At 68.7% G+C, this 45,165-nt stretch carries 48 protein-coding genes and 1 tRNA gene; 16 read left to right on the plus strand and 33 right to left on the minus strand.

Features of this window, described 5'->3' with window-relative positions; genetic code table 11:
- From ureC to VGV06_01210, 15 genes are all read right to left on the minus strand, one after another.
- On the minus strand, positions 1 to 1,446 hold a 1,446-nt coding region (ureC, locus tag VGV06_01140), incomplete at its 3' end, for an urease subunit alpha (GenBank protein ID HEV2053758.1).
- Between the two features lie 4 nt (positions 1,447 to 1,450).
- Positions 1,451 to 1,816 carry an urease subunit beta gene (locus VGV06_01145; GenBank protein ID HEV2053759.1) on the minus strand — a complete coding sequence of 122 codons (366 nt, stop codon included), beginning with the start codon at positions 1,814 to 1,816 and terminating at the stop codon, positions 1,451 to 1,453.
- Between the two features lie 10 nt (positions 1,817 to 1,826).
- Positions 1,827 to 2,129: an urease subunit gamma gene (locus VGV06_01150; GenBank protein ID HEV2053760.1), complete on the minus strand. Its 303-nt coding sequence runs from the start codon at positions 2,127 to 2,129 to the stop codon at positions 1,827 to 1,829.
- A gap of 17 nt (positions 2,130 to 2,146) precedes the next feature.
- The gene (gene urtE, locus VGV06_01155; protein HEV2053761.1) at positions 2,147 to 2,857 is read right to left on the minus strand and encodes an urea ABC transporter ATP-binding subunit UrtE; all 711 of its coding nucleotides are present in this window, start codon (positions 2,855 to 2,857) and stop codon (positions 2,147 to 2,149) included.
- A gap of 8 nt (positions 2,858 to 2,865) precedes the next feature.
- Entirely contained in the window at positions 2,866 to 3,645 is a 780-nt protein-coding gene (urtD, locus tag VGV06_01160) for an urea ABC transporter ATP-binding protein UrtD (protein ID HEV2053762.1), read from the minus strand.
- A gap of 58 nt (positions 3,646 to 3,703) precedes the next feature.
- Complete coding sequence (urtC, locus tag VGV06_01165) at positions 3,704 to 4,837, minus strand: urea ABC transporter permease subunit UrtC (protein HEV2053763.1); 1,134 nt, start codon at positions 4,835 to 4,837, stop codon at positions 3,704 to 3,706.
- Positions 4,824 to 6,512, minus strand: coding sequence for an urea ABC transporter permease subunit UrtB (urtB, locus tag VGV06_01170; GenBank protein HEV2053764.1), 1,689 nt, complete (start codon positions 6,510 to 6,512; stop codon positions 4,824 to 4,826). The genes urtC and urtB overlap by 14 nt, the downstream gene beginning before the upstream one ends.
- 8 nt (positions 6,513 to 6,520) lie before the next feature.
- Positions 6,521 to 7,819, minus strand: a complete 1,299-nt coding sequence (gene urtA / locus VGV06_01175) for an urea ABC transporter substrate-binding protein (protein ID HEV2053765.1) — start codon at positions 7,817 to 7,819, stop codon at positions 6,521 to 6,523.
- Positions 7,820 to 8,064: 245 nt separating this feature from the next.
- Positions 8,065 to 8,667 carry an ANTAR domain-containing protein gene (locus VGV06_01180; GenBank protein HEV2053766.1) on the minus strand — a complete coding sequence of 201 codons (603 nt, stop codon included), beginning with the start codon at positions 8,665 to 8,667 and terminating at the stop codon, positions 8,065 to 8,067.
- 205 nt (positions 8,668 to 8,872) lie between these two features.
- The gene (glnA, locus tag VGV06_01185) at positions 8,873 to 10,297 is read right to left on the minus strand and encodes a type I glutamate--ammonia ligase (protein HEV2053767.1); all 1,425 of its coding nucleotides are present in this window, start codon (positions 10,295 to 10,297) and stop codon (positions 8,873 to 8,875) included.
- Between the two features lie 101 nt (positions 10,298 to 10,398).
- Positions 10,399 to 11,859: an ammonium transporter gene (locus VGV06_01190; GenBank protein ID HEV2053768.1), complete on the minus strand. Its 1,461-nt coding sequence runs from the start codon at positions 11,857 to 11,859 to the stop codon at positions 10,399 to 10,401.
- Positions 11,860 to 11,887: 28 nt separating this feature from the next.
- Positions 11,888 to 12,226, minus strand: a complete 339-nt coding sequence (locus VGV06_01195) for a P-II family nitrogen regulator (protein ID HEV2053769.1) — start codon at positions 12,224 to 12,226, stop codon at positions 11,888 to 11,890.
- Between the two features lie 189 nt (positions 12,227 to 12,415).
- Positions 12,416 to 12,826 (minus strand): response regulator, encoded by a 411-nt coding sequence (locus tag VGV06_01200; GenBank protein HEV2053770.1) that lies wholly within the window; start codon positions 12,824 to 12,826, stop codon positions 12,416 to 12,418.
- 144 nt (positions 12,827 to 12,970) lie between these two features.
- Positions 12,971 to 14,314, minus strand: a complete 1,344-nt coding sequence (locus VGV06_01205) for a sigma-54 dependent transcriptional regulator (GenBank protein HEV2053771.1) — start codon at positions 14,312 to 14,314, stop codon at positions 12,971 to 12,973.
- Between the two features lie 8 nt (positions 14,315 to 14,322).
- On the minus strand, positions 14,323 to 15,771 hold the full coding sequence (locus VGV06_01210; protein ID HEV2053772.1) for a HAMP domain-containing sensor histidine kinase: 1,449 nt from the start codon (positions 15,769 to 15,771) through the stop codon (positions 14,323 to 14,325).
- Positions 15,772 to 16,057: 286 nt separating this feature from the next.
- On the opposite strand from VGV06_01210, the gene VGV06_01215 reads away from it, so the two are divergent.
- From VGV06_01215 to VGV06_01265, 11 genes are all read left to right on the plus strand, one after another.
- The gene (locus VGV06_01215) at positions 16,058 to 17,041 is read left to right on the plus strand and encodes an LLM class F420-dependent oxidoreductase (protein HEV2053773.1); all 984 of its coding nucleotides are present in this window, start codon (positions 16,058 to 16,060) and stop codon (positions 17,039 to 17,041) included.
- Positions 17,038 to 17,466, plus strand: coding sequence for a TIGR03668 family PPOX class F420-dependent oxidoreductase (locus VGV06_01220; protein HEV2053774.1), 429 nt, complete (start codon positions 17,038 to 17,040; stop codon positions 17,464 to 17,466). The genes VGV06_01215 and VGV06_01220 overlap by 4 nt, the downstream gene beginning before the upstream one ends.
- Positions 17,448 to 18,641 carry a 7,8-didemethyl-8-hydroxy-5-deazariboflavin synthase CofG gene (cofG, locus tag VGV06_01225; protein ID HEV2053775.1) on the plus strand — a complete coding sequence of 398 codons (1,194 nt, stop codon included), beginning with the start codon at positions 17,448 to 17,450 and terminating at the stop codon, positions 18,639 to 18,641. The genes VGV06_01220 and cofG overlap by 19 nt, the downstream gene beginning before the upstream one ends.
- Before the next feature lie 38 nt (positions 18,642 to 18,679).
- Positions 18,680 to 19,930, plus strand: coding sequence for a 5-amino-6-(D-ribitylamino)uracil--L-tyrosine 4-hydroxyphenyl transferase CofH (gene cofH / locus VGV06_01230; protein HEV2053776.1), 1,251 nt, complete (start codon positions 18,680 to 18,682; stop codon positions 19,928 to 19,930).
- A 126-nt stretch (positions 19,931 to 20,056) separates the two neighbouring features.
- On the plus strand, positions 20,057 to 20,344 hold the full coding sequence (locus tag VGV06_01235) for an HU family DNA-binding protein (GenBank protein HEV2053777.1): 288 nt from the start codon (positions 20,057 to 20,059) through the stop codon (positions 20,342 to 20,344).
- Complete coding sequence (locus VGV06_01240) at positions 20,331 to 20,834, plus strand: hypothetical protein (protein ID HEV2053778.1); 504 nt, start codon at positions 20,331 to 20,333, stop codon at positions 20,832 to 20,834. The genes VGV06_01235 and VGV06_01240 overlap by 14 nt, the downstream gene beginning before the upstream one ends.
- An 11-nt stretch (positions 20,835 to 20,845) precedes the next feature.
- Positions 20,846 to 21,772, plus strand: a complete 927-nt coding sequence (cofD, locus tag VGV06_01245; GenBank protein ID HEV2053779.1) for a 2-phospho-L-lactate transferase — start codon at positions 20,846 to 20,848, stop codon at positions 21,770 to 21,772.
- A complete protein-coding gene (gene cofC, locus VGV06_01250; protein ID HEV2053780.1) occupies positions 21,769 to 22,437 on the plus strand; it encodes a 2-phospho-L-lactate guanylyltransferase in 669 nt (222 codons plus the stop codon). Before cofD ends, cofC begins: the two co-directional genes overlap by 4 nt.
- Positions 22,438 to 22,439: 2 nt before the next feature.
- Entirely contained in the window at positions 22,440 to 23,192 is a 753-nt protein-coding gene (cofE, locus tag VGV06_01255; GenBank protein ID HEV2053781.1) for a coenzyme F420-0:L-glutamate ligase, read from the plus strand.
- A 10-nt stretch (positions 23,193 to 23,202) separates the two neighbouring features.
- Positions 23,203 to 23,853 (plus strand): NADPH-dependent F420 reductase, encoded by a 651-nt coding sequence (gene npdG, locus VGV06_01260; protein HEV2053782.1) that lies wholly within the window; start codon positions 23,203 to 23,205, stop codon positions 23,851 to 23,853.
- A gap of 12 nt (positions 23,854 to 23,865) precedes the next feature.
- Positions 23,866 to 24,945 carry an Ldh family oxidoreductase gene (locus tag VGV06_01265; protein ID HEV2053783.1) on the plus strand — a complete coding sequence of 360 codons (1,080 nt, stop codon included), beginning with the start codon at positions 23,866 to 23,868 and terminating at the stop codon, positions 24,943 to 24,945.
- 455 nt (positions 24,946 to 25,400) lie between these two features.
- On the opposite strand, the gene VGV06_01270 is transcribed toward VGV06_01265, so the two are convergent.
- From VGV06_01270 to VGV06_01280, 3 genes are read right to left on the minus strand one after another with little or no spacing between them, the layout of a single operon-like run.
- Positions 25,401 to 26,090: an HAD hydrolase-like protein gene (locus VGV06_01270; protein HEV2053784.1), complete on the minus strand. Its 690-nt coding sequence runs from the start codon at positions 26,088 to 26,090 to the stop codon at positions 25,401 to 25,403.
- Between the two features lie 5 nt (positions 26,091 to 26,095).
- Entirely contained in the window at positions 26,096 to 27,280 is a 1,185-nt protein-coding gene (locus VGV06_01275; GenBank protein HEV2053785.1) for a cysteine desulfurase family protein, read from the minus strand.
- Between the two features lie 4 nt (positions 27,281 to 27,284).
- Positions 27,285 to 27,536: a sulfurtransferase TusA family protein gene (locus VGV06_01280; GenBank protein ID HEV2053786.1), complete on the minus strand. Its 252-nt coding sequence runs from the start codon at positions 27,534 to 27,536 to the stop codon at positions 27,285 to 27,287.
- A gap of 91 nt (positions 27,537 to 27,627) precedes the next feature.
- Between VGV06_01280 and VGV06_01285 the strand changes: the two genes are divergently transcribed.
- Positions 27,628 to 28,644, plus strand: a complete 1,017-nt coding sequence (locus VGV06_01285; GenBank protein ID HEV2053787.1) for a GGDEF domain-containing protein — start codon at positions 27,628 to 27,630, stop codon at positions 28,642 to 28,644.
- Positions 28,641 to 29,744: an HD domain-containing phosphohydrolase gene (locus VGV06_01290; protein HEV2053788.1), complete on the plus strand. Its 1,104-nt coding sequence runs from the start codon at positions 28,641 to 28,643 to the stop codon at positions 29,742 to 29,744. The genes VGV06_01285 and VGV06_01290 overlap by 4 nt, the downstream gene beginning before the upstream one ends.
- Positions 29,745 to 29,751: 7 nt before the next feature.
- Here the strand turns inward: VGV06_01290 and VGV06_01295 are convergent, their stop codons facing one another.
- Together VGV06_01295 and VGV06_01300 are read right to left on the minus strand one after the other, a co-directional pair.
- The gene (locus VGV06_01295; GenBank protein HEV2053789.1) at positions 29,752 to 31,401 is read right to left on the minus strand and encodes an AMP-binding protein; all 1,650 of its coding nucleotides are present in this window, start codon (positions 31,399 to 31,401) and stop codon (positions 29,752 to 29,754) included.
- Positions 31,398 to 32,840: a hypothetical protein gene (locus VGV06_01300; protein HEV2053790.1), complete on the minus strand. Its 1,443-nt coding sequence runs from the start codon at positions 32,838 to 32,840 to the stop codon at positions 31,398 to 31,400. The genes VGV06_01295 and VGV06_01300 overlap by 4 nt, the downstream gene beginning before the upstream one ends.
- 133 nt (positions 32,841 to 32,973) lie before the next feature.
- Between VGV06_01300 and VGV06_01305 the strand changes: the two genes are divergently transcribed.
- Complete coding sequence (locus VGV06_01305) at positions 32,974 to 34,128, plus strand: thiolase domain-containing protein (GenBank protein ID HEV2053791.1); 1,155 nt, start codon at positions 32,974 to 32,976, stop codon at positions 34,126 to 34,128.
- The gene (locus VGV06_01310; protein HEV2053792.1) at positions 34,121 to 34,501 is read left to right on the plus strand and encodes a Zn-ribbon domain-containing OB-fold protein; all 381 of its coding nucleotides are present in this window, start codon (positions 34,121 to 34,123) and stop codon (positions 34,499 to 34,501) included. The genes VGV06_01305 and VGV06_01310 overlap by 8 nt, the downstream gene beginning before the upstream one ends.
- 3 nt (positions 34,502 to 34,504) lie before the next feature.
- Here VGV06_01310 and VGV06_01315 read toward each other — a convergent pair whose 3' ends face one another.
- The 13 genes from VGV06_01315 to VGV06_01375 all read right to left on the minus strand — a co-directional run bounded on the left by VGV06_01315 (position 34,505) and on the right by VGV06_01375 (position 44,243).
- The gene (locus tag VGV06_01315) at positions 34,505 to 34,861 is read right to left on the minus strand and encodes a cupin domain-containing protein (protein ID HEV2053793.1); all 357 of its coding nucleotides are present in this window, start codon (positions 34,859 to 34,861) and stop codon (positions 34,505 to 34,507) included.
- Between the two features lie 66 nt (positions 34,862 to 34,927).
- A tRNA-Gly gene (locus VGV06_01320) sits at positions 34,928 to 35,002 on the minus strand.
- Between the two features lie 44 nt (positions 35,003 to 35,046).
- Positions 35,047 to 36,600: an ABC transporter substrate-binding protein gene (locus VGV06_01325; protein ID HEV2053794.1), complete on the minus strand. Its 1,554-nt coding sequence runs from the start codon at positions 36,598 to 36,600 to the stop codon at positions 35,047 to 35,049.
- 50 nt (positions 36,601 to 36,650) lie between these two features.
- The gene (locus VGV06_01330; protein ID HEV2053795.1) at positions 36,651 to 38,138 is read right to left on the minus strand and encodes an HD domain-containing protein; all 1,488 of its coding nucleotides are present in this window, start codon (positions 38,136 to 38,138) and stop codon (positions 36,651 to 36,653) included.
- A gap of 2 nt (positions 38,139 to 38,140) precedes the next feature.
- Positions 38,141 to 38,818, minus strand: a complete 678-nt coding sequence (locus VGV06_01335; protein HEV2053796.1) for an amidohydrolase family protein — start codon at positions 38,816 to 38,818, stop codon at positions 38,141 to 38,143.
- Positions 38,818 to 39,660 carry a hypothetical protein gene (locus VGV06_01340; GenBank protein HEV2053797.1) on the minus strand — a complete coding sequence of 281 codons (843 nt, stop codon included), beginning with the start codon at positions 39,658 to 39,660 and terminating at the stop codon, positions 38,818 to 38,820. Before VGV06_01340 ends, VGV06_01335 begins: the two co-directional genes overlap by 1 nt.
- A 7-nt stretch (positions 39,661 to 39,667) precedes the next feature.
- Positions 39,668 to 40,555 carry an ATPase domain-containing protein gene (locus tag VGV06_01345; GenBank protein ID HEV2053798.1) on the minus strand — a complete coding sequence of 296 codons (888 nt, stop codon included), beginning with the start codon at positions 40,553 to 40,555 and terminating at the stop codon, positions 39,668 to 39,670.
- 71 nt (positions 40,556 to 40,626) lie between these two features.
- Positions 40,627 to 40,863: a hypothetical protein gene (locus tag VGV06_01350; protein HEV2053799.1), complete on the minus strand. Its 237-nt coding sequence runs from the start codon at positions 40,861 to 40,863 to the stop codon at positions 40,627 to 40,629.
- An 11-nt stretch (positions 40,864 to 40,874) separates the two neighbouring features.
- Positions 40,875 to 41,495, minus strand: a complete 621-nt coding sequence (gene lexA / locus VGV06_01355; GenBank protein ID HEV2053800.1) for a transcriptional repressor LexA — start codon at positions 41,493 to 41,495, stop codon at positions 40,875 to 40,877.
- A 101-nt stretch (positions 41,496 to 41,596) separates the two neighbouring features.
- Positions 41,597 to 42,076: a twin-arginine translocase TatA/TatE family subunit gene (locus VGV06_01360; GenBank protein ID HEV2053801.1), complete on the minus strand. Its 480-nt coding sequence runs from the start codon at positions 42,074 to 42,076 to the stop codon at positions 41,597 to 41,599.
- Between the two features lie 104 nt (positions 42,077 to 42,180).
- Positions 42,181 to 42,639, minus strand: coding sequence for a tetratricopeptide repeat protein (locus tag VGV06_01365; GenBank protein ID HEV2053802.1), 459 nt, complete (start codon positions 42,637 to 42,639; stop codon positions 42,181 to 42,183).
- A gap of 197 nt (positions 42,640 to 42,836) precedes the next feature.
- Positions 42,837 to 43,400, minus strand: coding sequence for a LemA family protein (locus VGV06_01370; protein HEV2053803.1), 564 nt, complete (start codon positions 43,398 to 43,400; stop codon positions 42,837 to 42,839).
- A gap of 69 nt (positions 43,401 to 43,469) precedes the next feature.
- Entirely contained in the window at positions 43,470 to 44,243 is a 774-nt protein-coding gene (locus VGV06_01375; protein ID HEV2053804.1) for a hypothetical protein, read from the minus strand.
- Between the two features lie 91 nt (positions 44,244 to 44,334).
- Between VGV06_01375 and VGV06_01380 the strand changes: the two genes are divergently transcribed.
- Positions 44,335 to 45,165: M20/M25/M40 family metallo-hydrolase (locus VGV06_01380; protein HEV2053805.1), on the plus strand; the 831-nt coding region annotated here is incomplete at its 3' end.

The raw sequence follows: 45,165 nt of genomic DNA on the forward strand, positions 1-45,165 counted from the left end.
GGCGAACATGGGCCGGTAGCGCACCGGCTGGGGTGTCGGGATCGAGGCGCTGGGATCGCCCATGGCCGCCGTCACGATGAAGCCGCTCTTCAGGACGAGCTCGGGCTTGACGCCGAAGAAGGCCGGCTTCCAGATGACGAGATCGGCCAGCTTGCCCGCCTCGATCGAGCCCACCTCGTGCGCGATGCCGTGCGAGATGGCCGGGTTGATCGTGTACTTGGCGACGTAGCGCTTGGCGCGGACGTTGTCGTTCCTGCCGTCGCCCGGCAGAGCGCCTCGCTGCTTCTTCATCTTGTCCGCCGTCTGCCAGGTGCGCGTGATCACCTCCGCGATGCGTCCCATGGCCTGCGAGTCCGAGGAGAGCATGCTGATCGCGCCCAGGTCGTGGAGCACGTCCTCCGCGGCGATCGTCTCCGCGCGGATCCGGGACTCCGCGAAGGCCAGGTCCTCCGGGATCTTGGGATCGAGATGGTGGCATACCATGAGCATGTCGAGATGCTCGTCCATGGTGTTGACCGTGAACGGCATGGTCGGGTTGGTCGAGGACGGGAGACAGTTGGGCTCGCCGCAGACCTTGATGATGTCGGGCGCGTGCCCGCCTCCTGCGCCTTCCGTATGATACGTGTGGATGGTCCGGCCCTTGAAGGCCTTGATCGAGTCCTCGACGAAGCCCGCCTCGTTCAGGGTGTCCGTGTGTATGGCGACCTGCACGTCCATCTCCTCGGCCACGGAGAGGCAGGCGTCGATGGCGGCTGGAGTGGTCCCCCAGTCCTCGTGGAGCTTGAGCCCGATGGCGCCCGCGGCCACCTGCTCCCGAAGCGGGTCGAACCTGGAGGCATTTCCTTTCCCAAGGAAGCCGAGGTTGATCGGCAGGCCGTCCGAGGCCTCGAGCATCCGGTGAATGTTCCACGCCCCAGCGGAGCAGGTCGTGGCGTTGGTGCCGGTCGCGGGGCCCGTGCCGCCGCCGATGAGAGTCGTCAGCCCGGCCGAGAGCGCCTCGTCGACGAGCTGAGGGCAGATGAAGTGGATGTGGCTGTCGATGCCGCCCGCAGTGACGATGCGTCCTTCGCCCGCGATGACCTCCGTCGAGGCGCCGACGATCATGCCGGGCGTGACGCCGGCCTGGATGTCGGGGTTGCCGGCCTTGCCCACGCCGACGATGCGCCCTCCGCGGATCCCGATGTCTCCTTTGACGATTCCCCAGTGGTCGAGGACGAGGGCGTTGGTGATGACGAGGTCGAGGACTCCATCCGCGGCGGTGGCGCGCGCCGACTGGCCCATGCCGTCGCGGATGACCTTGCCGCCGCCGAACTTGATCTCGTCGCCGTAGACCGTGAAGTCCTTTTCGACCTCGATGAGGATGTCCGTGTCCGCGAGCCTGACGCGGTCACCCACGGTCGGACCGTAGAGGTCCGCGTACTGCCGCCGGGGCAGCCGGAGACTCATGGCCTCACGCCCCCTGGAAGCCGGCCTGGGCGGCCTTCTTCACCGCGGCGTCTCGGCGCGCCGCGTCCACCCTGCCGTCGGCTAGCGCGTTGAGCCCGTGGACCTCCCGCGCGCCCGCCAGCTCCACGAGCGTCACCGCTTTCTCATCACCCGGCTCGAATCGGACGGCGGTGCCAGCGGGCACGTTGAGCCTCATGCCCCAGGCCTTCGCCCGCTCGAAGCGAAGCGCGCGGTTGGCTTCGAAGAAGTGAAAGTGCGAGCCGACCTGGATGGGCCGGTCTCCCGTGTTTGACACTGTCAGCTCGACGGTGTGCCGGCCCGCATTCGCCTCGATGTCGCCGTCGCCGAGGATGTACTCGCCTGGGATCATTTCTACCCCGTCATCGGATGGGATGGTGGATCGTGACCAGCTTCGTGCCGTCGGGGAAGGTGCCCTCGACCTGCACCTCCTCGAGCATCTCCGGCACGCCGTCCATGACGTCGTCCCGCTTGAGGACGGTGATGCCGAAGGCCATGAGCTCGGACACGCTCCTTCCGTCGCGGACGCCTTCGAGCACCTCGGCGGTGATGAGGGCCAGCGCCTCGGGGTAGTTCAGCTTGAGACCGCGGCCCCGCCGCCTGCGCGCCACCTCGGCGGCGGTGAAGATCAGCAGCTTGTCCTGCTCTCGGGGGGTCAGGTGCATGGCCGGATGATCTTACGTCAAACGGTCAGGTGCTGTCTTACCACATCATGGCGCAGCTCGGAGGTCGAACCGCTTGCGACGATGGCGCCCTTGCGCATGATGGCGTAGGAGCCGGCCAGACGCCAGGCGAACTCGAGGTACTGCTCGACCAGGAGGACGGCGATGCCGCGCTCCTTGATGCGCTGGATGGCATCTTCGATCTGGAGTATCACGTTCGGCTGGATGCCCTCGGTCGGCTCGTCCATGAGAAGGAGCTTCGGCCGCGCCAGGAGGACCCGCGCAATCGCCAACTGCTGCTGCTCCCCGCCCGACAGCACGCCGCCCTTGCGGGAGAGAAGCTGCTTGAGCTTCGGGAACAGGTCGAACACCTGCTCGATATCGGCCTGCGCGAGCCTGCCGTTGCCCGCCGACTTGGGCCGCCCGAGAAAGCCGACCCGCAGGTTCTCCGCCACGGTCAGGTTCGGGAAGATCTCACGTCCCTGCGGCACGTAGCCGATGCCGCAGGCCGCCCGCTCCTCCGGCCGGAGGCGTGCGAGGTCCGTGCCGTCGAAGACGATGCGCCCCGAGCGAGCCGGCAGGAGCCCCATGATGCTCTTGAGCAGGGTCGTCTTGCCGACGCCGTTCCGGCCCATCAGGCACACGACCCCGCCCGCGGGCACGTGGAGCGAGACGTCCCAGAGCACCTGGCTCTCGCCGTAGGCGACGTCGAGGCCCCCAATCTCAAGCATGGGAGACCTCAAGCATCGGCGTCGCGGCTCCGTCCCAAGTAGACCTCCATCACACGCTCGTCACTCTGGATCTTGTCCACCGGCCCCTCGCACAGCACCCCGCCCTCGTGAAGCACCGTGACCGTGCGCGCGATCCGGCGGACGAACTCCATGTCGTGCTCGATGACGAGGACCGCCCTTTCCTCTGCGACTCCCTGCAGCAGCCGCCCGGTCTTCTCGGTCTCCTCGTCGGTCATGCCGGCGACGGGCTCGTCCACGAGAAGGAGCTCCGCGTCCTGGACCATGACCATACCGATCTCGAGCCACTGCTTCTCCCCGTGGGAGAGCCCGCCGGCCCGGTCCCCCGCCTGACCGAGGAGCCCGATGCTGTCGAGGGTGGCGTCGATCCGTTCCCGCTGCTCCCCGCTGAGCCGAGCCTTGAGCGTGGGGAACACGCCCTTGCTCGAGCGCGCGAGCGCCAGCTCGAGGTTCTCCCTCACCGTGAGGTTGGCGAAGATGGACGGCGTCTGGAACTTTCGCCCGATGCCAAGCCCCGCGATCTCGTTCTCCCGCCGTCCGACCAGGTCGATGTTGCGGCCGAAGATCACGCGCCCCGCGCTCGGCTGGACCTTGCCCGAGATGACGTCGAGGAGCGTCGTCTTGCCGGCCCCGTTGGGCCCGATGACGACCCGCAGCTCCTTGTAGTCCATGTAGAAGTTGAGCCCATTGAGCGCCTTGAAGCCGTCGAAGTCGACGGTGACGTCCTCGAGGTAGATGATCGAGCCTCTCGGCGAGGCGCCCACGGTCATGCGAGCTGCCCTGGTGTGAATGACGTCGCGCTGCAGCAGGGCCTCTTCGCGCAAGCGCTCATCGGGGCGTCACCTCTACGGCCTTGGCCTTTTCACTCCGGGCCGGCGCGGGCTCGGGCGTCTTGGCCGCGCCGAAGCGCGCCATCAGCTTTTGCGCCGTCCCCACGATGCCGTCGGGGACAAAGAGGACGACGGCCACGAACATCCCGCCCAGCACGAGGATCCAGAGATCCGGGTAGTGCGTCGTCAGGATGCTCTGGAGCCAGTTGACGCCGAAGGCCCCGACGACCGGCCCGATGAGCGTTCCCCGCCCGCCCACCGCGACCCAGATGATCATCTCGATGGACGGCAGCACCCCGATCCTGGCGGGCGTGATGATGCCGACCTGCCCGACGTACAGCGCGCCCGCCACGCCCGCGAGAGCCGCCGACACGGTGAAGACGAAGAGCTTGAACGCCGCCGGAGAATACCCGCAGAAGAGCACGCGCGTCTCGCTGTCGCGGATGGCGACCAGGACCCTGCCCGCCGGAGAGCGCACGATCCACCGGCAGAGCAGGTACGCGCCGCAGAGGCACAGGGCGGTGACGACGTAGAGCCCGCGCTGGGTGCTCGCCTCATTGAGCGGAAACCCGAACATGGTCTTGAAGCCGGAGAGGCCGTTGGTGCCGCCGAGGTTCATCGCGTTGCGGTTGAACGTGAGCCAGGCGCAGAGCGCCAGCGCCTGGGTGATGATCGAGAAGTAGACGCCCCGGATCCGGCTCCTGAAGGTGAGAAAACCGAAAACCGCTGCAACGATGCCGGGAACGAGCACCACGGCCAGCAGGGTGAACAGGGCGCTGTAGAAGGGCCTCCAGAACAGCGGCAGCTCCGTCACGCGGTTCCAGACCATGAAGTCCGGCAGCACGTTCTGGTACACGCCCTTGGCCCCGATCTCGAGCATGAGGTGCATGCCCATGGCGTAGGCGCCGAGACCGAAGAAGACGCCGTGGCCGAGCGAGAGCACGCCCGCATAGCCCCAGATTAAATCGATCCCCAGTGCCAAGATGGCGTAGGTCAGGTACTTGCCGAAGAGGTTCAGCGTAAAGTTGGAGACTCCGAACGGCGAGCCCTGTGGCAGCGCGTTCAGCGCTGGCAGCACCACGACGAGGAGGACGGCCGCGGCGAGGAACGCCCAGCGCTCACGAGTCTGCATAGCGTCCCTTCGCCGCGAAAAGCCCGGACGGACGCCGCTGGATGAACAGGATCACGACCACGAGGATCGCGACCTTTCCGAACACGGCGCCGAGGCCCGGCTCGATGATCTTGTTGAGCCCGCCAATGCCGAGCGCGGCCAGGATGGTCCCGAGGAGCTTGCCGACGCCCCCCGTCACGACCACCATGAAGGAGTCGACGATGTAGTTCTGCCCGAGCTCCGGCCCCACGTTGCCGATCTGGGTCAGCGCGCAGCCGGCGATACCGGCCAGCCCCGCGCCCAGGGCGAACGTGAGGGCGTCCACGCGGCGGGAGCGGACGCCGAGGCAGGCCGCCATCCCGCGATTCTGCGTCACCGCGCGGACCCGCAGACCCGCGTCGGTCTTGAAGAGCAGAAGATACATCCCGGCCACGGCGACCGTCGCCAGCCCGATGATGAAGAGCCTGTTGTAGGGCAGCTGGATTCCGACCATCACCGGCACGCCGCCTGAAAGCCACGTGGGCGAGATCACGTCCACGTTCGCCGCGCCGAACCAGAGGCGCAGCCCCTGCTGGATCATGAGGCTGATGCCCCAGGTCAGCAGCAGGGTCTCGAGCGGCCGGCCGTAGAGGAACCGGATCACGCCGCGCTCGAGGGCAAAGCCGGCCGCGCCCGCCACGAGGAACGACAGTGGGAGCGCCACGAGGAAGTAGTACCCGAAGATTCCCGGAGCGTGCCCCTGGAACCACCCCTGCGTCACGTAGGTGGCGTAGGCGCCGAGCGCCATCAGCTCGCCATGCGCCATGTTGATGACGCCCATCAGGCCGAAGATGATGGCGAGGCCGAGAGCCATCAGGAGCAGGATAGAGGACAGCGACACCCCCTGGAACATGACCTGGATCGCCTGGGTCAGGAGCGTCCAGCGCTCGACCCGCTTGACGGCTTCCGCCGAGGCCTGCTTGAGCGCGGGCGGCGTGCCGGGGGCATCCGCTATCTCGCGAAGCCGATCGAGGGCGTCGCCGCTGCCGAGAGCGCCTAGCCTGGTGGCGGCGTTGACCCGCTCGGCGGGTGAGCCCGACTTCAGGTGGATGAGGGCAATCGCTTCCTCGATCGCGTAGCGCACCCACCTGTCCTTCTCTTTCGCGAGGGCCTCGGTCAGCGTCGGCAGCGCGCCGGGATCGCCGCCATTGCCCATCTTCACGGCGGCGGCCTGCCGGACGGTCCAGTCCGGGTCGGCCAGCTGCGTCGTTCCCGAGAACGCATCGATCAGCGGCCGGAGGACGAGGCGCAGGCTCCGCCCCGTCGCGACCTCTGCGAGCTTGGAGAGATCGGCGAGAAGCGGCTTGCCGTCGGCACTCCGAATCGGCTCGCGGCCGTAGGCGGTGAAGATCGGGACCAGGGTCTTGTCGCCCTCGTTGACCTTGTCCCCGACGATGACGGTCTCCCTCTTACCTCCCGGCAGCGAGCGGACATAGACGCTGCCTTCGCGAAGAGCTTCCAGCAGCGGCAGGAGCTTGCGGTCGCCGGTCTTGCCGAGAGCGACCGCCGCCGCCTCTTGCACGGCAGCGTCGCTCGAGGCGACCGCGGCGATGGCTTTGACGATCTCCGGCGCCGGTGACGGAGCCGCACCCTGCGCCGCTGCCGGGACAGTGAGCCCCGGCAGCAGCGCGAGCGCCAACAGCAGACGCGTGATCACGTAAGTGGCTAGGCCTTCTTCTGGTACGTACCCTTCTGGTTGACCCAGTCGCAGCCCTTGTCGGGGCTCGTGTACTTGCTCCACGGCTCGGCCCTGACCAGGCCCTTCGAGCGCGAGACGACCTTGAACTGGCCGTCCTTGAGGATGTCGCCGATCAGCACCGGCTTGTAGGTGTGGTGGTTGACCTCGTCCATCTTGATCTGCCCGCCCGGCGCCAGGAAGGTTTGGCCGTAGACGGCCTTGCGGACCGCCGCCACGTCGAACGACTTGGCCTTCTCGACGGCCTGCTTCCAGATGTAGACGCCGAAGTAGGCCGCCTCCATCGGGTCGTCCGTGACGCGCTTGGACCCGCCGGGCAGCTTGTTCTTCTCGCAGTAGTTCTTGAACGCCTGGATGAACTTCTTGTTCTGCGGTGTGTCGACCGACTGGTAGTAGTTCCAGGCCGCGAGATGGCCGACCAGCGCGGAGGTGTCCATACCGCGCAGCTCGTCCTCGGCCACGCTGAAGGCCATGATCGGCGCGGTCTCGGAGCGCAGGCCCTGGTTGGAGAACTCCTTGTAGAAGGGCACGTTGCTGTCGCCGTTGATCGTCGAGAGCACCGTGGCTCCGCCGCCGGAGGCGAAGCGTTTGATCTTGCCGACGATGGTCTGGTAGTCCTGGTGATTGAACGGCGTGTACTCCTCGGCGATATTGTCCGCCGGCACGCCCTTCGCGAGCAGGAACGCGCGCAGGATCTTGTTGGCCGTGCGCGGGAAAACGTAGTCGGTGCCGAGCAGGTAGAACTTCTTGTACCCGCCGCCCTCCTTCGACATCAGGTACTCGGCCGCCGGGATCAGCTGCTGGTTCGGCGTGGCCCCGGTGTAGAAGACGGCCTTCGAGCACTCCTCGCCCTCGTACTGCACGGGGTAGAAGAGCAGGCCTTCGTTGTTCTCGAACACGGGCAGCACCGACTTCCGGCTGACCGAGGTCCAGCAGCCGAACGTGACCGCCACCTTGTCCTGGAGGAGCAGCTGCTTCGCCTTTTCGGCGAAGAGGTCCCAGTTCGAGGCTGGGTCCACGACCACGGGCTCGATCTTCTTGCCCAGGACCCCGCCCTTAGCGTTGATCTCCTCGAACGCCATCATGCAGACGTCACGGAGCGACACTTCGCTGATCGCCATGGTGCCGGAGAGTGAGTGGAGAACGCCCACCTTGACCGTGCCGCCGCCCTGGGCGCGGAGGACGGAAGGAAAGCCGATCCCCGCAGCCGCGCCGAGGCCGGCGGCCGCGGTCGTCTTGAGGAAGTCCCTGCGCGAGAAGTCTTGCATGTCCGTCTCCTTCTGACTTCGGGGTGAGTGGTTGGGCCCTTCATCGGGCCCTGTCCATTGGGAGAACCGGCGCTCGGCCTCAGACCCCGCTGTCTCGGCGCGCCGCGCTTCTGGGACAGCAAGCGCCATGCCCGGGAGGGCCGTCAGTATTTCTCAACAATTACGGCTAAACACACGCCGGATATGACGAGGCCGCTGCCTACTTGGTAGGCAGCGGCCAGGTTCTGCCTCAGAAAACGGCAACGCTAGCGTGCGGGGCGGAGTGGACCCATCCCGTCCGTGAGCAGGAGGGCCTGGGCGACCTCGGCCATAGTCCTCCTGGTATCCATGGCCGTCTTCTGGATGCGCCGGAAGGCTTCCGGCTCGCTCATCCCGAGCCGGGTCATGAGGAGCCCCTTCGCGCGGTCCACTAGCTTGCGCGATTCAAGCTTCCGCCTGAGCGCTTCGTTCTCCAATCGCGCGGCCTCGAGATCGCGGAAGCGGGAGACCGCCACGTCGAGGGCCGGCGCCAGCTCCGCCGGTCTGAGCGGCTTGACGAGGAACGCCAGGACCCCGGCGTGGACGGCGCGCGCCGCGACGTCGGGATCGGCATGGCTGGTCAGGAGAACGATGGGGCACGGGAGGGCCGCCATCACCTGACGGGCCGCCTCGACGCCGTCGCCGTCCGGCAGCCCGACCGCGAGCAGCAGGACGTCGGGGCGGTGCTTGTCCACGAGCCGCACGGCATCCTCAACGCGGCTGCCATTCCCCACGACGGTACCCCCCTGGGAGCCGACGGCCTCAGCCACGACCGCCCGGGACGGGGCGTGATCATCGATGATCAGGACTCTCCATCGTTGGGTTTTCATGCATCCGTGCAGGAGCAAGGACAATGCCACCTCGCGTGCCTGAAGAATCGGGCGATTAGGCGCCCTATAGATCGCGCCGCCTGCCCAGCCGTCGCGCAAGCAGTGGGCATCGCCTACTGAGTGAGCAACAGCCCCCGCCCAGCCCCGGACGCACGACGGCCCCCGGTGCGCCTGGCGCCGAGGGCCGTCCTGTACCGCCGGCAGGCTAGATGTCGTAGTAGAGGGCGAACTCGTACGGATGCGGACGCAGCCGGACGGGGTCCACCTCGTTCTTCCGCTTGTACTCGATCCACGTCTCGATCAGATCCGGCGTGAACACGTCCCCCTTCAGCAGGAAGTCGTGGTCCTTCTCCAGGTTGTCCAGCACGATATCGAGCGAGCCCGGCAGCTGCTTGATCTTCTTTTGCTCAGCCGGCGGCAGCTCGTACAGGTCCTTGTCCACCGGCTTGCCCGGATCGATCTTGTTCGCGACGCCGTCGAGCCCCGCCATCACGCACGCGGCGAAGGAGAGATAGGGGTTGCACGTGTTATCAGGCGTACGGAACTCGATGCGCTTCGCCCCCTCGGACTTGCTGTACATCGGGATGCGGATGGCGGCCGAGCGGTTGCGCTGGCTGTAGACGAGGTTGATCGGCGCCTCGTAGCCGGGCACGAGTCGCTTGTAGCTGTTGGTGCTGGGCGCGATGAACGCCAAGAGCGCGGGCGCGTGCTTGAGGATGCCACCGATGTAGTGGAGGCACATCTTCGAGATATCGGCGTACCCACCCCGCTCGTAGAAGAGGTTCTTGCCGTTCTTCCAGATGGACTGGTGGGTGTGCATGCCGGAGCCGTTGTCCTGGAAGAGCGGCTTGGGCATGAAGGTCGCCGTCTTGCCCCACTTCTTCGCGGTGTTCTTCGCGCAGTACTTGTACCAGCAGACCTTGTCCGCCATCTTCGTCAGCGTGTCGAAGCGCATGTCGATTTCGGTCTGCCCGCCCGTCGCGACCTCGTGGTGGTGCACCTCGACCCGGACACCGACCGACTCCAGCGCCAGCACCATATCGGAGCGGATGTCCTGGAACTGGTCCATCGGCGGCACGGGGAAGTAGCCCTGCTTGTAGCGCGGCTTGTAGCCGAGGTTCGGGCGGTCCGGCGTACCCTCCCGGCCCGAGTTCCACGCGCCGGCCTCGGAGTCGATGAAATAGAAGCCGTAGTTGTAGCTCTGGTCGAAGCGGATCGAATCGAAGAAGAAGAACTCGAGCTCGGGCCCGATGAAGATCGTGTCCCCGGCGCCCGACTTCTTGACGTAGGCCTCGGCCTTCTGCGCCACGTAGCGGGGGTCGCGGGTGTAGGCCTTGCCCGTGATCGGGTCCTTGACGTTGCAGATGAGGACGAGGGTCGGCACCGCGGTGAACGGGTCCATCTGCGCCGTCGAGGGGTCGGGAATGAGCAACATGTCCGACTCGTCGATGGTCTGGAAGCCTCTAATAGACGAGCCGTCGAACCCGAGGCCGTCCTGGAAGATGCCCTCGTTCAGCTCGGAAACCGGGATCGAGAAATGCTGCCAGAGGCCGGGGAGATCGATGAAGCGCAGATCGACTATCTTGACGCCCTTCTCCTTGGCCATCTTCAGTACGTCCTTCGGGGTCATGCGTTCCGCCTCCTTTGAGATGACGTGGGACTAAAATGCCGGGCCGGTGGAGCGTCGCTGCCCCACCGGCCTCGCTACACTAAGCGCTCCTGTTCGATGCGTCAATGGGCCGGGCGCTTGGCCTGGGCCGCCTTCATGGCCTCCGCGAACGCGCCGCTCCCGGGGCCGCTCATCCCGTACTCTCCATACGAGGATCCGCCGAGGGCATAGGCCGTCTCCGAGTGCTGCGAGAGGTCGAGCCCCGCCATCTCGTCGTCCTCGCTAACGCGCAGGCCCATGATTGCGTCCAGCACCTTGAGGATGACCACCGTCATCACGAAGCCCAGCACGATCGTCGCGACCACGGCCACCAGCTGCTTCCAGAGCTGTCCCGGGTCGCCGTAGAGGAGCCCGTTGGCCCCGGCGTCGTTGACGGTCTTGGTGGCGAAGATCCCGGTGGCGAGCGCCCCCCAGGTGCCGCCGACGCCGTGCACGCCGACGACGTCGAGCGAGTCGTCGTAGCCGAGCTTGGTCTTGAGGTTGCAAGCCGTGTAGCAGAGGATGCCGGCGAGCCCTCCGATGACGAGCGCAGCCATAGGCGTGACGAAACCGGCGGCAGGCGTAACTGCCACCAAGCCCGCGACGGCGCCCGAGGCGGCCCCCAACACCGTGGGTTTACCTCGCGAGCTCCACTCGGTCAGCATCCAGCCGAGCGCCGCCGCGGCCGCGGCCGTGTTGGTCGTCGTGAACGCGTTGGCCGCTACGCCGTTCGCCCCGAGAGCGCTGCCCGCGTTGAAGCCGAACCAGCCGAACCAGAGCAGGCTCGCGCCCATGACCGTCATGGGCAGGTTGTGGGGCGGCATGGGCTGCTGGCCGTAGCCCTTGCGCTTGCCGATGACCAGCACGGCCGCCAGCGCAGAGACGCCGGAGGAGATGTGCACGACCGTACCGCCGGCGAAGTCGAGCGCGCCCAGCTTGCGCAGCCACCCGCCGTCCGCCCAGACCCAGTGGGCGAGCGGATCGTAGACGAGCGTCGCCCACGCCAGCACGAAGATGATGAAGGTCGAAAACTTCTTGCGCTCGGCGAAAGCGCCGGTGATGAGCGCCGGCGTAATCACGGCGAACATCATCTGGAAGAGCATGAAGGCCTGGTGCGGGATGGTCGCGGCGTAGGTCGGATTCGGCTCGGCGCCGACGCCGCGCAGCCCGACCCACTCGAGCCCCCCGATGATGCCTCCCTTGTCGGGCCCGAAGGCCAGGCTGTAGCCCCAGAGCACCCACTGCACCGAGATCAGGGCCAGGATGATGAAGCTTTGCATCAGCGTGCCGAGAGCGTTCTTCTGCCTGACCATGCCGCCGTAGAAGAGCGCGAGCCCGGGCGCCGTCATGAGGAGCACGAGGGCCGAAGACATCAACACCCACGCGGTGTCCCCGGTGTCGATCTTCGGAGCCGGCGCCGCGGGGGCGGCGGCGGCAGGAGCCGGCGGAGCGGCCGCCGGGGCCTGGGCGAGGACCGGGCTGGCAGCGCACAGACCCAGGACCGCCATCAGCAGGATGAGCAAGAATACCCGGGACACTCTCATTACCGCCTTTCCTCCCTGACCTTTCCGGTCACAGGGCGCTCTCGTCGCGCTCGCCGGTGCGAATACGAATCGCCGTGTCCACGGGATGGACGAAGATCTTGCCGTCACCGATATTGCCGGTCTTGGCCGCCCCGGCGAGGACGCCGGCGACCTTGTCCACGAGGCTGTCGGGCACAACTACCTCGATCTTGATCTTGGGGAGGAAATCCACGGTGTACTCGCCGCCGCGGTAGAGCTCCGTGTGCCCCTTCTGCCTACCAAAGCCGCGGACCTCGGAGACCGTCATGCCGATGACGCCGATGCCCGTCAGGGCCTCCTTCACGTCGTCGAGCTTGAACGGCTTGATGATAGCTTCGATCTTTTTCATTAAGTCCTCCCGGGGCGCCTTGGTTTGCACCTGTCATGCCGGGCGTCTGTATTCCACGAGGGCGAGAAAAATCAAATGCTTGTACGGCGAAAGGGAGAGACCTCGAGACAGACATCTGCCCAATTGGTAGGCAGATGCTGAAAACTGCCTCGGCACTAGGCAGGGGCCGAGGGGGGAGCGATTACGGCGTCAGTCGCGCCAGACGGTCTCTTCGACTGCGCGGCGGGACTTGAGATTCACGTCTGTCTCGACTGGTCGAGGCAGCGCGACCTCAAGAGCGCTCCAGACAGTGCGGAGGTCGGGGCTCTTCTGAGCCGGAAACATGCCCGGGATAGCGGGTGGGCTGTCCATGGTGAACGTGCCCGAACAGACGATTACCGGGACCTTCGACCCGCGCCGCTCCATCTGGCGAAGGAAACCCATGCCGTCGAGGTGAGGCATTCGGAGGTCGAGCACGATGATATCCGGCCGCACCAGGTCGAGGGCCGCCAACGCGTCGAGCCCGTCCACCGCTTCGAAGACTTCGAAGTCTCCCTCGAAGCCCATCCGATACAGAGCCCGCCAAGCCGGATCGTCGTCGACCACCAGCATCTTCATCATCGGCGCCACCTCCCGCGCGCCCTAGCTGCAATCCGGGGGCCCGCGGGGAGGGGTCGATTATCAGGTACTTAGAGACACAGTGTCAGCGAAGACGTCACCGGCGTGACGGTAGGGCCTGACACCGTCGAGGAGCGAACGTTCGCCCTAGGTGCGCCGCTGGGGAATGTCGTGGCGTCGCATCTTCGAGTACAGGGTGGGCCGGCGAAGGCCCAGGATGGCCGCCGCCGCTTGCTTGTTCCACCCGGTCGCTTCGAGCGCGCGCACTATCGAGAGACGCTCGATCTCCTCGAGGGACCCGGCGGGCGGGATGGCAGTCAGGAGCGGCGCGCCGGCGTTGAGGGCTTCGGGCAGATCCGCCGTCGTCACCTCCCGCCCGCGGGCCACCAGCACGGCGCGCTCAATGACGTGCTCGAGCTCGCGCACGTTGCCGGGCCACAGGTACGACAGAAGCCGCCTGAACGCCTCGGGGTCTATCCCCTCCACCTGCCTGTTGTGCTTGAGCCGGAAGCGGTCGAGGAAGCCCTTCACGAGGAGGGGGATATCGTGGGTCTTCTCCCGGAGCGGCGGCAATTCCACCGTTACGGTGTTGATGCGGAAGTAGAGGTCCTGTCTCAGAGAGCCGTCGCGGACCGCGGCCTCGGGGTCGCGGTTCGTCGAGGAGATGAGCCGGAAATCGACGGGCACGGCGCGGCTGCCGCCCAGGCGCCGCACGCTCCGGTCTTCCAGCACGCGCAGGAGCTTGGCCTGGAGGTCCGGCGGCATCTCCGTGATCTCGTCGAGGAGGAGAGACCCCTTGTGGGCCTCCTCGAGGAGGCCCGGCCGGTCCGAGGTGGCGCCCGTGAAGGCGCCCTTCACGTGCCCGAATAGCTCGGACTCGATGAGGTCCTTCGGCAGCGCGGCGCAGTTGATCTTGATCAGGGGTCCTTGGGCGCGCGGGCTCTTGGCGTGGACGGCGTTGGCAGCCAACTCCTTGCCCGTGCCGCTCTCTCCCACGATAAAGACGTTGGCGTCGGACGCGGCGACCGAGTCGAGCAGCTCGAACACGCGCCGCATCGTGGGCGAACCTCCGAGCATCTCGCCGTACCCCATCTGCTCCGCCAGCTGCCGCTTCAGGTCGGAGGTTTCGGCCAGGAGTTGCCGCCGCTCGAGCGCCTTGCCGAGCAGGGTCAGCATCTCGGCCGAGTCGAAGGGCTTGGTCACGAAGTAGAAGGCGCCTTCCTTGGTCGCCTCCACGGCCTTCGAGATCGAGCCGTGGCCCGTCATGATGATGACCTCGATGTCGGGGTCGCGGCTCTTGAGCAGCCTCAGGAGACCGATGCCGTCGCCGTCGGGCAGAACGAGATCCACGAGCGCCACGGAGAAGTCCCGGCCGTCCAGGCGCGCGGCCGCTTCAGCCGTGCTCACCGCCGTTTCCACGACGTAGCCTTCGCGCTCGAGAATGAGCCGCAGGCCCTCCGCGATCGCGGGCTCGTCGTCAACAACCAGCACTACCGGCTTCATGGCACCACAAGCACGACCGGCTTCATGGCGCCCCCAGCGGCAGGAGCACCCGGGCCTGCGTGCCCCGCCCGAGCTGGCTCCGGATGTCCATGCGTCCCCCGTGCTGCTCCACGACGGTGCGCGCGATGGCCATGCCGAGGCCGGTGCCGCTGTCCTTGGTAGTGAAGAAGAGATCGAAGACGCGCGCCCGCGTCTCCTCGGACATGCCGCAGCCCGTGTCCTCCACCACCTCCTCGACCAGTCCCTGCTCCGCTCGGCGCGTGCGCAGCGTCAGCGACCGCGATCTCGACCTCGGGACCCAAGTCGGTCAGTCCGACCGTCACCGCAGCCCCGTGAGGCGTGAACTTGATGGCATTGCCGACCAGGTTGACGACCACGCGGAGCAACCGGTCCTCGCCGCCCCGGAGCGCAAAATTCAAGCCGCTGGTGGCGCGCCCGACTACCAGGCCCTTGTCCTCGACCTGCGGGCGAAGCTCCTCGAGCGCACGCACGCCGACCTTCTCCATGTCCACCGCGCGACGCTCGAGCGGGAGCAGGCGCGCGCGGAGGCGCGAGAGCTCGAGCACTCGGTTCACCAACCGAAGGAGCCGATCCGAGCTCGCGGCGATGATGTCCACCAGTCGCGCCTGCTTGGCCGTGAGCGGCCCCTGCACGCGATCGAGCAGCAGATGGGTCGCCTCCTTGACCGAGGTGAGCGGCGTTCGCAGCTCGTGCGAGATGTGCGAGAAGAACTCCTCCTTGAGGTGGTCCACCTCGCGAAGGCGCTCAGCCATGCGGTTGAAGGAGCGCGCCAGCTCCCCGATTTCGTCGCGGCTCGTCACGGGAAGCGGATGCGTGAAGGCGCCGTCGGCCAGCTGGGCCGTGGCGATCGAGAGCCGGCGCAGCGAGCGCCTGAGGTGCTCGGCCAGGAAGGCCGTCGGCGCGAGCGCTGCCGCCAGGCTCGCCAGGAGTGCCCAGAACACGGTGTTCCACGTGTGTCCCTCGAGCTGCCGCGCCTCGATTTGGGCTCCCTCGAGCGCGCCGTACGTGGCGCCCAGCATCCGATCGAGGTACGCCCCCGTCCGGTCGGCCGCGAAGCGCCGCTCGGCGTCGAGGCCGGGCCCCATCGCCGCGAGCCGGCGGTAGACGGCAAGGGCGACGATCGCGTCCTGGTGCTGCGACCGCTCCTCCTCGCTGCTGAGGAAGGAGCGCAAGCGGTCGAAGTCCTTGGCCATCCGTGCGGCGCGGTCGTTCCAGGTCCTTTGCGCAGGCTCCGCCGCGGCCGGCCTGGCGTCCACCTCGGTCCGCGTGAAGCCGCCCAGCTGCTCGCGCAGCGAGATGCCCATCCGAAGGGCCGGTAGAGACTGAGTCGCGATACCTCGATTGACGTCGACCAACCGGCTGATGGCGAGCAGGCACCAGGTGGCGACCCCGACCAACGCCACGATCACGAGCGCCGAAGTCATGAACACCTTGTAGGGCAACCGCATGGTATTTCTCAACCTAGCACAGCCATCCCCAAAGCGTCACCAGACTGACACTCGCCAAGATCATCTAGTTAGAGGTCAAGTCTTTAGCGCAAATAATCACCTTCTTAGGAGCTATAACTTACTATACAGCTTAAGGTTGGTGAATCGCGTTCTGAGAGCGAGAGGACGCCCGGACCTGGTCCTGCCGGTTGACATGTTGGCCTGCTGACGACGGTCGGCCTTGCCTTGACAGGCCACCGGGTGGCGAGCAATATGGCCACCCATGGACTTCGGCTTCGCCCTTCCCGGCCGCGGATCGCTTGCCACCCCCGAAATCCTGACCAAGCTTGCGCGCAAGGCAGATGAGCTCCGCTACTCGTCGATCTTCGTCACGGACCACGTCGTGATCCCGGCGAGCCAGAGCGCGCCGTATCCGTACTCTCCGACGGGCAAGTTCGCCGGCGACTGGCGGAACGGGTACCTCGAGCCGCTGACGCTGATGAGCTACCTCGCCGGCGAGACGTCGCGCGTGAGGCTCGGGACGAGTGTGCTGGTCATCCCCTACCGCAATCCCGTGGTCACGGCCAAGATGCTGGCGACGCTGGATGTGCTTTCGGGAGGCCGCATCATCCTCGGGGCGGGTGTCGGCTGGTTCAAGGAGGAGTTCGAGGCGCTCCACGCCGAGCCCTTCGAGCGGCGTGGAGCGGTCACCGACGAGTATCTGCATCTCATGCGCGCGTGCTGGACCCGCGAGCCGGTGGATTGGCAGGGCGCCTTCTACGGTATGGGACCGGTCAGCGCCATGCCCAAGCCGCGGCAGAAGGGCGGCATCCCGATCTGGGTCGGCGGGCACACGGACGCCGCGCTGCGCCGGGCAGGCGAGCTTTCTGACGGATGGCATCCCATCGGCCTCAGGCCTCCCGCCATGCTGCTCCCGGAAGAGTACCGCGACAAGGTCGCCATTATCCGCGACTGGGCGCGGAAGGCCGGGCGTGATCCGAGGGCGATCACGCTGTCCTTCCGCTGCCCGCTGGAAGTGCTCCCGAAGCGCGCCAAGCCCGCGGGAGGCGAGCGGCAGCTCTTCCGGGGCACGGCCGCCGAGGTGATCGGGGACCTCAAAGCCTACGAGGCGCTCGGCGTCACCCACTTCGTCTTCGACCCGGTCGCGCAGGACCTTCGGGGCTGGCTCGCCATCATGGAGCGTTTCGCCGAAGAGGTCCGCCCCCGGATGCGCGGCAGCTCGGGCCCTCACCGGATCACCGCATGAGCCCCCTGCCGGCCGACGTATGCGAGTTCATCGCGAGCGCCCGTCTGGGCCGGCTCGCCACGGCGGACGGGGCGGGCCAACCGCTGGTCGTGCCGTTTTGTTACGCTTGGGACGGCGAGGCGCTCGTCTCGGCCATTGACGCCAAGCCCAAGCGCGCGGGTGACCTCAAGCGCGTGCGCAACATCCGCGAGAACCCCAAGGTCTCCGTCGTGATCGACCACTACGACGAGGACTGGCGCCGGCTCCGCTGGGTCATCATCCAGGGGCTCGCCGAGATCCTCACGGCCGGGCGCGACTTCGCCGCCGGCATCGACCTTCTCCTGTCGAAGTACCCTCAGTATCGCGGCATGGGGCTCTCGCGAGACAAGGGAACCATGATCAAGGTCAGGCCAGGGAAGGTCCTCCAGTGGCGCTACGCGAGCTAGCCGCGGTCGAGCGCGCCGCGGAGGGCCGCGTACCCTCAGCGGAGGAGGCAGTCGCCCTGCTTGGCACGCCCGCGTCGCTGATGCCAGATCTGCTCGCCGCAGCGGCGGCGGCGAGGGACCGGGGTCGCGGCCGCCGCATGACCTTCTCGGCCAAGGTCTTCGTACCGCTGACCAATCTCTGCCGCGACTACTGCGGGTACTGCACCTTCCGCCGCGATCCAGGCGACCCGGGCGCACTGACCATGACGCCGGAGCAGGTCGTGACGCTCGCCCATGCGGGCGAGCGCCTCGGCGCCAAGGAAGCGCTCTTCTCGCTGGGCGACCGGCCGGAGGCGCTATTCCCCGAATACCGCCAGTTCCTGCGGCGCATGGGGCACAGGACGACGCTCGACTATCTGCGCGCTGTCTCGGCGCTGGTCGTCAGCGAGACGAGCCTCCTGCCCCACGCCAATCCGGGCGTGATGGGCGAGCGTGACCTGTCGTCGCTCCGCGAGGTCAACGTCAGCATGGGCATCATGCTTGAGACGACCTCGGAGCGCCTGCTCGGCCCGGGCCTCGCCCACGACCGCGCCCCCGACAAAGTGCCCGCTCGCCGCCTCCGGACCATCGCGCTCGCCGGCAAGCTGTCGATCCCCTTCACCACGGGCATTCTCATCGGCATCGGCGAGACCCTCGCGGAGCGCGTCGACGCGCTGCTTGCGATCCGTGATCTGCACGAGCGCTACGGGCACATCCAGGAAGTCATCGTCCAGAACTTCCGTCGGAAGCCCGGCATTCCGATGCGGGACCACCCCGAGCCGGCGATGGACGACCTCCTGCGGACGGCCGCGGTGGCCCGGCTTCTGCTCGGCCCCGACATGAACATCCAGGTGCCACCCAACCTCTCCGACGCGGACTTTGCGCGGCTGCCCGACGCGGGCATCAACGACTGGGGTGGCGTCTCGCCGCTTACCCCCGACCACATCAACCCCGAGCGGCCGTGGCCCGGGCTCGCGGCGCTCCGCCGCGCCACCGAGCGGGCGGGGCTCGAGCTGCGCGAGCGCCTGGCCGTCTATCCCGAGTACGCGGCACGTTCCGAGTTCGTCCACGAAGCCCTGCGCCCACACGTGCGCGCCCTCGTGGACATCGACGGCCTCGTGAGAGCCGACCTCGAAAGGTGGCGAACGTGGAACTGAACGGTACGGACCAGACTTCCGGCATCGCGCTCGATTGGATCGGCGGCGACGTCCGCCGCATCCTCGGAGGCGCCCTCGAAGGCCGTGAGCTGACGGTGGACGAGGGCATCCGACTCACCGAGGTGAGCGGCCGCGAGCTCCACGCGCTGACCCTCGTCGCCGACGAGATGCGCCGCAGACAGGCCGGCGACGTCGTCACCTATGTCGTCAACCGCAACATCAACTTCACCAACGTCTGCATCAAGCACTGCACCTTCTGCGCCTTTAGCCGCGACCACCGTGAAGAGGAGGGATACTTCCTCCCGCTGGACGAGGTGGTGCGGCGCGCCGTCGAGGCGTGGGAGATGGGCGCCAGCGAGGTCTGCATCCAGGCGGGGCTGCCGCCCAAGCTCGAGGGCTCCTACTACGTGGATCTCTGCCGCGCCATCAAGGCGGCCGTGCCCGAGATGCACCTCCACGCCTTCTCGCCGGAGGAGATCCTGTACGGGTCGACGCGCTCGGGGCTGTCGATCCCCGACTTCCTGAAGGCGCTGCGGGAGGCCGGGCTCGGGACGCTCCCCGGCACCTCTGCGGAGATCCTCGACCAGGAGATCCGCGACCGCATCGCTCGCGGCCGCATCACCGTGGACCAGTGGATCGAAGTGATCACCTCGGCCCACGCCCTCGGCATCCGGACCACCTCGACCATCATGTACGGCCACGTCGAGACCCCCGCGCACTGGATCCGCCACATGGATCTCCTCCGGAGCATCCAGCGGCAGACGGGCGGCTTCACCGAGTTCGTCCCGCTGTCGCTCATCCATCACGAAGCGCCCATGTACCGGCAGGGGCTCGTGCCGGGCGTGCGCCAGGGCGCCACGGGGGTCGAGGTGATCAAGATGCACGCCCTCGCCCGCCTGATCCTCGGCCCCACGTTCCGCAACATCCAGTCCTCGTGGGTGAAGGAAGGACCGAAGATGGCGCAGTACCTCCTCGCGGCGGGCGCCAACGACGTCGGCGGCACGCTCATCAACGAGTCCATCTCCACGTCGGCTGGCGCGGGCTACGGCCAGCTCGTGCCGCCGGCCGAGCTTCGCCGCCTGATCCGAGAGGCGGGGCGCGTGCCCGCCCGTCGCGATACGGTGTACAACCTACTTAAAGTCTACACGACCGCCGCGGACGAGGACGACTCGCCGCTCGACCACGTCACCGACGCCGCGGCGCGCTTCGGCTCCTACCGCGCGCTGTCAGCGTCGAGCCAATTCCGCTTCGTGCATCCGGAAAAGACCGAGGCTCCGACCCGCTCCTAGCGTCGCGCAATGTCGATGTTTACGAGCGCGGGCGGCTGGGTTACAATCCGGCCTTGTCCGAGACGACCGCGGTCATCCGCAGTGGCCGTATCGTTCACCCTCAACCCTGAGACGGAGGATCGCCGAATGGCAAAACCCATGACCAAGTCCGCCACCATCGCTCACCTCGCCCAGAAGACCGGCCTGGCGAAGAAGCAGGTGGTCGATCTCTTCGAGCAGCTCGAAGGGCTCGCGATCAAGGAAGCCAAGAACATCTTCGTGCTGCCTCACTTCGGGCGGCTGGTGCTGGCCAACCGCAAGGCGCGGATGGGCCGCAACCCGCAGACCGGCGAGCCGATCAAGATCCCGGCCAAGCGCGTCGTGAAGTTCCGGTTGGCCAAGAGCATCAAGGACGCGGTGCTTGGCAAGAAGTAAGGGCTGGGACGGCCTCGCCTTCCGGCCCCTCGCGGACCCGGGGAGCGAGGCGCGAGAGCTCTTCGGCTTCGTCGGGGCCTGGGCGCCGTCGCCCGCCGACGTCGCGACGGGCTGGGGCGCGTGGGAAGGTGAGACGCTCGTCGGCGCGGCGCTGCTCGAGCGCGCCGGAGGGGCCGCAATGCTCCACGGGCCGGCCATCACTGCTGCGCCAGGCGCGGACCCCGAGCCGGCGCTGGATGCGGCAGCCGGTCTGGTCGCCCTGGCACTCGCCTCGGCGGAGGCGGCGAAGGTCGAGACGCTCTTTGCGCGCCCGCAAGGCCTCGACCGCGTGTGGGTGCGCCTCGGCTTCATTCCCGTGCCGGAGGCCGAGCTGCCGGAGGCCCTCCGTGGCCGTCCCGGCATCGGGCTCTTCGGCTGGCGCGGCGGCAGCGCCCTCTGGAGCGCAGCGGGCCGCGGTCGCGACCGCCGCGCTTCCCCCGCTCTTCACTGACCGGCGGCCTCATGCGCATCGTCACCCTCGCCGGTGGGACCGGCGCCGCCAAGCTCCTGCGGGGCCTGGACGCACTCGTCCCGCCGCGGACGCTCACCATCGTGGGCAACACGGGTGACGATGCGCTGATCTGGGGGCTCCACGTCTCCCCCGACCTCGACACCGTCTGCTACACGCTGGGCGGCTGGATCGACGAGGACCGGGGCTGGGGGCTCCGCAGCGAGAGCTTCAGGACGCTCGGAGAGATGGTCCGCTTCGGCGAACCGACCTGGTTCAATCTGGGCGACCGTGATCTCGCCACCCACCTGCACCGCACGCGCCTGCTGCGCGAGGGGCAGACGCTGACCGAGGTCACGGCGAAGATCGCGCAGGACCTTGACGTGAGCCACGCGGTCCTGCCCATGTCGGACCAGTCCGTGAGGACGTGCGTCCGCGGGCCGGACGGCTGGCTCGGCTTCCAGGAGTATTTCGTGCGCGAGAAGACCCAGGTCGAGGTGGTGGAAGTGGACTATGCGGGCGCGAACGTAGCGCTGCCCGCCCCTGGAGTCGTCGAGGCCATCGCCTCGGCCCAGGCGGTCATCGTCTGTCCGTCCAATCCCATCACCTCCATCGGTCCCATCCTCGCCGTCCCGGGCATCGCGCGCGCGCTGGAGGCGACGGACGCGGTCGTCCTCGCGGTCAGCCCCATCGTCGGAGGGCAAGCCGTCTCCGGGCCCGCCGGACGTCTCATGGCCGCGTGCGGGCTCGAGGTGTCGGCGCTCGGCGTCGCCTCCGCCTACGCGCCGTGGCTCGACATCCTGCTCGTGGACAACCAGGACGCAGCGCTCACGCCGCGCATCGAAGCCGTCGGGATACGCACCATCGTGACGGAGACCGTCATGCACGGCCGGGAGGGGGAAATCGCCCTGGCCCGCCGGGCGCTCGAGGCGCTCGCGTGAGCGCCGTCGTCGCGGTCCCCGTCAAGGACCTCGTCAATGCCAAGCAGCGGCTGATCCCATTGCTCTCGCCTTCCGAGCGCGGCGATCTGGCGCGCGCCATGCTCGAGGACGTCCTCGACGCGCTGGCCCGCGCGCAGGTCGGCCTGGTGCTGGTCGTCACGCGTGACCCAGAAGTTGAGGCGCTGGCGAGACGCCACGGGGCGGGCACGCTCCGCGAGGAGGCCAACCGCGGCCACACGGAAGCTGTCGCTCTCGCCCAGCGAGCGACCCTCGCCCGCGGCGCGCGGCGCTTCCTCACCATCCCGGGCGACGTGCCGTGCGTCACGCCGGGCGAGCTGGCCGCATTGGCCGATGCGCCCCTGGAGGCGCCCGGTGCGATCTTCGTGCCCTCGCTGTCCGGCTTCGGGACGAATGCGGTTCTCCTCGATCCCCCCGACTCAATGACGCTCAAATTCGGCGAGCCCTCCTTCGACAACCACCTGGTCGCGGCGCGGGCCGCAGGCCTCCGGCCGCTGGTGCGGAGGCTCCCCGGTCTCGGCCTCGACATCGACGCCCCGGAAGACCTCGCGCTGCTCCTCGACCGCGGCCCCTCCACGCGGAGCGCCGCATTGCTCGCATCGCTCGACGTCCCGGCTCGCCTGGCGCGCCGCAGCCCGGAGGCGTGAGCGTGCCGCCGCGCTACGAGGTGATCGGCGTCGAGGGTCTGCCCGAGATCGGCGCGGGCGAGGCCCTCTCGAGCCTCATCGCACGCGCCGCTGCCGCGCAAGGGACGCCGCTCGCGGCCGCCGACCTCCTCGTGATCAGCCAGAAGATCGTCTCCAAGGCCGAGGGCCGCATCGTGAGGCTCGCGGAGATCACCCCGTCGCCTGAGACGGTCGCCATGGCCGAGGAGCTCGGCCGCGACGCGCGGCTGATCGAGGTCATACTCCGCGAGAGCCGCCGCGTCGTGCGGCGCGACAAGGGCGTGCTGATCGTCGAGACGCACCAGGGCTGGATCTGCGCCAACGCGGGCGTGGACCAGTCCAACGTCGACGCCGACACTGCCTGCCTCTTGCCCGAGGACTCCGACCGCTCCGCGCGCGAGCTGCGGGATGGGCTGCGGGCCCTGACGGGCCACGACCTGGGCATCATAATCGCCGACACGTTCGGCAGACCGTGGCGCGAGGGGCTGACCAACGTCGCGATCGGCGTGGCGGGGCTCGAGCCGCTCAAGAGCTATTTGGGCGAGAAGGATCCGGCCGGCCACGTGCTGCAGGCGACTATCCTGGCGCTGGCCGATGAGCTCGCTTCTGCGGCCGAGCCCATCATGGGCAAGCTCGACCGCATCCCCGTCGTAATCATCCGCGGGCTCAACTGGCCCCGCGGGGAGAGCGGAAGCCGCCCGCTCCTACGCGACCCCGCCCGCGACCTCTTCCGATAGAAAGGACTGCATGCGCATTGGCATCCTTGGAGGCACGGGCAAAGAAGGGGCGGGACTCGCGCTCCGATGGGCTCAGGCGGGCCACGAGATCATCATCGGGTCGCGCGACGCCGAGCGCGCCCGCGCCAAGGCCGCGGAGCTCTCCGGCCAGGCGGGCCGCGCCGTCGGCGGCATGTCCAATCGCGAGGCCGCGGCCGCCGCCGAAGTCGTCGTCCTGGCGCTGCCCGCGTCGGGCCTCGCCGCCACGCTCGGCGAGATCAAGGACGCCTGCCGCGGCAAGGTCGTGATCAGCACCGTGGTGCCGCTCTCCTTCGGCGGCGGGCGCCTCTTCACCCCGCCCGCCCAGGGCTCCTCCGCGGAGGAGGTGCAGGCGCTGCTCGGCCCCGAGGCGAGAGTCGTCGCCGCCTTCCACCACATCGCCGCCCACGAGCTCTCCGCGACGGCCCACGACATCGACTGCGATCTCCTCCTCTGCGGAGCGGACGCGGACGCGAAGAACGCCGTGGCCGAGCTCGGCAGCGGCATGGGTCTCCGCGCCGTCGACGTGGGCGCGCTCACCAATGCGGGCCCGCTCGAAGGCATCACGGCCGTGCTCGCCACGATCAATCGCCGCTACAAGCTCAAGAACTCCGGCATCAAGATCACAGGACTGCCCACCTAGAAAGGAATCGAGATGGCCGAAGAGCCCGTCGTCGTTTCCCATGAGCGCCTGACCGAGTTCATCGTGTCGGTGCTCGAGGGCGTCAAGATGTCGCCCAAGAACGCCCGCCTGACCGCCGATCTGATGGTGCGCACGGACCTCCGCGGAGTGGACTCGCACGGGATCGGCATGCTGCCGAAATACGTGGAGTGGACGGGCCTGGGATTCATCCACCCGTGGGCCGAGCCGACGGTCGCCCGGGACGATCTCGCGACAGGGCTCGTGGACGGCCAGAAGGGGCTCGGCCACCCGGCGAGCGTCATGGCCATGGAGCTGGCCATCGCCAAGGCGGCGACCTACGGCATGGGTATCGTCGCCGTCCGGAACTCGAACCACTTCGGCGCCTGCGCCAACTACTTGATGATGGCGCTCAAGCAAGGGATGATCGGGCTCGCCTTCACCAATTCCCCATTCGTGGCCATGGCTCCCACCTTCGGGCGCAAGCCCATGATGGGCACCAACCCGATCAGCGTCGCCGCGCCGGCCGCCGCCCGCGAGCCGTACGTGCTCGACATGGCGACGACCACCGTCGCGGTGGGCAAGCTGAACATCGCCCTCCGCTGGAACAAGCCTATCCCCGAGGGATGGGGGCTCGACGAGCGGGCGCAGGCCACCACGGACCCCCGCAAAGTCCTGGCCTCTCGCCTGCTCTCCCCGCTCGGGGGCAGCCGGGAGCTGGGCGGCCACAAAGGCTATGGCCTGGGCGTTCTCGTGGACATTCTCTCGGGCGTCCTCGGCGGCGCGGTCTACGGCGACGTCCTCGACAGGAAGGGACTGCGCGCGCAGAAGCTGACCAACACGGGTCACTGCTTCGCGGCCATCGACATCAAGCGGTTCCGACCGCTCGAGGAGTTCACCGCGGACATGGACGACATGCTGGGCGCACTTCAAGATATGCCGACGGCCGACGGTCACGAGCGCGTGTACACGGCCGGCCAGCCCGAGGCGGAGACGGAGCGGCACCGCCGCGTCACGGGCATCCCCGTCGCGCCCGTCCTCGTCCAGCAGTGCAACGACATGGCCGCCACCCTCGGAGTAAAGCCCCTGACGTAAGACTCGCGCGTGACTGGTCGCGACGCGGGGCCGGGCGGGGACGCGGGGCGGGGTGCCCTCGTCCGCTCAAACCTCCTCGCCTCGCGCGCCACCTCGCTCGGGCGCCTCCGCCTGCCCCCCATCCCCCGAGACGGGGGTGCGCTCGCCACCCGCCTGTGGCGGGACGGCTCGCGCGGCGGAGTCGCCCTGCGCTTCGGGGCGCGCTACGGCTCGTCGGATTCGCTCCTGATGGCACCCCGCCCCGCGTCCCCGCCCTGACATTTCCACCGTTGTCGCAGAGACACTAGCGTCCGGAAGACTTCCGAACCCGTCCTGCATTTGCGGCGGGGGGAGCGTCGGGGGATGCCCCCGAACCCCCGTGCTGTTGGGGGTAGCAGTTCGAGCTGAGCGGCGAAGCCGTGAGGCGAGGCCCGAGTTGATCGGCGCCCCCGGCGCTGCCACCCCCGCGTCGCGCGTCAGCGCGACAACAGCTTGGCGAGCGCGCCCTCGACGTCGGAGAAATCGGAGAAAAGGAGATCGGGGCTGAAGGCTTCGAGCTCGTCGCGCCGGTACTGTCCAGTCGCGACGGCGACCGCGACGGCCCCGAAGTGACGCGCGCACTCGATGTCGTGCGGCGTGTCGCCGATCACCAGCACCTTCTCGGGCCGAAAGCTGTGCCCGGTCAGCGCCTCAGCGCGCCGCGCGGCGAGCGACGGCATCTGTCTGCGGTCGAGATGATCGGAGCCGTAGGCGCCCAGGCGGAAATAGGGCTGGAGCCCCGTCGGCTCGAGCTTGATCCGCGCTCCCGCCTCGATGTTCCCCGTCAGCAGTCCGACGAGCGCCTCGGGCGCGCTGTCGAGCCGCCGGACGAGGTCGGCGATGCCCGGCAGCGTGACGACCCCGCTGCCGTCGCCGACTTCCGCCGCGAGCCCGCGCGCATAGGCCTCGAAGCAGGCATCGAGACGCCCACGCACCGCCGGGCGACTTAGCCCCGCTCCCTCCATCAGGTCGAAGACGATGCGCGGATCCGTCCGGCCGCGAAGGTCGTACCGCTCGATGTCTCCTGCCGTCCCGTACACCTCGTTGAGGGCGGCCGCGAGCGCCCGGCGCCCGGCGCCGCGCGCGGTCAGGATGGTGCCGTCGATGTCGAAGAGGACGAGGCGCATGGGGATCAGCGGGGAGCCGGCAGGGTGAGCGCGCGCAGGCGTAGGACGATGGGCGGCAGCCGGGCGAGCACGGCGTCCACCTCGGCGAGCGTGCTCCAGCGGCCCAGCGTGAAGCAGAGCGAGCCCTCCATCTCCTCGGGGGCGCAGCCGATGGCCCGGAGCACCTGGGACGGCGTGCCGGTCCGCTGCGCGCAGGCCGAGCCCGACGAGGCCGCCACGCCGCAGAGATCCAGGTCGAGGAGCACGCTGTCGGCCTTGACCCCTCGGAACACGAAGCTCGCGTGGTGAGGCAGCCGCTCCGCGCGCGAGCCCGTCAGCCGGCAGTCCGGGATGGAGGCGGCCAGCGCGTCCACGATGCGATCGCGGAGCGCGGCGAGGCGCGCGGGCTCGCCGTGGCCCGTCTCGGCCCGCATCAGCTCGGCCGCAACGCCGAGCCCGACCAGGGCGGGCAGGTTCTCCGTGCCGGATCGGTAGCCGCCCTCCTGCCCGCCTCCCAACATCTGCGGCAGGAGCTTGATTCCCGGCCTGACCCAGAGCGCCCCCGCTCCCGGAGGGCCGTAGAGATCGTTGCTCGACAGGGTCACCAGGTCGAGGCCCACGGCTTCGGCGGCGAACGGCACCCGCCCCAGGGCGCCGACGGCATCCACATGGAGCGGCACGCCCGCCGCGCGCGTGATCCGCGCGATGTCGCCCAGCGGCTGGAGCGTGCCGATCTCCGCGCAGGCGGCGCCGATCGAGACGAGGACGGTCTCGGGCCGCAGGGCCGTCCTCACCGCCTCGGGATCGACGCGTCCCTCGGCATCGACAGGAAGGATGCTCACGGCGTCGCCGGCCTTCTCGAGATCGCGGCAGGCGTTGAGCACCGAGATGTGCTCCGCGGCCGACGTGACGACGTGGCGGGGCCTGTCGCCGCCGCGCAGCGCGATGCCGCGGATCGCGAGGTTGTTGGCCTCGGTGGCGCCCGAGGTGAAGATGACGCCCGGCGCCGCGCCGCCCACGAGCCGGGCAACCTTGGCACGGGCCGCTTCGAGCGACTCGAGGGCCTCGGAGCCGAGGGAGTGGGGCGCGGAAGGATTGCCGATGCCGGCCTCGAGGAAGGGCCGCATCACGGCGAGGACGCGCGGATCTACCGGCGAGAACCCCGCGTAGTCGAGGTAGACCCTGTCGGGAGCAGCGCCCCCGCGCTCCACGCCGCTACCGGGTCTTCCTGACCAGGAAGCGGTACACGCCGTCCTCCCGCGAGACCTCCACCAGCTCGTTACCGGTGATCTGGCACCAGCTCCGCATGTCGGCGTCCGAGGCCGGATCGTCCGAGAGCATGGCCACAAGCTCTCCGGGACGCATGACCCGGATGGCCTCGCGGGTCTTGACGATCGGCATTGGGCAGAAGAGCCCGATGCAGTCGATCTCCCTGTCGGGAATGAACACTTTTGGCTCGGTCGCCATGCCCCGATACGGTATCCTAGGCCTCGCGGCGCAGTCAAGGCGGCGGGGTGGTTCCTTGACTATCCACTAACCGCCAGCCAATATTTACCAAATGGCTCAGGCCAAGCGAGCGGTGAGACCCAAGCCCGAGGAGCCCACCCTGGTTGCGGGCGGCGCACGGCGCACCATCATGCTCGCCCTGTGGCTGACCTCCTTCATCCCGCTTATGGTGGTCGCCTACAGCTTCTACGCGTATCTCCTGCCGCTGCTCGACCACACCCGGCAGGTCCGCGACCTGCCCTGGCTTCAGGCCCTGCTCGTCTTCACCGGGCTCCTGATGGCGGTGGGCGGCGTGCTCATCTGGGGTCTGACGCGCGCGCTCCCTCGCCCCGAGCCGGCCGCCCAGACGCCCGCGCCGGCGCCAGAGCGCCCGCAGGCGGCGTCGAAAAATCTGGACGACGCCGACGGGCTGCTGCACTCCTTCTCCCGCATGCTCGCGCCCATCGAGCAGCAGGCGGCGGCACTCGACCGCTACGCCACGCGCCTCGACAACGCCTACCAGGAGCTCGAGTCCACCAACGCCCGCCTCAAGGAGTTCTCCTTCAAGGACGAGGTGACGGGGCTCTACAACCGGCGCTTCTTCTCGATCCGTCTCGAGGAAGAGGTCTCGCGGTACCGCCGCTTCAACCACCCCGTCTCGGTCGTGCTCCTCGACCTCGACGCCTTCAAATCTGTCAATGACGAGCTCGGCCACGCCGCAGGCGACGAAACGCTGCGGGGCATGGCCGAGATTCTCCTCCGGCACTCGCGCGGCATCAACGTCATCTGCCGCTACGGCGGCGACGAGTTCGCCGTCCTCCTGGTCGAGACCTCCAAGGCGGGCGCGCGGCTGTACGCCGACCGAATCCGCTACGTGCTCTCCTCGTACCAGTTCGGCCACCGTCGGCGCGTGACGGCGAGCTTCGGCATCGCCTCCCTGCCCGAGGACGTGGCGCCCACGGCGGACGACCTGATCCAGGCCGCCGATGAGGCGCTGTACGCGGCCAAGCGCGCCGGCAAGAACCGCGTCTCAGTCCACGAGGACGTCGTCGTGGCGCAGCCCGCGGCTTCCGAGGCCAAGGTCGAATGAGCGAGCCCTCGGTCCCCAGGCAGGTGCTCATCGTCGAGGACGACGCCAAGGTCCGCGGCGCCCTGCGCGAGGTTTTCGTCACCGACGGCTACCAGTGCCGCGTGGCGGCCAACGGGCGCGAGGGGCTGGACGCCTTCCAGCGGGAGCGCCCGCCCCTGACGTTGACCGACATCAAGATGCCCGTGATGGACGGGCTCGAGTTCCTCAAGCGCGCCCGAGCCATAGACGGCGACGCGGCGATCATCGTCATCACCGGCGTTGGTGACGTAAAGACCGCCATCGAAAGCCTCAAGTGCGGGGCGTACGATTTCATCGTCAAGCCCGTGAACGTCGAGGAGGTCCTCATCGCGGCCGAGCGGGCGCTCGAGCGGCGGCAGCTGCTCATGGAGCGGCGCGAGTACCACACGCTGCTGGAGCGGCGCGTGGCCGAGGCGACGAGGGACCTGGCCGCCGCGCTGAATGAGCTCGAGGATACCTATCGGACGACGCTCGAGGCCCTGGGCTCGGCGCTCGACACGCGGGACGTCGGCACGCACGCGCACTCGCGTCGGGTCGTCGGCTACTCCCTCGCGCTCGCGCGGGCCCACAGCCTGCCGGAAAGCCAGATGCGCGACATCGAACACGGCGTGCTGCTCCACGACATCGGAAAGATCGGCATCCCCGACGGCATCCTGCTCAAGCCGGGGCCGCTGGGGCCGGAAGAGTGGAAGATCATGCGCACCCACCCCGACCTGGGCCGCCGGCTCGTCGAGCCCATTCCCTTCCTGCGGGGCGCCGTGCCCATCGTCTACCACCACCATGAGCGGTGGGACGGGACGGGCTACCCGGCGGGGCTCCGCGGCGAGACGATCCCGCTCAGCGCGCGCATCTTCGCGGTCGCCGATGCCTTCGACGCCATGACGTTCGACCGGCCGTACTCGGTCGCCATCTCCTTCGAGGCGGCCCGCCGCGAGATCGAGCGCTGCTCCGGCACGCACTTCGACCCCGCGGTGGTCGAGACCTTCTTGAAGCTCCCCCTGGAGCTGCTGGAGACCATCCGGAACGGATCGGGAAATGCCGGGCAGCCCGTGACGAAGGGCCCGCTCATGAGGGAGCACTAGCGCAACGCTACACCGGCTCCTTGAGGTCGTACTTCTCGACCGCATAGGCCTTCTGCTTGAACTTCTGCACCTTCCCCGACCCTGTCAGCGGAAAGCTCTCGACGATCTCGACGTACTTCGGCTCTTTGAAGTTCGCGATCTTGCCGCGCGCGAAGTCGGAGACCTCTTCGGCCGTGAGCGTCTCGCCCGCCTTCGGGATGACGAACGCCATGACCGCCTCGCCCATAACGGGGTCGGGCACGCCCACGATCGAGATATCCAGCACCTTGGGGTGGCGCAGGTAGAAGTTCTCGATCTCCGCCGGGTACGTGTTGAAGCCGCCGACGATGATCATGTCGGTGAGGCGGCCCGTGATGCGCAGGTAGCCGTCGGCGTCCTTGACCCCCATGTCTCCGGTGTGGAGCCACCCGCCGCGGATCTTCTCGGCCGTCGCCTCCGGCTTGCCGTAGTAGCCGCGCATCAGCGTCGGGCCCGCGATGCAGACCTCGCCCTCCTGGCCGGCTCCGAGCTCGGCGCCGGTGACGGGGTCCACGATGCGGTCCTCGATCTCCGGGGTCCGGAGCCCGACCGTGGACACCCGTTTCTCGATGGGGTCCCCCGGACGGGTCCAGTGGGTGCCGCCCGTGGCCTCGGTCAACCCGTACACGACGAGGGCATTCATGCCGAGGCCGCGGTCGCGGTCGAGAATCTTCCGCATGATCTCCACGGGCACGGGCGCCGCGCCGATGGAGCCGGTGCGCAGCGACCCGAGATCGTACCGGCCGAAAGAGGGGTGGCCCAGGATGGTGATGAACATCGTCGGCACGCCCGAGAAAATCGTGACCCGCTCGGCCTGGATGAGCCGCATCGCCTCGGCCGGGTCGAAGACGTCCATCACCACCTGGGTGGAGCCGGCGAGGCAGTTGGCCGCGACGCCACCCATGGACCCAAAGATGTGGAAGTACGGCACAGGCACGAGGTAGCGGTCGCGAGCCGTCCAGCCGTGGAGGTCCTGGTACACGCGGCACTTGTAGTAGATGTTGCCGTGAGTGAGGAGGCACCCCTTCGGCTCGCCCGTGGTCCCGGAGGTGTACAGCATCGCGGCGGCGTCATCGGGGCTGACGCGGATCCGATCGAGGGCCCCGGCACCGCTCGAAGATCCCAGTCTCTCGACTTCGGCCCAGGATCGGCAGCCGGCCGGGACGTGATCGCCCAGCACGACCACGTGGCTGAGCGCCGGACAGCTCGCGCTCATAAGCCGGTCGCCAGGCCGGTCGATCTCAGGGCAGATCTCCCGCAGGATCCCGATGTAGTCGACGCCCGCGGCATCGAAATGGTCCAGCAGGATGAGCGCCTTGGCGTCGGACTGTCTCAGGACGTATTCGACCTCGAAGGCCTTGTAGCGGCTGTTGCACGTCACCGTCACCCCGCCTACCTTGGCGATTCCAAGGGTGGCCACGTTCCACTCGACGCGATTCGGCATCCAAAGCACGACGTGGTCGCCGGGCCGGATGCCGAGCGCCAGGAGCCCCTGGGCGAAGGCATCGGCGCGGGCCTTCAGCGCGCCGTAGGACACCCGCTCGTCCTTGAAGACGACCGCCTCCTGCGACGGATCGCGCGCGGCCGCCTGGTCGAGCATCTGCCCGAGCGTTAGCGCGGGGCCGAGAGCGCCCGTCATCCCTTCGTCGCCTCGATTTGCTCGAGCATCTGCTGGGCACGCCCGAAGGCGTGGGTCAGCTCCTCGTGCGAGAGTCCCTGGTCGCGCGCCTTCTGGATGATCCCCCGCACGTCCTGCCATCGCTGCATGGCCGCGTCGCGGTCGCCTGCCTCGAGCAGGCGGTCAATCGTCTCGCCGGCACCGTCCGAGATCCGCTCGATAGTCCGGGCGAGGAGCTCGCGGGTCTTGCGCTCGAGGCCCAGGTCGATGTCGCGGAGGTGCAGCGCGCGGAAGAGCGGCCGCAGCGCCGCCTCGAGCTCGAAGGCCACGATGTCACGACGACCGCACCGCATGTAGCCGTTCCAGATCCGACGGTTGGCGCCGTGCCACCGCCCCGGGGTGACGACATCCACCGAGCTCGCGGCCAGAATCTCCCGAGCGCGCTCGAGGGCGTCGAGCGCGTCTGCCGCCGTCGTCTCGGTGCCCCGGGCGGTCGCGATGAGGCGCCCGATCTGGCGGACGATGCACCGCGCCGCCAGCTCCGCCAGCGGCGCCCGGCGCGGGGCCGGCAGGTCCTCCGAGTCGAGGGCCTGGCGGACGAGCTCACGGGCCTGGGAAAACTGCCGCCGCCGCATCAACCCGCGGCCCGCGAGCGCGTAGCCGTCCCACAGGGCCTCGCGCGCGCGGTCGAGGAGCACCGACTCGTCCTCGGTGGCCGGCGCGGCGACGATGCGCCACTCGAGCCACAGCACGGCCATGCGGAGCACCGCCACGCGCTCCCCGGAAGTGGCTGACATGGCATCCGCCGCTGCCAGGAGCTGGCGCGCCGACGTCGCCGCCGCCGCGGCGATGCGCTGCGGGCAGCCCTCGGAGACGCCGTCGGGCGCCGCGCGGACCGCGGCGTCGAGCGCCCCCTGGGCGCCCTCAATATCGCCCAAGACGTGGCGCGACACGCCCACCACCGTCCAGAGCGCGGCCCGGATGAAGGAAGGCTCGGCCCCCTCGGCCGGCCCGCCCGCCTCGAGATGCGGCACCGCGGCCTCGATGACCTGCGAATGCTGCCCTTCCTGCTGGAACGCCAGTGCGCGCTCGAGTGCGTCGAGCGAAGGGTCCGGCGGGAGCGGCAGCGCCGCGGCTGCGGCGACCGGCTGGGCCTCGGGAGCGAGGGCCAGATCTGGCTGGCTCGTCCGCGACTCCGAAGGAGGGGACGCAGAAGCCGCCGGACGAGGACGCGAGCCGGGCCGATGCGCGCGACGGCGCTCGGGGCCAATGTACGGCGCTCGGGGCGGGACCTCCGGCGGTGCGGGCCCCGCATTCGTAGTCGGCCTCACGCTCGATCGCCGCCGCGGTCGAGTCGAGGACCGCGCGGGGCGGGCGTCGAGAGCCTGGGCCAGCCCCAGGAAGAGCAGGATGGCGGCTGCGGCGGCCAGGAGCGCGACCAGTCCCTCTTCGAGCGTCACACCGTCCTTCCCTTCATGACCCCGAACCCTACCACGGCGCCCCGGACCGCGGCCAGAAGCACTTGACTCCCCTCGCGCGCGAGTATCATGATGACCGGAGTCGAGCCGTCACTCCACTAATCGAGGAGGATCAATGCGCCGCGTCGCCGTCATCGGGGTGGGCGTCACGAAATTCGGGAAGCACGACCGCACCAGCGCCGAGCTTTTCGCCGAGGCGGCTGGGGACGCCATCCGCGACGCCGACGTCGCCCCATCGGCGATCCAGGCCCTGTACTACGGCAATGTCACCGGTGGCGAGGGCGAAAAGCAGCTGCACATGGGCCCGCTCGCGGCGACGCTCCTGGGCATACCGACGATCCCGACGACCCGCTTCGAGAACGCGTGCGCCACGAGCCACGCGGCCTTCCGTCACGCCGTCATGGAGATCGGCGCGGGCGTCTCCGACATCGTCATGGTCGGCGGCGCGGAGCGCGTGCTGAACATCCCGACCGACGCAGCGACCGAGTATTTCGCCTACTGCTCCGATGCCTCGTGGGAGCAAAGCGTCGGCCTGACCTTCCCCGGGGTCTTCGCGCTGATCGCCCGCGCCCACATGGACAAGCACGGCACGACCGAAGAGCAGATGGCCCACGTGGCCGTCAAGAACCACCGCCACGGCGTGCTGAACCCCAAGGCACAGTTCCGCAAGGAGATCACGGTCGACATGGTGCTCAAGAGCGCTTACGTCGCCGACCCGCTCAAGCTCCTCGACTGCTGTCCGTTCACCGACGGCGGCGCCGCGGTGGTCCTGGCGGCCGAGGAGGTCGCGCGCAAGCGGCCCCGCTCCGTCTGGGTGCTCGGGACCCAGGCGGCCTCCGACACCATGTTCATGCACGAGAAGCGCGACCTCTCGCGGGTGATGGCGACCGAGCGCGCGGCGGCCGCCGTCTACCGGCAGGCCGGCAAGACCCCCGCCGACGTGGATGTCGTCGAGCTCCATGACTGCTTCACCATTGCCGAGATCGTCGCCACCGAGGGCTTGGGCTTCTTCGAGCCGGGCTTGGGCGGCGTGGCCGCCGAGAAGGGCTGGACGAGCCTCGGGGGCAAGATCCCCGTCAATCCGTCGGGCGGACTCAAGGCCAAGGGGCATCCGATCGGCGCCACCGGCGCCGGCCAGATCGCCGAGATCACGACCCAACTCCGCGGCGAGGCGGGGCCGCGCCAGGTCGAGGGCGCGCGGACGGGCCTGACCCACACGCTGGGCGGCAACACCGCCACCGTGCTCGTGAGCCTCTTCGGCCGTGGCTGACCACGTGCTGACGCTGAAGCACTTCTTCGAGGAGGCGCGCGCGGGCCGCCTGACCGGCATCCGGTGCGGCAAGTGCGGCGAACTCGCCATCCCGCCGAAGGAATTCTGCCCCACCTGCCAGGAGCGGAACTGGGCGCCGGTGCCGCTCGGCGGCGCTGGGAGCATCACGTCCTTCACGGTCATCCGGGTCGCCCCCCGGGGGCGCGGCGCCGAGGCGCCCTACGCGGTCGCGGTCGTGCGGCTCGACGAGGGCGTCTCCCTGCTCGGGCGGATCGTGGACATCCCGTTCGACTCGCTCCGCGCGGATCTGCCCGTGCGCTTTCGCCCGATCGTCACGGGAGAGCAGACGGCCATCGGCTTCGGCCCCGCCTGAGCCTTACCGCGTGAAGTAGCGCATCTCGAGGGTCACGCACCGCTTCGGCACCCGGTACGGACCGTGGACCATGCCCGGCGGCCTGCACGCGTACATCCCCGCCGTGAAGGTCTGCTTCTTCCCGAGGTCGACGAGCTCACCCTCGAGGATCCAGACCTCTTCCCAGAAATCGTGCGTGATCGTCTCCGTGGTCTCGACGCCCGTGTCGAACCGGAGCAGGCGTGTCACGTCTCCTTCCTCGTTCCTGCTCAAGATCTTCTGCCTGACGCCTGCGCCTCCCGCTCCGCCCGTGGCCGAGCCTGCGACGGGCTCCCAGGGAATATGGTCGGGCTTGAAGAACTCCAACTCTGGCTTGGGCATGTAGGCTTGCCTCCGTGACAAAGGGAAAGGGGGCTACGGCCGACGCCCGTAACCCCCCTTCTCGAATGGAGCGGCCGACCGGATTCGAACCGGCGACGTCCAGCTTGGGAAGCTGGCATTCTGCCACTGAATTACGGCCGCGTTCACGGCTATTCTAGCCCCCGCCCTCCTGAAGTCAATTCCCGCTACTTGAGCGACATGTCGTAGGCCTTGATCAGCTCGTCGCTCCGCGCCTTCCAGGCCACCCGCTTGTTGACGCCGTAAAGGTCGATTTGCTGGTAGAGCGGGACCGCCGGGACCTCCTCGATCCACAGCTTGTTGATCCGATGGTATTGGGCGAGGCGCTTCTTCTCGTCCATCTGCGTCTGCGCTTCCTCGACCATCCCGTTGAAGTCCTCGTTGTGCCAGTTGACGAAGAGATTGGGCGACTTGAAGAGCGGCACGTAGATCGCTTCGGCATCCATGGTCCCATGCCCCCACCCGATCAGCCACACGGGGCCGGCCTTGTGCACGTACACTTGGTTGTTCAGATAGTTGACGAACTCGAACGTCCTGAGCGTCGTGCGGATCCCCGCCTTCGTCAGCTGCCCGGCCACCGCCTCCGCGACTTCCTTATCGCGCACGTAGCGCCCCTGCGGACCGTTGAGGACAATGTCCACGCCGTTCGGAAGGCCGGCATCGGCAAGGAGCTTCTTGGTCCGGACCAGATCCTGCTTGATCGGCTTCAGCGAGGGGTCGTAGCCGAAGTGCATGCTGGGTAGCATCGTCGCCACCCGGACCGCCTTGCCGTCCATCACGCCCTTGATGATCTCGTCCGCGTCGACGGCGTAGGCGATGGCCTGGCGCACCCGCTTGTCGGCGGTGGGCCCATTGTACGGCCCCGTCGGCTTGTGGCTCGCGTCCATCTGGTGGGTGTAGATCATGAGCTGGATCGTACGGATCGACGGCGCGGTGCTCAGAAAGATCTTCGGGTGCTTCTCGATGATGGGGGCCAGGTGCGGCGGGATGTTGACCGCGACGTCGATCTCGCCGTTCTGAAGGGCGGCGACGCGGACAGCGTCGTCGGGGATTGGCTTGAACACGACGGTCTTGATGTTCGGCGCCCCCCGCCAGTATCCGGGGAAGGCCTCCATCACGATCTCCTCGTCCTTCGACCAGCGCACGAACTTGTAGGGGCCGGTGCCGATGGGGTTCCGCGAGATGGCGGCGGTCTCCTTGCCCGCGTACTCCTTGGGCGGATACATCGACGCCTGGCGCTGCGCCATGAACCTCGCGAACACCGGCCACGGCTTCTTGGTGTGGATCTTCACCGTGTAGGGGTCCACGACCTCGACGCGGTCGATGGGGGCGAACGACGAGGAGCCGCGCAGCTTGTTGGCGGGGTTGATGAGCCGCTCCAGGCTGAACTTCACCGAGTCGGCGTTGAAGTCCTCCCCGTTGTGGAACTTGACGCCCTTGCGCAGCTTGATCTCCCAGACGGTCGGCGCCACCAGCTTCGGCAGCTCAGCGGCCAGCCCGGGGACCAGGTTCATGCTCTGGTCGCGCTCGACGAGCATGTCGAACATCTGGGCGCCGACGTTCGATGCCGGCTGCTCTTGCTGGTTCATCATGTCGAGCGTCGTCGGATCCACGCCCTGGGCGATGACGACCTTGCCCGCGGGCGCTGCCCAACCGGCGGCCGGTGCCGAGACAGCGACAAGCGCTGCGGCGAGGGCCGCGCAGAGACCTGTGCAGATCATGTCTGCCTCCTTGGGATAGCGGAACAGTAGATGCGACGAGCGGCCCTACTTTAGGGGGCGGGCCCGGAGGTGTCAAGCGGGTCGGCCCGCATCCGCCTGAGGTAGGCCAGTGCCGCGTCCCGCGTCGTCACGGCCCCGACCGCCTGTGCCTCGCGGAGAAGACGAAGCAGCCTGCCGATCTCAGGACCCGGTGGCAGGTCCAGGGCCGCCATCACGTCGCGGCCGTCCACAAGGGGAGGCGCGGACAGCGCTGCGGCCTCCTCGTCATGCCCCGCCATCAGCTCGCGCACGATACCGCCGCCGGGGCCCTCCCAGACCTCCAGTGGCGAGTCGCCCCGAAGCGCCGCCGCATCGGCCACGGCGAGGAGCAGGAGGTCGCGGGCGTCGTCGCCAAGGTCGCGGAAGAATCGGAAGCGCGCGCGCCGACTCACGCCGCCCGACTGGGCCAGGTGCATGGGGCGGAGATGGTGGCGGACGAGGCGCTCGATCACCCCCGCCATCCGGCCCGAAAGACGGAGCCTCTCCGCGATCGTGATGACACGCGCGGCGCCACGGGCGTCGTGGCCGAGAAAGCGCGTGCGCCCGCCCTCGACGGTCAGGGTCTCCGGCTTGGCGACATCGTGGAGCAGCGCCGCCAGCTTGAGCGCTTCTCGCCGCGTGGCGCCGTCGCCGAGCGGCTCTCCGAGGTGTGCCGCGAGCGCCTCGCCCCGCGGCTCGAGCTCGCTTACACGGGCTATGAGGAGATCCGCCGCCTCCACGGCCCGCAGGCTGTGCTCCCAGACGTCGAAGCGATGCGGCTCTGACTGGGAGGTGGCCTTCATCGCCCGGCTCTCCGGCAGGACGATGTCGATCGCGCCCCAGCGGTCGAGCGCGCGGAGGCCAACTGCCGACGCCGGCACCGCGAGCAGTGCGAGGATCTCGTCCCTCAGCCGCTCGGCGGATGCTCGCGAGAGGGCGGGCGCGGCGGCGAGCGCGGCGCCCTCGAGCGATCGATCGAGCCCCCAGCCCGGCAGCGCGCCGAACCGGGCTGCGCGAAGGACGCGGACCGGGTCGTCCTCGAGCGAGCGAGGCGCGCAGAGCCTCACCACGCGGGCCGCGAGATCGGCCCGGCCGCCGGTCGGATCTTCCACCTCCGCCTCGCCCGTGACCACGAGCGGCACGACCGCGACGGCCAGCGCATTGACGGTGAAGTCTCGACCTTGGAGATCTCCGGCGAGGTCGGGCGCCCGGAAGTCCGCGATATCGATCTGCGGACCCCGCCAGGCATGCTCCCCTCCGCCCGTTATGCGGCCCGCCCCGCGCGCTTCGTCGAGCACGTGAAAGGCTGCCCCGAGCCCGTCCGCCAGCTCGCGCGCGAGAGCAACCGCTCCGGACGGCACAGCGATGTCCAGGTCCCCCGCTCCGACTCGCGCGAGCGCGTCGCGCACGGCGCCGCCGACCAGGAAGGCCCGGCCCTCGGCGCCCAGGGCACGCGCCATGGCCTCGAGCGCGCTCCGGGCGCCGGCTCCGAAGGCGTCGAGCGCCACCCGCCCGGGCATGCTCACGCGAGCCCCAGGAGCGCCGCAGCGTTGTCGTGGAAGATCTTGCGGTAGACGGGCAGCGGCAGGTCCCGCAGCCACAAGGCCTCCCGCTCCTCCTCGTACGCGTACGGCAGGTTCGGAAAGTCGCTGCCGAAGACGATCCTGTCCTGCCAGCGGAGCAGGTCGTCGTTGGTGACGGAGATCCGGTTCAGGCGGGTGTCGATCGCCCTGTGCTCGGGTCGCACCGGCGCGAAGGCCATGGTCGTGTCGAGGTAGAGATTGGGACAGCGCTCCATGAGCTGCATGAACTGCCGCGTCTCGAACGAGCCCATGTGGGCCACCACCACCTTGAGCCGCGGGAACATGTCCATGACGCGGGCGAAGCGCGGGAACCCGTCGAAGGCGTTCGGCCAGGGCGCCGAGCCGACGTGAATCAGGAGGAACCGGTCGAGGGCCAGCAGGCGCTCGTAGACCGGCAGCACGCGCGGATCGTCGGGGAAGAAGCGCTGGACATTGATGTGGAACTTGAAGCCCTTGAAGTGGTCTCGGAGAAAGGCGGCGACCAGCTCGGGCTCGGTCGGGTACTCGAGCTTCCAGTCCGAGCGCTCGGCGAACCACTTCCGGATCGCGCGGGAGAGCCGCTCCGGGTGGAGGTGGGTGTGGATGTCGATGTAGCGGAAACCCTCCGGTGCCTGCATCAGGCGCTCACGACCCAGGTGCCAGGCCAGCCGTCGACCTCGACGTCGACGCGGAGGCGGCCGGCTCTCGCCAGACGGGCGACGGCCTGCGCCGTCTCGGCGGGCCCAAGGTCGAAGAGCCGCGCCATGCGCTTGGGAGTCGAGTACACGGCACCGCCAAGGTAGCGAGCAACGACGCGGTCGAGCGCCGCGGCTCGGCCGAGCCTCCGCCCCTCGGCGACCTGCTCGGGCAGCCAGCGCTCGAGGAGGTCCCAGCGATAGGAAAAGCTCGGCTCGTAGCGCTCCTCCGTCTTGACGATCCAGAGGCCCTGCTGGAGCTCCGCCATCGCGCGCTCGAACTCGCGGGTCTTGCCGGGCTCGAGCATGAAGGTGTCGGCCCTGAGGCCGCGCGTGTACTGCGGACTCTCGCGGAAGAAGCTGTCCATGAGCCGCTTGGCCGTCGCCGACATCCGCCCCGCGCGGTATTCGGCCCCGAAATCGCGGGCGCGCTGGCGGCCGCGCACGAGCGCGTAGAAGGCCGGCAAGAGGTCGAGCGCGACCAGGACGGGGCGGTGTTTCACGAGCTTGCCGTAGTAGCAGCGCCGCGTGGCGGGCAGCGTGTCCTTGAGCTCCCACGTCAGCCCGATGCCGGCGTCGTGATGGGAGTGGCGGGGCCAGCGCGGGCGCTCGCGGCCCGCGACGGCCTCCCAGAGGCACGCGAGCCCGTCGGGAAAGCGGTAGAACGTGGAGCAGACGCCGACCTGGTTCACGAAAGCCGCGGCCGTCCGCGCCGATCGCACGCGCAGTCCCCGCGCGTGACGAAAAGCCCGCGCGCGCCCGGCCTCGAGGATCCGCGCGTCCATTTTGCGGCTACACGAACTCGATGCCGCGCTCCGTGACCCTGTACTCCTCGATCTCGTCGCTCTTCGCGCTGCCCCGGTGCTTGACGACGCAGAGGAAACGGCCGAGCCGGTTGCCCACGCGCTCACTGCCCATGGCGAGGATGGTGTTGGCGACGGCGCCGATGTCCCCGGACGCGACCTTGCGCGCGATCAGGTGCTCGAGCCGCGTCTCCTCGGTCGTCACCAGGAGCAGGGTGGTGACGGACGGGTGGTCGTAGCGGTGGCTGTCGATGAAGTCGCGATGCTTCCAGACGGGCAGGCAAATCTCCATCCCCAGCGTCTCGCTGTCGCGGTGGATGGCCTTGCGGTACAGCTCATCGAAGAGGAACGGCTGGATGTAGTCGCCTGGCACGTCCATCGGCTCGACGCCGTCGACCACGACGCGCCGGCATCCGGCGCCCAGGTGAAAGTAAATGAACGGCCGGACCGTGTACATCGAGTGGTTGTACTCGGACTTCCAGTTCCAGTCCAGCTCGAGCCCGCCGTCGGAGGTGGGCACCTGGTAGTCCCTTAGCTTGCCCACCCACGGGAGCGCGTCGCAATAGCGGGCCGTCATCTGTTCCGCCGAGGGGTACGGATCAGCCATGGGCATGACCGTGTGCGTCCACCGCCGGAGAGTCCACCCGTACAGGCGGGACGCGTACTCGGAGTGCCGCTGCGAGTCGCCTCGCGCGTTCATGTCGAAGAAGATGCCCGGCGCCCCGTCGGCAACCTCACCCGCGTGGGCGAAGTGGAGTCCGAGGTGCGTCTTGCCTATGCCCGTCGCACCGTAGGCGACGCAGAGCGTACCGGGCAGGAGCCCGCCGCCCAGCATCGCATCCAGCCGCTCGAGACCCGTCGATACGCGAGCAGTCATAGGTGCGCTAGTTTATCGGCGCGCGGCTGAACGGGTCAAGCCTCGGGCATCGGCCGGCAAGCGCCAGCCGTCTAGGCTCCCAAGAGCATCAGCAGTGCCGCCCAGCCCGCGACCCCGGCGAGCGTGACGGCAGCGCCGAGGCAGTCGCCGAGCAGCTTTCTCGACGTCACCTGTTGAGTTGTGCGGGTCAAAAAAACTCTGGACGACGCACGACGAGTCACCGCGCTGCCCACGTAGACACTGCGGCGCGGGCGTACCGACACCGCCCGCCGCCTCGCATGTTTGACCGTTCTCTTCGCTGCCAGCATGTCCTGCCTCCTCACATCTCCCTGATGAGCCCGATGACCTTGCCCAGGATGCGGAAGTCCGCGCGCTGCGGATCCACCACGATGGGCTTCATGGTGGGATGTTCCGGCTTGAGCACGACGGTGCCGCCCTCGGTGGCGAAGCGCTTCACCGTCGCTTCCTGATCAATCATGGCCGCCACGATGTCGCCCGCCGCGGCGGACTCCTGCTTGCGCACCAGAACCAGATCGCCGTCGGCGATGTGCGCCTGGATCATGCTGTCCCCCCGCACCCGAAGGGCGAAGACGTCGCCGCCCTTGGCCGCCAGCCATTCGGGCCGCACCGGGATCACGTCCTCCTGATTCTCGACCGCAAAGATGGGAGCGCCCGCCGCGATCTTGCCAAGAATGGGGATCTCCCGCTCCCTGCGCGCCCGCTCGGGGCCACGGTCCGTGAGCACGAGCATGCGAGACACGCGCTTGTCGGTCACCCGCCGCTGCAGCATGCCCTTGCGCTCGAGCGCGCGCAGGTGATCGAAGGCCGCGCGCGGCGTGAAGCGGAACCGCTCGGCGATCTCGCGCACGGTGGGCGGCGCTCCGTGCTTGTCCGAGAAGCCCCGCATGAAGCCCAGCACCTCGCGCTGCCGCTGCGTCATCTCCTTCAATGGCCGCCCTCCTGGCGTTGGTCGTCCGTGGCCGAGCCCGTCTACTCAACACTATAATAGTCAACACCCGTTGAGTTAGCCAAGCAAAAAAATTAGGCCGGCTCCCACGGCTCGCAGGACGGGCAGGCCTGAAAACCCGCCTCCTTGGCTTCAGCCGGGCGCTTGAAGTAGGTCCGCTCGGGCTCCGCGATCCGGCGCACCCACCCACAATCCCTGGCATGGAAGAGCCGAGCCCCCCTCTGGGCGACGAAGGCTTCCCCCGGCGGAGCCTCCACGCCGCCGATCTCGACCGGCGCGTGCGGGTCGAGCACCGAATCGGGAAGGGCGGCGGCCGCGCTCGTTCCCACTGCCGCCTCGCCAGCCACGGGCTCGGCCGCCGTCGAAGGCACAGGGTCGGGCTCGTTGATCTGGAGATTGGTCTCGATCGTCGAACGGAACTCGTCGCTCGCCCGCCTGAACTCGCGCATGGCCCGGCCCAGCGAGCGGCCGAGCTGGGGCAGATTCTTCGGGCCGAAGACGAGGAGCGCGATCACGAAGATGAGGATCAGCTCCTGAAGGCCGATGTCGAACATGGCGCACGCTGATCATACCACCGTGACGTCGGCAGGGTCACGGCGCCTCGGTCTCAACCTCCCACGGGCTTCGGCTGGCCGCGGGCTTCGGCGGGCGCCCCGGCCTACCTTCCCACAGCTCGACCCAAGCGGGCCATCTCCCGCCGCGCCTCGGGCTGATCGGGAGCGATCTGAAGCATGCGCGCGTACTCCTGGGCAGCCTTGAGCCGATCGCCAGCCATCGCATAGGCGCGGGCCAGACCCAGACGGGCCTCGATGATCCCGGGGTCCTGGGCGAGGACGCTGCGCCACTCATTCATCGCCTGGTAGTACTGCTCCGTTTCCCAGAGGCGCTGCGCGAGCCGAAGGCGATACACGATCCCGGTTCCGTCGAGAGCCACCGTCTGTCGATACGCCTGCAGCGCGCGGTCTCCGGTCCCGAGGCCGTCGAGCACGCTGCCGTGGGAGAAGTGGGCCTCTGCATCCCGGGGCGCCTCGGCCAGCACCGCCTCCCACCTTGCTAGGGCCTGATGCCAGAGCCTCCGCTCGGTGAGGTACTGGGCCAGGGCGCGGTGGTACCGCACGGGGATCGTGCGGAAAGAAACCCTGGTGGGCGCCGCGGAAGTCAACCGTGATGGCTTCCCGCACGCGGAGCGTGGCGTCAGCCCCAACCTCCAGCGTGACGGCGAAGCGGTCGATCGCGAACAAGCGCTGTTGCGCTCCCGCCGATGCAGCCAGCGCCGCTACGAGCGCAGGGGCAAGGAGGAGGCGCTTGATACGCCTAGCCTCCGAAGGAGACCTTCGGGACCTGCCGCTCGTCTGGTCGGTCCAGCTCGAAGTACGCGTGGGGGCGGAACTGGAAGAAGCCCGCGACGAGATTGGACGGGAATTCCTGGATCGCAGTGTTGAGGTCACGGACGACGGCGTTGAAGTAGCGGCGGGCGTTCTGGATCGCCTCCTCGATCGCGCCGAGCGAGGCCTGGAGCGACTGGAAGTTGGCCGTCGCCGTGAGGTCGGGATAGGACTCGGCCAGCGCGAAGAGGCCGCGCAGGGCCTGGCTGAGCTGCCCTTCGGCCTGGGCGCGGGACTCGGGCGTCTGGGCCGCCACGGCCGCCCCGCGGGCCTTCACAACGGCATCGAGCGTGCCCCGCTCGTGCGCGGCATAGCCCTTGACCGACTCGACCAGGTTCGGCACGAGATCGGTGCGCCGCTTGAGCTGCACGTCCACGTCCGACCACGCCGACTGCGATCGCTGCGTGAGCGAGTCCAGCCGGTTGTAGCTGACGATGACGAAGACGACGACCGCCCCAACCGCGGCCAGGAAGATCATGAAGGGTATGCCCATGCGCGCTCCTCCGCGATCCATCATAGGGGCGAGGCGAAGCCAACAACAAGTAAGAAGCCCGCCGGCCGATTACCGGAGGAACCGGCGCCCCACCCCCAGGATCGCACCGTTGACGCCGAGCGTGGCGAGAGAGGCCAGCGCGTACGTGGCGCCTATCCCCAACCGGCCGAGCAGAGCGCCCACAAGGAGGAAAAACACCGCGAAGGCGAAAGAGCCCATGACGCCGCCCCGCAGCACGCGGACGCATGCCGCGGGCCCCTGTGATCGCTGGGCAAAGACCGCCAGGACCAGGAGGAAGACGGGCACCGGAGAGAGAAGCCCGCTGATCGTCGGACCGAGGTGACGGGCCGCCGCGGTCAGCAGCAGCACCACGGCGGTCGCGACCGCCATGCGGAGCGGGAGGTCCCATGCCGGCGGCTTCACGTTGCTCCTGCCGGTTGTCGTCGCGGGCAATAGGGCGGCGACCAGCGCGAGGGTGACGCAGACGAGAGCGAAGGCGGCGGGAAGCGACGCCGGGGCCGCGCTGAGCACGGCCAGGCAGGCGCCGAACACGCCCAGGCCGGCCGCCGCACTCCCAGCCCAGCCCACGCGTCGCGCGGCCCAACCATAGGCGAGACAGAAGACCGCCAGTGCCGTCAGGCCGAACAACGTGCCCACCGCCGCGCCCGCCGTGAAATCAGGTCCCTGCTCCAGGGCAAGGAAGACCGAGACGGGCCCGGACGTGAGCGGGAAGCCGGCGAGCCAGCCGCCGACGCCCGGCCCCCAGCGGCGGGCGAACAGCGTCGCCGCGGCGATCAGCAGCGGGGTGACGACGAGCTTGAGGACGAAAATCTCGGCTGGCATCGCAGGACGGCCGGACGGACGCTAGCACGCGCCTCCTTGGCGCGTCAACGAGGGCAGACGCGGGCGGGCCGCCCGGGTTATCGTAGCGGGCATGACCACCTGGGATGCGTTCGACCTGCGGCTGATCGCGAAGCGTCGTGGAATCTTGGAAGGCTTCCTCGAATTCCTGAGGCACAACACCGTGAGCCAGAACCCCGAGGGCGTGCGCGCGGGCGGCGAATGGTTGGCCGCTCTCATGCGCAGACGCGGGCTCGAGGCGCGGGTGCTGGAGACCGGCGGCGGCCCGGCGGTGTTCGGCGAGCGGCGCACGCCCGGAGCCAGACGCACCGTGCTCGTGTACTGCCACTACGACACCAAGCCGGCTCCCGCCAAGGAGTGGTTCCAGCCCTCGCCCTTCGAGCCCGTCTTCCGCAAGGTCGGCGATGCCGACGACGCGGCGTTCGTGTCCTTCGACCGTGTGCCCACCGAAGCGCTCACGGACTGGCGCGTGTATGCTCGCGGCGCCTCCGACGACAAGGGGCCCATCTGGAGCCACCTGGAAGCCCTGGCCCTGATGGACGAGCTCGGTCTGCCCCCCAAGGTGAATCTCAAGTTCATCTTCGACGGCGAGGAGGAGATCGGCAGCCCGTTCTTCGGCCCGTTGACGGAGAAGCACAAGGACCTGCTGAAAGCGGACCTTGTCCTCGTCACTGACGGCCCCAAGCACGGCAGCGGCAGGCCGACCATCAGCTTCGGCGCGCGGGGAGTCCTCAAGTTCGAGCTGACGATCGAGTCCGCGCGGCGCGACCTCCACTCGGGAAACTTCGCCGCGCCCAATCCCAACTGGCAGCTGGCGGCGCTCCTTTCGAGCATGGCCGCGCCCGATGGCACGCCCCTCATGGAAGGCTTCGAGGACGGCGTGGCTCCGCCGACCCAGGCCGAG

The sequence above is a fragment of the Candidatus Methylomirabilota bacterium genome, from assembly GCA_035936835.1.
GTDB lineage: Bacteria > Methylomirabilota > Methylomirabilia > Rokubacteriales > CSP1-6 > AR37.

Coding starts and splice junctions, on each gene's coding strand:
- lexA (HEV2053800.1), bottom strand. CDS start 41,495: ATGACGCAGCGGCAGCGCGAGGTGCTGGGCTTCATGCGGGGCTTCTCG.
- VGV06_01190 (HEV2053768.1), bottom strand. CDS start 11,859: ATGAGAGTGTCCCGGGTATTCTTGCTCATCCTGCTGATGGCGGTCCTG.
- urtA (HEV2053765.1), bottom strand. CDS start 7,819: ATGCAAGACTTCTCGCGCAGGGACTTCCTCAAGACGACCGCGGCCGCC.
- VGV06_01200 (HEV2053770.1), bottom strand. CDS start 12,826: ATGATGAAGATGCTGGTGGTCGACGACGATCCGGCTTGGCGGGCTCTG.
- VGV06_01270 (HEV2053784.1), bottom strand. CDS start 26,090: ATGCGCCTCGTCCTCTTCGACATCGACGGCACCATCCTGACCGCGCGC.
- VGV06_01330 (HEV2053795.1), bottom strand. CDS start 38,138: ATGCCCGGGCGGGTGGCGCTCGACGCCTTCGGAGCCGGCGCCCGGAGC.
- VGV06_01215 (HEV2053773.1), top strand. CDS start 16,058: ATGGACTTCGGCTTCGCCCTTCCCGGCCGCGGATCGCTTGCCACCCCC.
- urtD (HEV2053762.1), bottom strand. CDS start 3,645: ATGACCGTGGGCGCCTCGCCGAGAGGCTCGATCATCTACCTCGAGGAC.
- VGV06_01210 (HEV2053772.1), bottom strand. CDS start 15,771: ATGACTTCGGCGCTCGTGATCGTGGCGTTGGTCGGGGTCGCCACCTGG.
- VGV06_01235 (HEV2053777.1), top strand. CDS start 20,057: ATGGCAAAACCCATGACCAAGTCCGCCACCATCGCTCACCTCGCCCAG.
- VGV06_01180 (HEV2053766.1), bottom strand. CDS start 8,667: ATGAAAACCCAACGATGGAGAGTCCTGATCATCGATGATCACGCCCCG.
- VGV06_01265 (HEV2053783.1), top strand. CDS start 23,866: ATGGCCGAAGAGCCCGTCGTCGTTTCCCATGAGCGCCTGACCGAGTTC.
- VGV06_01360 (HEV2053801.1), bottom strand. CDS start 42,076: ATGTTCGACATCGGCCTTCAGGAGCTGATCCTCATCTTCGTGATCGCG.
- VGV06_01370 (HEV2053803.1), bottom strand. CDS start 43,400: ATGGGCATACCCTTCATGATCTTCCTGGCCGCGGTTGGGGCGGTCGTC.
- VGV06_01315 (HEV2053793.1), bottom strand. CDS start 34,861: ATGCCCAAGCCAGAGTTGGAGTTCTTCAAGCCCGACCATATTCCCTGG.
- VGV06_01325 (HEV2053794.1), bottom strand. CDS start 36,600: ATGATCTGCACAGGTCTCTGCGCGGCCCTCGCCGCAGCGCTTGTCGCT.
- VGV06_01145 (HEV2053759.1), bottom strand. CDS start 1,816: ATGATCCCAGGCGAGTACATCCTCGGCGACGGCGACATCGAGGCGAAT.
- VGV06_01285 (HEV2053787.1), top strand. CDS start 27,628: ATGGCTCAGGCCAAGCGAGCGGTGAGACCCAAGCCCGAGGAGCCCACC.
- VGV06_01345 (HEV2053798.1), bottom strand. CDS start 40,555: ATGACTGCTCGCGTATCGACGGGTCTCGAGCGGCTGGATGCGATGCTG.
- VGV06_01375 (HEV2053804.1), bottom strand. CDS start 44,243: ATGCCAGCCGAGATTTTCGTCCTCAAGCTCGTCGTCACCCCGCTGCTG.
- VGV06_01150 (HEV2053760.1), bottom strand. CDS start 2,129: ATGCACCTGACCCCCCGAGAGCAGGACAAGCTGCTGATCTTCACCGCC.
- cofD (HEV2053779.1), top strand. CDS start 20,846: ATGCGCATCGTCACCCTCGCCGGTGGGACCGGCGCCGCCAAGCTCCTG.
- VGV06_01280 (HEV2053786.1), bottom strand. CDS start 27,536: ATGGCGACCGAGCCAAAAGTGTTCATTCCCGACAGGGAGATCGACTGC.
- VGV06_01220 (HEV2053774.1), top strand. CDS start 17,038: ATGAGCCCCCTGCCGGCCGACGTATGCGAGTTCATCGCGAGCGCCCGT.
- VGV06_01335 (HEV2053796.1), bottom strand. CDS start 38,818: ATGCAGGCACCGGAGGGTTTCCGCTACATCGACATCCACACCCACCTC.
- VGV06_01305 (HEV2053791.1), top strand. CDS start 32,974: ATGCGCCGCGTCGCCGTCATCGGGGTGGGCGTCACGAAATTCGGGAAG.
- VGV06_01195 (HEV2053769.1), bottom strand. CDS start 12,226: ATGAAAAAGATCGAAGCTATCATCAAGCCGTTCAAGCTCGACGACGTG.
- npdG (HEV2053782.1), top strand. CDS start 23,203: ATGCGCATTGGCATCCTTGGAGGCACGGGCAAAGAAGGGGCGGGACTC.
- glnA (HEV2053767.1), bottom strand. CDS start 10,297: ATGACCCCGAAGGACGTACTGAAGATGGCCAAGGAGAAGGGCGTCAAG.
- VGV06_01290 (HEV2053788.1), top strand. CDS start 28,641: ATGAGCGAGCCCTCGGTCCCCAGGCAGGTGCTCATCGTCGAGGACGAC.
- urtE (HEV2053761.1), bottom strand. CDS start 2,857: ATGCTTGAGATTGGGGGCCTCGACGTCGCCTACGGCGAGAGCCAGGTG.
- VGV06_01340 (HEV2053797.1), bottom strand. CDS start 39,660: ATGGACGCGCGGATCCTCGAGGCCGGGCGCGCGCGGGCTTTTCGTCAC.
- VGV06_01350 (HEV2053799.1), bottom strand. CDS start 40,863: ATGCTGGCAGCGAAGAGAACGGTCAAACATGCGAGGCGGCGGGCGGTG.
- VGV06_01295 (HEV2053789.1), bottom strand. CDS start 31,401: ATGACGGGCGCTCTCGGCCCCGCGCTAACGCTCGGGCAGATGCTCGAC.
- urtC (HEV2053763.1), bottom strand. CDS start 4,837: ATGCAGACTCGTGAGCGCTGGGCGTTCCTCGCCGCGGCCGTCCTCCTC.